The sequence below is a fragment of the Mesorhizobium sp. M0938 genome (assembly GCF_040319125.1).
GTDB lineage: Bacteria > Pseudomonadota > Alphaproteobacteria > Rhizobiales > Rhizobiaceae > Mesorhizobium > Mesorhizobium robiniae.
The window spans coordinates 57,672-114,223 of the sequence record NZ_JAMYNS010000009.1; the positions used below are offsets into that span (position 1 = coordinate 57,672).

The following is a 56,552-nucleotide window of genomic DNA, read 5'->3' on the forward strand; positions in this document are numbered from 1 at the left end:
CGAAACTCGGACTTGACCGGTTCGGGAGATTCGTTGGCGATCAGGCGGACGGCGTCGTTCATCGGCAAGCCTGATTTGACAGCACGAACAATGATGTCGAGCGCGTTCGGAAATTCGTTGAGGAACGCCTTGATCCGGCGCGCCCGGCAAAACGAGACGAACCAGCGCGGCAGGCCGAGGCCGCCGACCAGCAGCACACAAGGCAAGACAAGCAGCGGCGCACCTATGAAATAAACAAAAAATGTCAGGACGACGCCGCAGACGGCCGAGTAGAGATAGAAGCGCTCGAGCGAGACCTTCATGCCCGCCTGACGGATCTGGGCCTTGAGTGGCGGCTTCTTAACGATGCTCTGGCTGGTTTTCTGCCTCTGTTCGAGTTCCTTCAGCGAATCCTGGACCGATTTGCGCCGCTTGGCCGCTTCCGCCACGCGATCGCGCGAGGCCTTGACGACGGCACCGTCAGTTTCTGCGGTCTTGATCGTTTCAAGCCGCCTTCCGACTTGCTTCTCGGTGCTGATCCGGTTGAACAGGAATGCATAGGCGACCGCGCCGGCGCTGAAGCCAGCGAGCACGACGAACGCCAATACGGTGCCGTCAACTCCGAACATCGATCTTAGCCCCTACGCCTTCGAATGCATCAGTCAGCGCGTTTCTCCATCGCCTCGAGCGCAATAGCGAGGCGCTGTTCCTCGCCATAGTAGCGGGCGCGCTCCCAGAAATGCGGACGACCAATGCCTGTCGACACGTGCTCGCCCAGCAGCCTGCCGTTCGCGTCTTCGCCTTTTATGTTGTAGAGCACGATGTCCTGCGTGACGATGACATCGCCCTCCATTCCGATCACCTCGGTGATGTGGGTGATGCGCCGCGATCCGTCGCGCAGGCGTGCGGCCTGTATGATCACATCGACGGAACCGACTACGATTTCACGCACGGTTTTTTGCGGCAGCGTATAGCCGCCCATTGCGATCATCGATTCGATACGGTTCAGGCATTCGCGCGGGCTGTTCGAGTGGATCGTGCCCATCGAGCCGTCATGGCCGGTGTTCATCGCCTGCAGAAGATCGAACACTTCAGGTCCGCGCACTTCGCCGACGATGATGCGCTCGGGGCGCATGCGCAGGCAGTTCTTGACCAGATCGCGCATAGTCACCTCGCCCTCACCTTCGAGGTTTGGGGGGCGGGTTTCCAGGCGCACGACATGCGGCTGCTGCAATTGTAGCTCGGCCGAGTCCTCGCAGGTGATAACGCGCTCGTCGCGGTCGATATAATTGGTCAGGCAGTTGAGCAGCGTCGTCTTACCCGAGCCGGTGCCGCCCGAAATGACGATGTTGCAGCGGACGCGGCCGATGATCTTGAGAATCTCCGCGCCATGCGGGGAAATGGCGCCGAACTTGACCAGCTGATCGAGCGTCAGCTTGTCCTTCTTGAACTTGCGGATTGTGAGCGCGGCGCCGTCGAGGGCGAGCGGCGGCGCAATGACGTTGACGCGGGAGCCATCAGGAAGGCGTGCGTCGCAGATCGGACTCGATTCGTCGACGCGGCGGCCAACCTGGCTGACGATGCGCTGACAGATGTTGAGCAGCTGCTGGTTGTCGCGAAAACGAATGCCGGTCTGCTCGACCTTGCCGTTGACCTCGATGTAGACGTCCTTGGAACCGTTGACCATGATGTCGGCGATGTCGTCGCGGGCGAGCAGTGGCTCCAACGGGCCGTAACCCAGGACGTCATTGCAGATATCCTCGAGCAGCTCTTCCTGCTCGGAAATCGACATCGCGAAATTCTTGATCGCGATGATGTCGTTGACGATGTCGCGGATTTCCTCGCGTGCGCTTTCGGGATCGAGCTTGGCGAGTTGCGACAGGTCGATCGTGTCGATGAGCGCCGAGAAGACCTGGCTCTTGGTATCGTAATAGGTTTCGCTCTTTTCGCGCTGGATTCTTTTCGGCGGCTCCGGCGCCTCGACGACGCGGCGCGCAGGCGGTGCGGCAGACGCGCCGAGCAACGGCGCGGGCCTGGCAAGAACCGACGTTTCTGCAGGACTTACCGGCGGCGCGCCAGACGCAGGTGCCGGCTGACGGAATTCCGGGGTGAACCGGCTGCCGTCGTCGCTACCTCTTTTGCCAAACATGATCGACTACCAATTCCGCCGGGGAAACATCATTTCTTGCTGCGCGAAAGCTTGCCAAGGAGATTGCCGAGGCCCGCTTTCTTTCTTGCCTTGATTTCGCTGCGCCCGGTCAAAACGTGTGCGATCTCGTTGATGGTGCCAACCACCTGATTTCTCGCATCCATTTCGCCGAGCATGCGCCCGTTGTTGGCGGCGTTTCCAAACAGCAGCGGCTCGAATGGAATGACCGACATTGGCGACAGGCCGAGCGAGTCGGCGAAGTCGGATGAGGCAATCTCCGGACGCTTTGGCACGCCCGCCTGATTGATGATCAGCTTGGGCGGCGGATCGTTCGGGCGAAGCCGTTTGAACATGTCGACCAGATTCTTGGCGTTGCGCAGATTGGCCAGCTCCGGCGTCGCCGTGATCACGATGTCATCGGCTTTGGTCAGCGTGTTCTTGGTCCAGCCTGTCCAGATATGCGGGACGTCGAGCACCAGAAGCGGTACGCTGCGCTGGGCCATGTCGATAAGCTGCGTGAAGGCTTCTGGATCGAAGTCGTAGACCCGATCTAGCGTTGAGGGTGCTGCAAGCAGCGACAGGTGCTCGGCGCACTGGGCAAGCAGCCGGTCAAGATAGACCTCGTCGACGCGCTCCGGTGAGAAGACAGCCTCGGCAATGCCTTGGGCCGGATCCTGATCGAAATTGATGTTGGCCGTTCCGAACGCCAGGTCGAGATCGGCGACAACCACTTCGGACTTGAACAGGGACGACATCGCCCAGGCCACATTGTGGGCGATGGTCGAGGAGCCGACGCCACCCTTGGCGCCTATGAAGGCGATCGAGCGGCCGATCGGCTCGGCTTCCGGATCAACGAAAATCGACGATATAACGCTGACAATATCGGCCATCGACACCGGCGCGATGACATATTCGGAAATGCCGGACCGGATGAGCTCGCGGTAAAGCCCGACATCATTGTAGTGGCCGATGACCACGACCTTCGAGGTCGGATCGCAATATTCGGAGAGTTGCGTGAGTTGCTCGAGCAATTGCGTCGGCTCACTGCGCGATTCCAGCAGGATCAGGTTCGGTGTCGGCGCCGACTGGTAAAATTCGATGGCGGTGGCGATGCCGCCCATATGGACTTTCAGATGGGTCTTGGTCATGCGGCGATCTTCGCCGGCGCGCTCGACCGGATTGGCGACGCCCTCGGTCTCGCAAAATGCCTGGATCGAAATGCGCGGAATCGGCCGCAACGCCTGCATGGCGGTCATGTCCCGCAGCGAGGTTTCGCTGCCGTCTATCGCCGCGTCGTAGGCAAGATTGCTCATTGTCATTTCTTTCCGTGACCTGGGCTGCTCAAGCTCAATACTCAACTTCCGAATTGCCGAGGAACTCGTCCGAAATGCCTCGCTGGCGATAGACGTCGATCACCTCGCCGCGATTTTCCGCGTCGATATCGGATTGCTTGCGCGGCCCGATCAGATCAGCCGGGTTGGCCATCTGGGCGGCAAGATTGTTCTGATAGGAGCAGCCGAAATCGGCGTAGTGCTTGTTTTCCGACGTCTCCAGCAGATCTTCGGGCCAGCGCCCGCATCCGTCCGTCTGGGCCTTCACCGAGACAAAGGCGACGCGGATCGGCGCGGACGCTTCGGCCGAAGCCGACTGATAGGTGGTCATGACGATCCGGTTCCGGCTGATGCCGCTGGCAATCGCAAGCCTGGCGAAATCGCGACCGGCCGCGGTGGCGGCAATCTCGTTGGCCGAACCGCTCGGGATCGAAATCGTCAGGGCAGGAGCGGCGCTTTTGTCGTAGCCGTCCAAGAAACCCAGAAGCGTGTCGCGCTGAGAACCGGTCATGCCGCGATCGCCGGCGCCGACCGGAAGGTCGATCTTCTGGATCTTCTCAGCGATCACGATCGGATGGGTGGTGCGATAGTCGTCCGGAACGGCACCAACCGTGATGCTGTCCCGCTTGGCGCAGCCCGCAAGCAATGCCGCGACCGCAATCGCCAGGAGCGGAATGGCCGGCCGGTAGTGTCGCGAACGGCCGAGCCGCATCGCTGCAATGATCGTCCTTGGTTTCGACGCTGACTGAGACATGTCCGCTTCCCCGCTCACTTGTAGATGAAGCCGACGACGCCGTGATAGCGGCCGTTGGGCTTGTCAGTCTGCATGGTGCCGTAGACCCGATTGACCCGACCAAGGAACATGCCGGCGCCATCGCTGGCAGCGTTGAAATTGTCGTCCGGCTTGGCAAGAGCGTTGCGTGCCACCGGCTTCACCAGGTAGGGCGTGATGATGATAACGAGTTCGGTCTCGTTGCGGACGAAATCCCTGCTGCGGAAGAGAGCACCGAGCACTGGAATCTTGGTCAGTCCGGGCAAGCCGTTGACGGCTTGCCTGAGATCGTCGCGGACAAGGCCGGCAATCATCATCGAGCCGCCCGAAGGCAGTTCCACCGTCGTGTCGGCCAAGCGTTTGCGGAGCGAGAGGGCGTTCATGCCGGGGCTTACTACGCCCTCGGACAAAGATGCTGATCCTTCCGTTGTCGGCTCGGAAACCGACGTCCTGACCTTCAGGCTGATGCGGCCAGGAGATAGCACCACCGGCTGGAATTCCAGGCCAATGCCATATTCGATCTTCTCGACTGAATAGGTCTTCAAACCGGTCTGGTTATCGTTTGATACGGCTTGGGAAACGCTGGTCACCATATTATATTCGCCGCCGACTTTGAAGGTCGCCTTCTCGCCGGATACGGCCGTCAATGTTGGCTCGGCCAGGGTTTTCATGACACCTGACTGTTCCATGGCGTTGATGTAGGCCTGCAGCGTCGAGCTGCCGATAGCGAGACCCGAGTTCGACAGCGACTTGCCTAAACCGGTGAAATTGTCGCTTACTGCGCCCCAGCTGATGCCGTTGCTGCTGCCGTCGCCAATCATGTTGACGCCGAGCTGCTTCATCACCGAGCGGCTGACTTCCGCAACCGTCACCTTCAGCGTCACCTGGTCGTCGCCGATGATCTGCAGCAGGTTGACGATCTTGCTGACTCGACGCTCGGAATCCGGGTTGTCGATGTCGACACCGCCTTCGGACGAGCCGCCGGAGGCGGTCTGCGAATATTGTCCCGTGGTCGCTTCACCGCCGGACACGAAAATGGTGGCCAGATCGACCGCGCGCTTGGCGTCCAGGGGCGTGTCCACGGTTCCGGTCAGGACGACGTTGTCGTTCAGCAATTCGACCTGGATGGTCGATGACGGGATGAAGCGTCGGATATAGTCTTCCAGCCCGGCGACGTCGCGTTCGACCGCCAGATCCAGGCTGACGATCTGTTCGCCATTTGGGCCGAAGACGAAAATGTTGGTGTCGCCCACTGCTTTTCCGAACAGATAGATACGCCTGGCGGTACGGGTCACCGCGTCGGCGACCGCCGGGTTGGCGACGAGAATATCATAGGCATCGCTCGGCAGATCGATGACCACCGATTTGTTGAGACCGAGCTTGACGTGCTGGGTGGCGGTCGAAGCCGTAACCTCGGCATTTTTGCCAGCCGCATTCGCATCGACGACACCAGGCACGCCCGTTCCAAGGACAAACAGGCCGATTGCCGCAGCCAGGGTGACGGGCAGTCCAGCGTTTAGCCTCATTGCCTTGCCCCCACTTCGGAAACTTCGCCCGACTTGATCAATCGTACCGTTCCGCGACGCCCATTGCCGGAAACGAGATAGTCGGCTTCGCCCAGGTTTTTCTCCTGTGTGTCGCTGATCGACCGCAGCGCCAATGTCAGGCGATCCGCCATCTGCTGGGCCACTGTGATGATCTCCGCCTGCTGCGGCGTCAGCTCCAGCGTGGCGGTCTGGCCGACCCTGGTCCTCTTGCCTTCCTCGTCCTCCTGGATCGTCTGGTCGATTGCCAAGACGCGAATGTTCTTGAGGATGGTTTCGGTCGTAAAGCCGCTGCCGCCACCGCCGGCGTCTGCTCTGCGGGTCATAATGACGTCGACGAAATCGTTGGGAAGAATGAAGCCGCCGGCCGAAGTGTCGGCCGATACCGCTGTGGCGACGGCCCGCATGCCGGAAGGCAGGATCGACGACATGAAGCTTTGTCCCTCGCCAATCAGCTTGGAGCGCCGCAACGGCTCGCCGGCATACAACGCCACACGGGCGACACCGCCTTTCAGCTTCTCCAGCGCTTCGGGTTCCGCGGCGCGGGTGATGAAATTCGCGTTGATGCCGTCGGCCGGCCAGGACTGCCAGCTGACATTGTTCTCAAGCGGGCTGCCCATCGGAACGTCGCCAGACAGGACAAGCACGTCCTGCAGCGCGATTGCCGGCGCCGAGGGGCCGGAATCGACGATTTGAGGCGGCGGAACCGCCATGTTCTTCGCAACGTATCCTGCACCACCCGCCGCAGCCACCGCCACGCCCAGTATGATCAGTCGGGATGCTGGCATCTGTCCGAACCTCGTCCTTGGCAAACCACCTAGCCAAGCCGGACCTTGCAGCGGCAATCGTCAAAACAAGGTTAATATAATGCTTACGATCGTGATTAATTTAACGTTTACATAAATTTGAGGCATCGTCTCCCGGCCCTGAAAAGGCGGGCAGGCGGCCGGCTCCAAAGCCAGTTCGAATACTGGAGGTCTGACGAGGGACGTATGGCGGCGAGAAACTAGGCCGCCAGCCTTGCGAGTGCCCATGCCATCAATGGCGAATTCGGAAAGGTGAGCAAGCCGCCAATGCCGAGCGCGATGCCATAGGGAACGCCAGCCGTACCATCCGCCAAGTGGCGTAAGAACGGATTGTGGCTTGTAACGGTTGCGAGCGGGGATTTGCGATAGACGAGTATGGCGAGCGTCAGCAACCCGCCGATGAATGCCGAGGCTACAAGATATTGAACGAGATGGACATTGAGTCCCATCCAGAGGGCGGTGGCCGCCAGCAGCTTGGCATCGCCACCTCCCATGCCGCCGAGCGCAAACAGACCGAACGTCACCGCGAGAACCATGCCACCGGCGGCAAAATGCCAGCCATAGGTAGCCCAGTCCATGCCCGTCAACGGCGCGACTAGGGCAAAGACGGCCACAAGCAGAACCGGCACGCGATTGGCGATCGTCATCGACAGCATGTCGGAGATCGCGGCAAAAAGCATGCAGAACGGAAAGACGACAAAAATCAGGGCTTCAAGCATCGGTGCGGCGCCTGTGGGCGAACTATAGCTGGTCTTAAAGCTAGGTATGCTCGATTAACGATTGATGAGGCCGAAAACTCAAATCGAGCGATAGGATTAAATAAGGGCCGCCTGTCAGGCGGCCCTTATCCGGAAAACAACTAAACGTCGTTGTTTATTACGGGGCGGGGGCAGCGGGGACGGCGACATCGCCCACCGTATCGGAGATATCGGTGAACTTGGCGTTAATGCTATCGCCCAGCGCGCCGGCGCCGACCATGATGGCGAGTGCGATGAGAGCGGCGATCAGACCGTATTCGATAGCGGTCGCGCCGGATTCGTCCTTCACAAAACGTGCAATGAGATTAGACATTCGAGAGCTCCTACTCCAGGTGTTACAGCAATTCCGTCAACTTCTCTTGGCGGCTGATCGGATATTGCCAATCTATGGAGAAGCTCTTTCGATCGGCTTAATAAACAGTCTTACCGATTCCTTTCGGGGTTCGATGACATTGCGTGGTTAACCGTATGTAAGTGACGCCTCATGGACCCGACAGGCGCATCAACGCCGCGAAAGGCGCAATTTGGCGACTTGGCAAAGGGACGACCCGCTCGAGGCGATCACGACGCCGATCCCGACATCATCGCGGTTGCCGCCGTTAACTGTTGCTTCACCAATCTCGTTCATCTTCCGTTGAGCAATTTGCCGCCGTGGAGCGCTTGAATGACCGGGCCGAGATCGTCCCTTCCGATTGCCGCGCTTCTTGCTGCCGCGGCCTTCGTCTTGCCGGCCAAGGCTGGCGCCGGCATCGAGGTCACGATGAACCAGGCGAAGATCGTCAAATTGTCGAGGGCCGCAGATACGATCGTCGTCGGCAATCCGGCGATCGCCGATGCCTCCGTGCAGGATGCTTCGACGATCGTGCTGACCGGCAAAGGCTTTGGTGTCACCAACCTCGTCGTCCTCGATCAAGAGGGCCGTCCGATCGTTGACGAGCAGATCACCGTGGTGCGACAGGACGCGTCCTCGGTGCGCATCTATCGGCGTGCCGAAATACAGACCATGTCCTGCACACCGTATTGCGAAAGCTCGTATAAAAGCGATGCGGAGAAGGCCTCCGAAGCCGAGATGAGCGCCGGCAGATAGCGACTGGGTGATTTCGCCCCGCTGAAATACCGCTCCGTTATCAACCGGTTAAAAGCATTCCGTCAAATTTAGCGATCATCCAAACCGCACTTCAATGGGTTTCCACTAATGTTCCCGCCGACACCCCTTCAGGATCGGCAGGCACGGGACATGAGCAAGGCAGGACGAGCAAGCTTTTCGGCGCGATTCCTTGGCGACCGGCGCGGCAGCACGGCTTTGGAGTTCGCCTTTCTTGCCGTGCCGTTTGCGCTCCTAGTCTTTGCCATATTGGAGAGCTGCATTTCATTTGCCGGGCAAGAGGTGATGGCCAACATCACCGACGATGTCGCGCGCCGGCTGCGGACGGGCCAAGATAAGGCAGCCGACATGAACGAGGCCACGCTGAAGACCATGATCTGCAGCCGGCTGGAGATCATGGTTGCCAAAGACTGTCCCGGATTGGAGGTGGATCTGCGCGAATATCCGGCCTTCGCCGATGCGGCCAAGGCGGGCTTCAAGATCAATCAAGACGGCGACATCGTGTTGACGGGCACGGACCCCGCGACATTCACGGTATCCCCGGGCCCAGCTGAGTCAATAAACATGCTGCGGGTTTTTTACAAATGGCCCGTCATGACCGATTTCATGGCCAAGTCGATGGCCAATCTGAAAGACAGCAAAACGCTGCATTTCGCGTCGGTGACCTGGCAAAACGAGCCGTTCGACAACTGAAACCGCATCGTTGTGTGAATGGAAAGGGACGAGGGAATGGCGCGCGTGGGGGCATTTTTTGGGACGGTTGGGATTGGCACGAAAGCCATTCGGTTCTGCTGCGATAGCCGTGGTGTCGCGGCCATTGAGTTTGCCTTTATCGTACCCGTCCTGTTGATCATGTACTTCATGACCCTGGAAGCCTCGCAAGCTATCGAGACCAGCAAGAAGGTCAGTCGCATCGGCAGCATGGTCGCAGATCTCGTCACCCAGCAGCGGACCGTCGAGGCAGCCGAACTCGATGCGATCATGCAGATCGGCAACTCCACCCTTCAGCCCTACAACCTTTAGAAACAGGAAATCACCATCACGGATATAGAGGTCACTCACGAAACGCCACCTCATGTAAAGGTCTTTTCGTCTCGCAAGATGGTCGGCAGCGCTTTTAGCGCTGGCGCTGCCAAGAAATCCATTACGACGGTTCCACCGGCGCTCGAGATCAAGGGCACCTTTCTCATTCGCGTCGAAAGCAATCTTGCATACGAACCGATCATCACCTGGTCGGCGGACAGTGAGAAGCGGATTGGATTGAGTTCGGCTTTCAGCTCGATATCGATGGGCGAAACCTATTATCTCAGGCCCCGCGGGAGCCCGACGATCCCCTGCGGCACCTGCTGAAACGACGGCGCCGACTCCATTGCTATTGGCCGTTGCCTGACACCAGGCGCACGATGGCTGCGGCCATCGCGTAATCCTTCGGGCTGGCGACGGAGAAGCCGCCGGAATGTTTCTGCTCCAGAAGGTCGTATGCATCCGGCGACGTCGATCTGAGATTGATAAGAAACACGGTGAGCCGCCGTTTGGCTTCGGGGTCGAGATCGCTGCGGACGGCATGGGGACCATATCTCAGCAGGCCAGACGTCCACACGACCTGAAGTGCTGCCTTCGAAAGCCCTGCCACTTCCAGCCTGGCCACCGTACCGCCCGTGACGTCCGGCCTATTATCGGCCGCCGCCGGCGCCCAGCCGAACATGGCATCGGCCTTTCCCTCGACCAGCATCGTTTCAGCCGCCGCAGCCGAACCGGCGTGTATCAGAAATGGCGCATCTTCGGCGACCTTGACACCTTCGGCGGCCAGCCCGGCAAGCGGCAGGAGAGAACCGCCGACACTGTCCGCAGGCGCTATGGCGACCCGATGCGCTTCCATCGCGGCAAGATCGCGAACTTTGCCGTCCCGAGTCAGCAGAACGGAGCGGATGCCGATCGCGCCACCCGAATCGACAGGCGCCACAAGAGGCTCGACGCATTTGCAGCGTTCGGATGCGGTGGCGTATGCGGTCGCCGAATAGACCGCATATTCGATGCGAGCATTGGCCTGCGCCTCGATCAGCGCCGCATAGTCGCGGGCAACGATAAATTCCACCTTCATGCCCAGCGCCTTGGTGTAGGCATCCGTCAACAGCGCCAGACCCGGAACGGTGTTGCCAGCGTCGGACCCAGCAACGATGCCGACACGAAACGTGCCGACGTCGTCCCGCCAATCGGCATGCACCTGACTTGACCAGGACGCGCCCAGCATCGTCATGATGGCCGCAGAGGCCTTCAAGGCACGCCTCATGTGCTCCCCTCGCTGTTTTTGTGACCATGCCCACGCCGGCATTTCGCCACATCTCAACTATCGCGCCAAGCCGCCTGGTTCCGAATTGCCAAGGGCGGCGCGGAACCCTATGTCTGGGCAGACAAACAACAATAATGAAGCCCTGCAATGGCGCGCGCCTTCCTTTTCGTTCTCGATTCCTTCGGCATCGGCGGCGCAGCCGACGCCGAGCGCTATGGCGACGCCGGTTCCAACACGTTCGGACACATCGCCAGAGCCTGCGCGCAAGGCCAGGCGGATCACGAGGGGCTTCGCAAAGGGCCGCTTTTCGTGCCCAACATGCTCTCGCTCGGTCTCGGTCACGCGGCGAAAACCGCGATAGGATTAAGCAGCGACAATGGCGGCAAGGCCAAGCTCGCCTCCGCCTTCCATGGCGCGGCGCAGGAGATTTCGAGCGGCAAGGACACGCCATCGGGCCATTGGGAAATCGCTGCCTTACCAGTCCGCTTCGACTGGGGTTATTTCCCGAACACGGTTCCCGCCTTTCCAGCCGACCTGACCGAAGCGATCATCCGCGAAGGAGGAGTGCCGGGCATTCTCGGCAACTGCCATGCCCCGGGCACCGAGATCATCGAGCGGTTCGGCGAGGACCATATCCGCACCGGCAAACCGATCTGCTACACTTCGGTCGACTCCGTCCTGCAGATCGCCGCGCATGAAGTCCACTTCGGGTTGGAGCGGCTTTACGAGTTCTGCAAGGTGGTGCGCAGGCAGGTCGATCCGCTGAACGTCGGACGGGTGATCGCGCGGCCTTTCATTGGCGAAACCGCCGCCAGCTTCGAACGGACGCACAATCGCCGGGACTATTCGGTGCCGCCGCCCGAACCAACCCTGCTCGACCGGCTGACGGCGCGCGGCGGCCGGGTTATAGCGGTCGGCAAGATCGGCGACATCTTCGCCCATCGCGGCATTTCGGAAGTGCGCAAAGCCGCCGGCAACATGGCGATGTTCGACAAGGCGCTCGGCGCGATGGATGATGCGGGCGACGGCGACCTTGTCTTTGCCAATTTCGTCGATTTCGACACCGAGTTCGGCCATCGGCGCGACGTTGCCGGCTATGCCGCCGCGCTCGAGGCCTTCGACCGTCGGCTGCCGGAGGCACTTGCAAGGCTGAGGCGCGGCGATCTTCTCATCCTTACCGCCGACCATGGCAACGATCCAACCTGGCACGGCACCGATCATACGCGCGAACGCATTCCGGTGATCGGCACGGGACCGGGTTTTGGCGGCGACATCGGCCTCAGAACCACCTTCGCCGACATCGGCGAAACCGTCGCCGAACATCTCGGGCTGGCACGCGGCCAACATGGCACTTCCTTCTATGCAACGATAGGCGGCCATGCCCGAGTTGCCTGAGGTAGAAACGGTCCGGCGCGGCCTGCAGCCGGTCCTGGAAGGCGCCCGCATCGCCCGCGTCGAGGCACGCCGGCCCGACTTGCGCTTTCCGTTTCCCGAGAAATTCTTGGAGAGGCTGACCGGCAAGACGATTACGGCGCTCGGTCGCCGGGCCAAATACTTGACGATGCATCTGGAAGGCGGTCCGGTGCTGATCTGCCATCTCGGCATGTCGGGTTCGTTCCGCATCGAAATGTCTGATGACAGCGAAATGCCCGATAGCAGCGAAATGTTGGGCGTGTTTTATCACGAGCGCTCCAAAAGCGCAGTGCACGACCATGTCGTCTTCCATGTCGTTTCTCCCGGCGGCGGCCGATCGCGCGTAATCTTCAACGACCCGCGCCGCTTCGGCTTCATGCTGTTTTCGGAAGGGGCGCCCGACACGCATCCGATGCTGGCGGGGCTGGGCGTCGAGCCGACAGGCAATGCGTTGGACGGCAGGCTGCTCGCCTCGCTGCTGAAGGGCCGGAGGGCGCCGCTGAAGGCAGCACTTCTCGATCAGCAGCTGATCGCCGGGCTCGGCAATATCTATGTGTCGGAGGCCCTGTGGCGTGCCGGCCTGTCGCCGCTGCGCGAGGCGGGCACCATCGCAAAACCTGGAAAGACTGCCAAACAGCAGAGCGACGCCTTGGCCGAAGCAATCCGCGCAGTGATCGCCGACGCAATCGCCGCCGGCGGATCGTCGCTGCGCGATTATGTGCAGACCGACGGATCGCTGGGCTATTTCCAGCATTCCTTCGCGGTCTATGATCGGGAGGGTGAACCCTGCCCCAAGCACGGCTGCGGCGGCCACATAGAGCGCGCCGTGCAAAGCGGGCGTTCCACGTTCTATTGCCGGACCTGTCAGGTGTGAACCGCGAGAGTTGCACGCCGGATGTAAGCTAGATGACCGAGCGAGGAGATACAGTCATGGCCTATGAAACGATCATCGTGGAAACCCGTGGCAAGGTCGGGCTGATCACGCTGAACCGGCCGAAGGCGCTCAATGCGTTGAACTCCGAGGTTCTGGCGGAAGTGGTCGCGGCCGTGAACGGCTTCTGTGCGAATGCCGACATCGGCGCGATGGTCATCACCGGTTCCGAAAAGGCCTTCGCCGCGGGTGCGGACATCAAGGAAATGCAGGCGATCTCCTTTGCCGACGCCTATGTGCAGGATTTCTTTGTCGGGTGGGAAGAGTTCACCCGCGCGCGCAAGCCTGTTATCGCGGCGGTGGCCGGCTATGCGCTCGGCGGCGGCTGCGAACTGGCGATGATGTGCGATTTCATCATTGCCGCCGACAACGCCAAGTTCGGCCAGCCCGAGATCACGCTCGGCGTCATGCCGGGCATGGGCGGATCGCAGCGCCTGACCCGCTTCGTCGGCAAGTCGAAGGCGATGGACATGTGCCTGACCGGGCGAATGATGGATGCGGCGGAGGCCGAGCGTTGCGGCCTGGTGTCGCGCGTCGTGCCTGCCGGCGAGTTGATCGAGGAAGCGTTGAAAGCGGCGGCCAAGATAGCCGATTTTTCGCTGCCGTCGGTGATGATGGCGAAAGAGGCCGTCAACCGCGCCTATGAAACGACACTGGCCGAAGGGCTGCGGTTCGAGCGCCGGCTGTTTCATTCGCTGTTTGCGCTCGACGACCAGAAGGAAGGCATGGCGGCCTTTGCCGAGAAGCGGAAGCCGAATTTTGCGAATCGGTAGATCGTGCCGGCAGCGGACTGGAATCGGGCGACAACGGCGCCAAAAAGAAGGCGAAGTAGCGTTGACGCGCCGGAAAAGCTGAACTATAAGCCGCACCAACCGAGGCGGCCCTGTGGCTGCCCGTTTGTTTTTTGCGCCCTGCGGCATCTCGCATGCGCCACCAGATCAGAAGAGAGGCACCATGGCCAATACCTCCTCGGCCAAAAAGGCAACGCGCAAGATCGCCCGTCGCACGGCGATCAACAAGAACCGCCGCTCGCGCGTGCGGACCTACATCCGCCAGGTCGAAGAGGCGCTCGCCTCGGGCGACAAGGCTGCCGCGCAGGCCGCTTTCAAAGTGGCGGAGCCGGAATTGATGCGCGCCGCGAGCAAGGGCGTGGTGCACAAGAATACGGCATCCCGCAAGGTGTCGCGCCTGGCCCAGCGGCTCAAGGTGCTCTCAGCTTGATATAGCTTTCCCGAACTGGTGTTCTTCAAACCCGGCCGCTCGCGCCGGGTTTTTTCGTTTGCCGGCAAGTACTTAAAAAGAATGCTCGCAAACCACACCTCTGCGCGGACTTCAATGTTCAAAATGCTTTGCCGGCATATACATGTCCGCTGATATTCGAGGCCGCTGAAAGCGCCCGCTAGGAAAATATCCGCTGGCAAAAATTACGATTATTTTTCAATGGTTTATTCGTGGTCCATCCACAACTTGTTCACATCGCATGCAGGGGATGGGGGACAATTGCCTGTCAAGAAAATTATTTCAGAAAATTTCGCGCGGCGCGGGCTTTTTCATATTCGCCGGAAAAGGGTTTGAATCACAATGGCTTTGTCAAAATACACCCGTGCAACACAGGGTCCGAACCCGTCAGCGCTAACCACATTCCTTAAAAATCCGTTAGTCGTGGCCTTGCCCTATCCACAACGATTTCGTTAATGTCGGTCTATCGAGAGGGACGGGCCGTTGGCCCTTAACCCAGCCTGAATCGGCCAGCAAAAATGGCAGAATTCATGACGTGGATCATTTCCGCGTACGGGTTGGGTTTGTCTTTCGATACGGTAGGGGATTGGCGTAATTGTATGGCAGCTCAATGACGCCGGCGTTTCGCCGGACGGCATTGTATTGCCCCGACATGTCCAAACGGGCTGGCTCTGAGGAGCCGGCGCCGACCCCCTGACAACGAGGCGACATCATCTGCCGGCGGCGGCGGTGGTGTCGCAGCGAAGACACGGTCGCCGGAAACATGGATACAGGAGGCGTATCCCCGGCGGAAAAAGGTACAAAAGGACAAGGAACTCGATCATGCAGAGCGGCGTCGAAAGGGAGCTTACGGGCGACCTCCCATTCCCTGGAACCTTAACCGAAGGGGAGACTATGTCGGCTTCCAACGAAGCGGAACAGAAGTTCGACCGGGTCAAGGCCCAGTTGAAGGCGCGTCTGGGAACCGAAGTCTATTCGAGCTGGTTCGGGCGCATGAAGGTCGCGGAAGCATCCCGGGGCATCGTCCGAATCTCGGTGCCGACTGCCTTCCTGCGCTCGTGGATCAATGGCCACTATCTAGACCTCATCGCCGAGCTGTGGAAACACGAGGACCCCGAAGTCCTCAAGATCGAGATCGTCGTGCGCACCGCCACCCGCCCGGGGCGCAACGGCGTCGAGCCCGAAATCGCCCCGGCGCGCAAAATGACCCGGCAAGCACAAACGGCGCTGGCCGCGGGAACAGCGGGACCCGGCAGGGTGGAGCGGATGCCGGCACCCCGGCCGGGAATGCCTGGAGAGACCGAGTTCAAGCACAATGTGCTCGGTTCGCCGCTTGACCCGCGTTACACATTCGGCTCCTTCATCGAGGGGCCGTCGAACCGGGTGGCCTTCGCTGCCGCCAAGGCGGTGGCGGAATCGCAGTCGAGCGCGGTGCGCTTCAATCCGCTCTTTCTTCACGCGACGGTGGGGCTGGGCAAGACGCACCTGCTGCAGGCGATCGCGGCGGAATCGCTGAAGCAGAATCCAAAGTCGCGCGTCGTCTACCTCACGGCTGAATATTTCATGTGGCGGTTCGCCACCGCGATCCGCGACAACAACGCGCTGACGCTGAAGGAACAGCTGCGCGACATCGACCTCCTCATCATCGACGACATGCAGTTCCTGCAAGGCAAATCGATCCAGCATGAATTCTGTCATCTTATCAACATGCTGCTCGACAGCGCCAAGCAGGTGGTGGTTGCCGCCGACCGGCCGCCGTCGGAACTGGAATCGCTGGAGCCTCGCGTCCGCTCGCGCCTCAACGGCGGCGTCGCGCTCGAAATGTCGGCACCGGACTTCGCCATGCGCATCGGCATGCTCAAGCTGCGCCTTGCAACAGCCAAGGCCGACGATGCATCGCTCGACATCTCCGAGGAGATCCTCAACCATGTCGCTCGCACGGTGACCGGCAGCGGACGCGAACTGGAAGGTGCCTTCAACCAGCTTCTGTTCCGCCAGTCGTTCGAACCGCAGATCACCATCGACCGCATCGACGAGATCCTCGGCCACATCTATCGTTCGGGCGAGCCGAAGCGGGTGCGCATCGAGGACATCCAGCGCATCGTCGCGCGCCACTACAATGTGTCGAAGACAGAGCTTCTGTCCAACCGGCGCACGCGCACCATCGTCAAGCCGCGGCAGGTTGCGATGTACCTGTCGAAGGTAATGACACCGCGCTCCTTGCCGGAGATCGGACGGCGTTTCGGTGGCCGCGACCACACGACGGTGCTGCATGCCGTGCGCAAGATCGAGGATCTTTCCGGCGTCGACAACACGCTGGCGCAGGAGCTCGAATTGCTGAGAAGACTGATCAACGATCAAGCCTGACCTACCAAGACGAAGCGCGTCGCGTTTGGATAGCTGCGACGCGCTTGAAATCTTTGTTTTTATGCATGTCGTTGTCCCAAAACCGTTGCGCACTTTTGGGCGACAAGCTTGGCTTGCGGGCTTCGCCAGCTTTATCCCCAAAAAGCCCACGTAACCGGCCCGAACCGGCAGCGCGGGCTTGCGTTTGCGGGTTTTTTCCTGTCAGTTTGTGCAGATTCTGAGCCTGTTCAGACCTTTCGCGGGGCGCCGCTTGCCGGAGACCCGCTCATTCATTCAAGCGAGCCTGTTCGTCATGCGTGTTATCCTGGAACGGTCAAATCTCCTGAAGTCGCTCAACCACGTTCATCGCGTGGTCGAGCGGCGCAACACCATACCGATCCTGTCGAACGTGCTGCTGAGCGCCGAAGGCGCCACCCTCGAAATGAAGGCGACCGACCTCGATCTGGAGGTGACCGAAGCCACGCCCGCCAAGGTCGAGCGCGGCGGGGCGACGACGGTTCCGGCGCATCTGCTCTACGACATCGTGCGCAAGCTAGCCGACGGTGCGGAGGTCATGCTGAAGACCGACGAGGACGGCAACGCCATGACCGTGACCTCGGGCCGATCGAGCTTCCGTCTCCAGTGCCTGCCGCAATCCGACTTCCCGGAGCTTTCGGCCGGATCGTTCTCGCACATCTTCCGGCTCGATTCGGTTGCGCTCAAGGGGCTGATCGAGAAGACCCAATTCGCCATCTCCACCGAAGAGACGCGCTATTACCTGAACGGCATCTATCTGCACACGCATGACGCAGACGGCAAACTGAAGCTGCGCTCGGTCGCGACCGACGGCCATCGGCTGGCGCGCGCCGAGATCGACGCACCGGCAGGGTCCGAAGGCATGCCGGGCATCATCATTCCGCGCAAGACGGTCAGCGAGCTGCAAAAGCTGGTCGATGACCCCGATGTCGCCGTCACCACCGAATTGTCCGACACCAAGATCCGCTTCACCATCGGCAGCGTCGTTTTGACGTCGAAGCTGATCGATGGCACCTTCCCGGACTATCAGCGGGTCATCCCCACCGGCAACGACAAGAAGCTGATCATCGACCGGCAGAGTTTCGCCGCCGCCGTCGACCGCGTCTCGACCATTTCTTCCGAACGTGGCCGGGCGGTGAAGCTTTCGATTGGGGAAGGCCAGGTCACGCTTGCGGTCAACAACCCGGATTCGGGTAGCGCCACCGAAGAACTGGCTGCGGATTATTCGTCCGACGCGATCGAAATCGGCTTCAATGCCAAATATCTGCTCGATGTCGCCGCCCAACTGACCGGCACTGAGGCGAAATTCATGCTGGCGGATGCCGGCTCGCCAACGTTGATCCACGATATGGCCGATGAAACCACGCTCTACGTGCTGATGCCGATGCGGGTATAGGCCTGAACGAGGCCATCTTGCTGTCATGACCGGAGTTGCGAAGCAATCTGAGCGCGACCAGCAGCAGACTCATATAAGTAAGTTATCACTTACGAATTTCCGCAACTATGCAACGCTGTCGATCGATCTCGATCCTGGCGCCGTGGTTTTTTCCGGAGACAACGGCGCCGGCAAAACCAATCTGCTCGAAGCGATTTCCCTGCTGACACCGGGTCGCGGCCTGCGCCGTGCGCCTTATGCCGACGTGGCGCGCGAAGGCGGCGACGGCGGCTTTGCCCTCCATGCCCGGCTCGATGGGCCGGACGGCGCGGTCGAGATCGGCACCGGCATTGCAGGCGGCGACACCGCCGGCGAGGGCGGGCGGCGGGTGCGGATCAATGGCGCGGCTGCGCGCTCGGCGGAGGACATGCTGGAATGGCTGCGTGTCGTCTGGCTGACACCGGCGATGGATGCACTGTTCACCGGGCCGGCCGCAGACCGCCGGCGTTTTCTCGACCGGCAGGTGCTGGCGATCGATCCCGGCCATGGCCAGCGCGCGCTCGACTACGAGAAAGCCATGCGCGGCCGAAATCGGTTGCTCGCCGAAGGCTCGCGCGACGGCGCCTGGTTCGATGCGATCGAGACCCAAATGGCCGAAACCGGTGTGGCGATTGCCGCCGCGCGTGCCGAACTGGCACGCCTGCTCGCTGCCATGATCGACAGGCTGCCAAGCGCCGGTCCGTTTCCGCAAGCCGACATCGGCCTGTCGGGTGCATTGGAAAGTGAAGTCGCCACTTCCGCAGCTGTCGATGTCGAGGAGCGGTTCCGCCGCGCTCTTGCCGAGGGCCGCGAGCGCGACCGGGCCGCCGGGCGCACGCTCGACGGCCCGCACCGTTCGGATCTCGTGGTGCGGCACCGGCCCAAGGCGATGCCGGCTGAACTCTGTTCGACCGGCGAGCAGAAAGCGCTGCTGGTCGGCGTGGTCCTGTCGCATGCCCGGCTGACCGGCGAGATGTCGGGCATGACGCCGATCTTGCTGCTCGATGAGATAGCCGCACACCTCGACAGCGGCCGGCGTGCCGCGCTGTTCTCGATCCTGGAAGAGCTGAACTGCCAGGCTTTCATGACAGGAACCGATGCAGCGCTGTTTTCCAGTCTCAAAGGACGCGCGCAGTTCCTGACAGTCGATCATGGCACGGTTGAGCCAACTATTTGAATCTTGTGCATGTCGTTATCCCAAAAACCGCTGCGCACTTTTGGGCGACATGCATTGACGCCTGACAAGATTTTTGTGCCGCGATAAGATCTGCCGATGACACCTCTGACAGACGAAGAGCTTGAACGTTACGCCCGCCACATCGTGCTGCCTGAAATCGGCGGCGCCGGCCAGCAGCGGCTGAAGCGTGCGCGGGTCCTGGTCATCGGTGCCGGCGGGCTAGGAGCGCCGGTGCTCGAATATCTTGCCGCCGCCGGTGTTGGCATGCTCGGCATCGTCGACGACGACAGCGTCTCGCTGTCAAACCTGCAAAGACAGGTGATCCACGGCACCGACACCGTCGGCATGGCGAAAACCGACAGTGCCAAAGCGGCAATCGCCCGCATCAATCCCAACGTAGCCGTGGAACAGCACAATCTCAGGCTGACGGCGGACAACGCCGCTGCCCTCGTCGCCCTCTACCACATCGTCGTCGACGGTTCCGACAATTTCGAAACACGCTATGCGGTCGCCGATGCCTGCGCCGCCGAAAAGCGGCCGCTGGTGCATGCCGCTGTCGGCCGCTTCGACGGTTCGGTAACCGTGCTGAAACCGTTCGAGACCGGCGCGGACGGCAGGCCGAACCCAAGCTATCGCGATCTTTTTCCGGAGCCGCCGCCACCTGGCCTGGTGCCGTCCTGCGCTGTGGCCGGCGTGCTCGGCGTGCTGACCGGCGTCGTCGGCACGCTGCAGGCGATGGAAGCGATCAAGCTGATTGCCGGCATCGGCGAGCCGCTGGTCGGCCGGCTGCTGCTTTACGATGCGTTGACGGCGCGCTTCGATACGATCCGCTACAAGAGAAACTAGATCTTGGGCAGCCCGGTTTCCGTCGAGCAGCTTCCGGCCGATTTCGATCGTTGGGACGAGGTGCTGGCGCTGATCATGCGCGCCTTCGCCTCGATGGACGGCGTCATCGATCCACCATCCTCGGCGCATCGGCTCACGGTCGAAAACCTCCGGGACAAGGCCAGGCAAGAAACGGCTTTTGCAGCGCTGAACGGCGGCGGCGTCGTCGGCTGCGTTTTTGTTCTGGAGCGGGCCCATGATTTCTATGTCGGAAAGCTCGCGGTCGAACCCGGCTTTCAGGAACAAGGGATTGGCAGGCAGCTGATGCAGGCGGTCGAGGATCTTGCCCGCCATCGCGGCAAGCCTGCTATCGAGCTTCAGACGCGGGTCGAACTGACCGCAAATCACGCGGCCTTTGCCCGCCTCGGCTTTCGCGAAACGGAGCGGACGGCGCATAAGGGCTACGACCGTCCGACCTCGATCACCATGCGCAAGGTGCTTTCGTAAGTTTGCGCTGACGTTAAGTCATGTCCGCAGCGGCAGTACACGGTCCGGCGGGCGGTGGCCATCGAAGAAGGCGCGGATGTTGATGATCACCTTCTCGCCCATATCGATACGGCCTTCGAGCGTCGCCGATCCCATATGCGGCAACAGCACGACCTTGCCCTTGGCGGCGAGCTTCAGCAATTTCGAGTTCAGCGCTGGCTCATGCTCGTAGACGTCGAGGCCGGCGCCGGCGATCTTGCCGTCCTGGATCAGCTTGACCAGAGAGTCCTCGTCGATGATGTCGCCGCGCGCCGTGTTGACGATGTAAGCGGACGGTTGCAGAAGCGCCAGCCGCCGCGCCGAGAGCAGATGGAAGGTTGCCGGCGTCGACGGACAATTGACCGAGATGATGTCCATGCGGGCAAGCATCTGGTCGAGACTTTCCCAGTAGGTCGCCTCCAACTCGTCCTCGACCGCCGGCAGCACGCGATGGCGGTTGTGGTAGTGGATCGACAGCCCAAAAGCCTTGGCGCGCCGGGCGACAGCGGTGCCGATACGGCCCATGCCGACAATCCCGAGACGTTTGCCCCAGATGCGCCGGCCGAGCATCCAGGTTGGCGACCAGCCCGCCCACTTCTTGTCGCCGGTCAGAACGTTGGCGCCTTCTGCCAACCGGCGCGGCACCGCCAGCATCAGCGCCATGGTCATGTCGGCTGTATCTTCGGTCAGCACGTTCGGCGTGTTGGTGACGGTGATGCCCTTCTTCGCAGCCGCTGCCACGTCGATCTTGTCGACGCCGTTGCCGAAATTAGCGATCAGCTTGAGGTTGTCGCCGGCCTGGGCGATCAGAGCTGCGTCGATATGATCGGTTATGGTCGGCACCAGCACGTCGGCTTCCTTGACCGCCGCAACCAGTTCCGGTTGCGTCATCGGCCTGTCTTCGACATTCAGCCGGGCGTCGAACAGCTCACGCATGCGGGTCTCGACCGGGTCGGGCAGCTTGCGCGTGATGACGACGAGGGGCCTTTTTCTGCCTACCATTGTTTCCTCGAACCCGACCTCGTTGAGACCTCTTTAACCAAGACAGGCGAAACTGGAGGCCGGTCGCGGTGCCAGTTCTCCATGTAACAAGAGGTTCCGCCGAAGACAAAGAAAAAGGGGCGCCAAGGCCGATGAGCCGGCGCCGAAAGGAATGAAATTGTCTGGTTTCGCGTCGCTCCGCCTGGCCCTCAGCGCAGCATTTCTCGGCGCCCTCCTTTGTTCTCCGCATGCGGCGGCACAGAATGCCGCAGCACCCGCGCAGAGTGTCACGCTCGGGCCGAGCGGCCTGCCGCTACCGCGTTTCGTCAGCTTGAAATCGGCCCGCGTCAATTCCCGCGTTGGACCGGGCGTCAACTATTCCGTCGACTGGATGTACATGAAGCCCGGCCTACCGATGGAGATCATCCAGGAATTCGACACCTGGCGTCGTGTGCGTGATGCCGACGGCTCGGAAGGCTGGATCAATCAGTCGCTGCTTTCAGGCCGCCGCACGGCGATCGTGGCACCCTGGCAGCGCGGCAAGGATGCCCGAATCAATCTTCTCGACGACCCGCAAAAGGACGCAAGCATCGTTGCGATCATCGAGCCGGGCGTCATGGGCACGATCAAGTCCTGTGACGGCCAGTGGTGCGAAATGACCTTCGGCGGCCACACCGGTTGGCTGGCTCAGTCGCTTGTCTGGGGCGCCTATCCGGGCGAACGGGTCAAGAACTGACTTCTTCTCGTCGATCGGGATCATGATCTAGCGGCCGGGAAGTATCTCGCGGCCCAATGAAGCGCCGGTCAATCGCAGCGTTTGGGACGCAGCCTCACCACGATATCGACATTGGCAATCTCCATGCCTTCCGGCGGCTCCGGCAGGTTGGAAACCGTGACAGGGCCGCTGGCGATATCGAAGATCCTGTTTTCGCCTTCAATGTAGAAATGATGGTGATCGGAGGTGTTGGTGTCGAAATAGGTCTTCGACCCTTCGACGGCCAGGATGCGCAGAAGGCCCGCTTGCGTGAATTGATGAAGGGCGTTGTAGACGGTGGCGAGCGACACCGGCACGCCGGCGGCGATCGCCTCCTCGTGCAGCTCCTCGGCCGACAGATGGCGGTCGCCCTTGGCGAAAAGCAGATCGGCCAACGCAATGCGCTGGCGCGTCGGCCTCAGGCCAGCTTCGCGAACCCGCTTGTCCACAGCGACGTTTTCCTTCCGGCAGCCCAGATCCATCTATCCGTCCAAGCTCACAGTTTCGCCCCAACATATGCCCAGAATGGCAAAAAACGAACGTTGACCGAAACTAGACATCCCTCGACATATATTCTGTCGGCCGAATACGATCAATAGCGCGCATTGACCCAGGCAGACAGGCAGGTTAAGCGCAAACGCCGGTTTCCGGCCTGAAATAGATTGTGTTAGGAAACCAACGACAAGGGCGCACTACCGCCCGGACGATTACGGGGAAGAGATTGATGGCGGTTTCGAAATCCAGTTACGGCTACGAAGAACTGCTTGCCTGCGCCCGCGGCGAGCTGTTCGGACCTGGAAACGCCCAGCTCCCCTATCCGCCGATGCTGATGTTCGACCGCATCACCGAAATCAGCGAGACGGGCGGTGCCTTCGACAAGGGCTTCATCCGCGCAGAATTCGACATCAAGCCGGACCTGTGGTTTTTCGCCTGCCACTTCATCGGCAATCCAATCATGCCGGGGTGCCTGGGCCTCGACGCCATGTGGCAATTGACGGGATTCTACCTCGGCTGGCTCGGCGAGCCGGGCAAGGGAATGGCGCTGTCGACCGGCGAGGTGAAGTTCAAGGGAATGGTGACGCCGTCGGTCAAGAAGGTGGAGTATGGCGTGGACTTCAAGCGCGTAATGCGCGGGCGGTTGGTGCTTGGTATCGCCGATGGCTGGCTGAAGGCGGATGGCGAACCCATATACGCAGCAACGGATCTAAAGGTGGGTCTGTCCAAGCAATCGGCCGCCGCCTGACCGGCGCGAGTCCACGGGACGCGCAAAAGGAAGCTGTAGAACTTTAATTTGCGCATGGTCCTTGTCCGACAGGTTTCATGCGCTGGAAGGAGTTGCGAATGAGACGGGTCGTAGTGACAGGCCTCGGCATCGTGTCGTCGATCGGCAACAATGCCAACGAGGTGCAGGCCTCGCTCCACGATGCCAAGTCCGGCATCAGCTTCTCCGATTCATTCGCAGAACATGGTTTCCGCTGCCAGGTGTGGGGAGCGCCGACGCTCGACCCCTCCGCGATGATCGATCGTCGCGCCATGCGTTTCCTGTCGCAGGGTGCGGCCTGGAACCATGTCGCCATGGACCAGGCGATCGCGGATGCTGGACTTGGCGAGAGCGACATCACTAATGAGCGCACAGGCATCGTCATGGGGTCGGGCGGACCATCGACCCGAGCCATCGTCGAAGCGGCCGAGATCACGCTCAAGAACGGCAGCCCTAAGCGCATCGGCCCGTTCGCCGTGCCGAAGGCGATGTCGTCGACCGCTTCGGCGACGCTCGCCACATGGTTCAAGATCCACGGCGTCAACTATTCGATCTCTTCGGCCTGCTCGACGTCGGCGCATTGCATCGGCAATGGCTACGAACTGATCCAGTGGGGCAAGCAGGACATGGTCTTCGCCGGCGGTCACGAGGATCTCGACTGGACGATGTCGGACCTATTCGACGCGATGGGGGCCATGTCGTCCAAGTTCAACGACAGGGCATCGGCCGCTTCGCGCGCCTATGACGCCGACCGCGATGGTTTCGTCATTGCCGGCGGCGCCGGCGTTCTGGTCCTGGAAGAGCTCGAGCACGCCAGGGCACGCGGCGCCAAGATCTACGCCGAGATCGTCGGCTATGGCGCTACCTCGGACGGCTATGACATGGTGGCGCCCTCCGGCGAAGGTGCGGTGCGCTGCATGCGGCAGGCGCTGGCGACCACCTCTTCGCCAGTCGACTACATCAACACGCACGGCACTTCGACGCCGGTCGGCGACTCCAGGGAAATGGGCGCGATCCGTGAGGTGTTCGGCGACAAAATGCCTTTCATCACCTCGACGAAATCACTGACCGGCCATTCGCTGGGCGCGGCCGGCGTGCAGGAATCGATCTATTCGATCCTGATGATGCAAGGCGGCTTCATCGGCGAGAGCGCCCATATCGAGCAGCTCGATCCGGAATTCGAAGGCATGCCGATCGTGCGGGAGCGTATCGACGACGCCAGGATCGACACTGTTTTGTCCAATTCGTTCGGCTTCGGCGGCACCAACGCAACGCTGATTTTCCAGCGCTATTCCGCATAAGGATTGCCGACCATGGACGGATTGATGAAGGGCAAGCGCGGGCTTGTCATGGGCGTCGCCAACGACCATTCCATCGCCTGGGGCATCGCCCGAAAACTGTCCGAACATGGAGCGGAACTCGCCTTCACCTATCAGGGCGAAGCCTTCGGGCGCCGGGTCAAGCCGCTCGCCGAAAAGCTCGGCTCCTCGCTGGTCGTCCCTTGCGATGTCGAAGACAGCGCATCGGTTGCTGCTACCTTCGAGGCCTTGGGCGAGGCCTGGGGCGGGCTGGACTTCGTCGTCCATGCCATCGGTTTTTCCGACAAGAACGAGCTGAAGGGCCTTTACGCCGACACCAGCCGCGACAATTTCGTCCGCACTATGGTCATCTCCTGCTACTCCTTCACCGAGGTCGCGCGCCATGCCGCGACGCTGATGAAGGACAGCGGTTCGATGATCACGCTGACCTATGCGGGTTCGGTCCGCGTCATGCCGAACTACAACGTCATGGGCGTGGCCAAGGCCGGGCTGGAAGCCAGCGTCCGTTATCTCGCCAACGACTACGGCCCGCGCGGCATCAGGGTGAACGGCATATCGGCAGGACCGGTGCGGACATTGGCCGGCGCCGGGATTTCCGACGCACGCCACATGTTTTCCTACCAGCAGCGCAACTCGCCGCTGCGCCGTACCGTGACCATCGACGAAGTTGGTGGTTCGGCGCTCTACCTCCTGTCAGACTTGTCGTCGGGCGTCACAGGCGAAATCCACTATGTCGATTCCGGCTACCACATCGTATCGATGCCAGCGCTCGACGAATTGAAGCAGGCCGACAACGGACGAGAATAATTCGGCCAGTAGAAGATGCCTTGGTCCCGTGAACTCCGCCTCAGCGGCGCGCCGCGAAAACCTTGAACATCCCGTCGCGGGCGATCTCGGCGTGGCTGGAGAAGGTGGCCGCCAGTACCGGCTCATAGGGAAGCTGACGGTTCGCCACCATGAACAGCCGCCCACCCGACTTCAGCGCCTTCGCCGCTGCGCGGATCATGCCGGCGCCGATCTCCGGCTCGGCCGCGCGGCTGCGATGGAAGGGCGGGTTCATGACGACGGCGTCATAGCGCCGCTCGACCGGCTCGCTCAAGAGATCGATCCAGAAGAAATTTGGTTCGGCCGTGGTGTTGCCGATATTGCCTTTCGCCGCCTCCAGCGCATCGAACTCAGCCTCGTAAAGATCGAGCGCCGAGATGCCGGGTGAGCGGGCGGCGACCTCTGCCGCCACATAGCCCCAGCCAGCGCAGAAATCGGCAATATTGCCACGCAGGTCGCCGGGCAGATTGTCCACCAGCAATCTCGAACCTGCATCGATCTTGTCGAAAGAGAACATGCCCGGTGCGGTGCGGAAACGGCCCTCGACCAGAAGGGCTGGATTGGCGGCGCAAAGTGCTGCAGCGGCCGGGGTATCGGCCGGCCGACGGAACCAGAAGGCGATGCCGTGATGTTTCGGCAAATGGCCATCGAGCGGCACAAGTTCGTCGGTGCGCTTGCGCAGGCTGGCAATGCCATCGTCCTTGGCGCCGGCGACGATAATCGATCCGCCCGGCCTCACACGCTCAATCGCCTCAGCGATGCGCAATTCGTTTTGCCCGCGATGACGGCCGGCAAGCACCAGTGCCGCATCGAAACCTTCGCCCTCCAGGCGCGGCGTGACCGTGAAGCCGGCGCCCTGCAGCGCGCGAAAATGCGGGCGGAAGCCTTGCACCAGATGCAGCGCTGCATCGAAGCCTTCGGGCAGGCGGAAACCCGGTTCAGCGCCGAGAAAGAGGACACGCTCGCCCTTACGCGGCAGGGGGACAGCCTCGGCCTCGAAAGGGTGGAACAGTGTCTTCAGCGGCTCGGCGGACATACTTGATCTCGAAGTGCAGCTGGCTTGTTGAAACAAAAGCGGGCGCGACCTGTCGGCGCGCCCGCTTCGATTGTATCGTCAGATCGCTCAGGCGGCGTCTTCTTCGCCTTCGGCCTTCTTGTCGCGGGCGATTTCCTTGCCCGTGGCCTGGTCGACGACCTTCATCGACAGGCGGACCTTGCCGCGCTCGTCGAAGCCCATCAGCTTGACCCAGACCTTGTCGCCTTCCTTGACGACGTCGGAGGTCTTGGCGACGCGATCGTTGGCGAGCTGCGAGATATGGACGAGGCCGTCACGCGGACCGAAGAAGTTGACGAAAGCGCCGAAGTCCGCAGTCTTGACGACCGTGCCCTCGTAGATCTCGCCGACTTCCGGCTCGGCGACGATGGTGTGGATCCACTTCTTCGCCGCCTCGATCTCCTTGGCGTTGGACGAAGCGATCTTGACCGTGCCGTCGTCCTCGATGTTGATCTTGGCGCCGGTCTTTTCGACGATCTCGCGAATGACCTTGCCGCCCGAGCCGATCACGTCGCGGATCTTGTCGGTCGGGATATGCATGACCTCGATGCGCGGCGCGAACTCACCGAGTTCGGAACGCGCGCCGGAGAGCGCATTGCCCATTTCGCCGAGAATATGCTGGCGGCCGTCCTTGGCCTGGTCCAGCGCGATCTTCATGATCTCCTCGGTGATGCCCTCGATCTTGATGTCCATCTGCAGCGAGGTGATGCCATTGGCGGTGCCGGCAACCTTGAAGTCCATGTCGCCGAGGTGATCCTCATCACCGAGGATGTCGGAGAGCACCGCGAAGCGCTCGCCTTCCTTGATCAGACCCATGGCGATGCCGGCAACCGGCTTGGCCAGCGGCACACCGGCATCCATAAGCGCTAGCGAAGTGCCACAGACGGTGGCCATCGACGACGAACCGTTGGATTCGGTGATCTCCGAGACGACGCGCAGCGTGTAGGGGAACTGGTCGGCGGTCGGCAGCATCGGCCGGATGGCGCGCCAGGCGAGCTTGCCGTGGCCGATTTCGCGGCGGCCGGGCGAACCCATGCGACCGGTTTCACCGACCGAATAGGGGGGGAAGTTGTAGTGAAGGAGGAACTTTTCCTTGTACATGCCGGTCAGCGAATCGACGTACTGCTCGTCCTCGCCGGTGCCGAGCGTGGCAACGACCAGAGCCTGGGTCTCGCCGCGGGTGAACAGCGCCGAGCCGTGGGTGCGCGGCAGGACGCCGACTTCGGAGACGATCTTGCGGACCGTCTTCAGGCCGCGACCGTCGATGCGCGAACCGGTGTCGAGGATGTTCCAGCGCACGACCTTGGCCTGAAGCTCCTTAAATACGGTGCCGATCTGTTCGGACGTGTATTTTGCTTCCTCGCCTTCGGCAGGTGCAAACGCAGCCTTGACCTTCGCCTTGACGGCGTCGACGGCGGCATAGCGCTTCTGCTTGTCGGTGATCTTGTAGGCATCGCGAAGCTCGCCTTCGACGATCTTCAGCATCGCGGCTTCAAGCGCCGAATAGTCCGGCGCAGTGAAGTCACGCGGTTCCTTGGCGGCAACCTCGGCCAGCTTGATGATCGCGTCGATCACCGGCTGGAAGCCGCGATGGCCGAACATGACGGCGCCGAGCATCAGATCCTCGCCGAGTTCCTTGGCTTCGGACTCGACCATCAGCACAGCATCGGAGGTGCCCGCGACAATCAGGTCAAGCTTGGATTCCTGCATTTCGTCGACATGCGGATTGAGCACATATTCGCCGTTGATGTAACCGACGCGGGCGCCGCCGATCGGGCCCATGAAGGGGACGCCGGACAGCGTCAGGGCCGCCGAGGTGGCGACGATCGACAGGATATCCGGATCGTTCTCAAGGTCGTGCTGGACGACGGTGACGACGATCTGCGTGTCGTTCTTGTAGCCGTCGGCGAAGAGCGGGCGGATCGGGCGGTCGATCAGGCGGGAAACCAGCGTTTCCTTCTCGCTCGGACGGCCTTCGCGCTTGAAATAGCCGCCTGGGATCTTGCCGGCGGCATAGGTCTTTTCCTGGTAGTTGACAGTCAGCGGGAAGAAATCGAGGCCGGGCTTCGGCTCTTTCATCGAAACGACGGTGGCGAGAACCTTGGTTTCGCCGTAGGTGGCGAGCACCGCGCCGTCAGCCTGGCGCGCTATCTTGCCGGTTTCGAGGATGAGCGGGCGGCCGCCCCATTCGATTTCCACTTTGTGGTGATTGAACATGTCTTGTCCTTCATATGCGGAAAGGGCCGCGCCGTTTCACCGTGCGCGAATGCCCCTTCCCCTTGGCTTCGTTTCTCGGGCAGCCACGGGCAAGACAACGGGAAGCTCGGGTTAAATCCGGCGCGATTGCCGCGCGAGCATCCTGCAATCCTGCCCCATGACCGTCCATGGGCGGTTTCGAAGGCCTGTGCTATTTCGAAACCGGGTCTGGCCAATCGATCCGACTGGCCTTGCGCATGATCCCGAAAACCGCGGCCTTCGGAAAGCACCATGCGCAAATTCAAACTTTCAGAGCATCCCTTTGTGCGTCCAAAATCGACGCGCGACGCTCTACTTCTTCATTGGCGCATTGGACCGATCCGATGCTCCAATGCGCGACCGGCGGGCTCTCGAAAGAACCCGCCGGTCAATTCGTCAACGGCGCAGACCGAGCTTCTCGATCAGCGTCTGATAACGCGCGTCATCCTTGCGCTTGAGATAATCAAGCAGGCTGCGGCGCTGGGAGACGAGAGCAAGCAGACCACGGCGGGAATGGTTATCCTTCTTGTGGTCCTTGAAATGGTCGGTCAGGTTCTTGATGCGCTCGGAAAGGATGGCCACCTGGACTTCCGGAGACCCGGTATCGCCCTTGGCGGTTGCGAATTCACCCATCAATTCTTTTTTGCGCTCGGCAGTAATCGACATCGTGTTTTTCCTTATCTGTTTGAGGAAACGGGACGCCCTCGGCCGGGATGTCGTCCAGCAGGGGCCGGTACAAGCAACGTGTCATTGCGCGATGCTGCGGCGCATATAGTGCAATTCAGGCAAAAACACCAGCCCAATTCACAAGCCGGCTTTTTGCTGCACAAACGAAGATTTCTCTTCGGCTAAAGCCATTTCTTCCATCTGAAGAAAGCGATGAGCCCGAGCGCGATAAGCGTCATGAACACGAGCGCCGACGGGTAGCCGTACTGTGCCTTCAATTCGGGCATGTTCCACGGCGAGCTTTCGGGGTCGAAATTCATGCCCCAGACGCCGACGAGAAAGGTGAGCGGGATGAAAATTGCCGAAATGATCGTCAGGACGCTGATGACGTCGCTGGTACGCGCCTGACTCAGCGACAGGTGCATCTCGATTAGGCCGGTCAGCATGTCGCGCTGGGTTTCGACCAGTTCGATGAGCCGAAGCGAGTGATCGAGCGTGTCGTTCAGGAAAACCTTGGTCTCGGCCTTCACATAAGGCACGTCGTTGCGGATCAGCGTCGCCAGCGCATCGCGCATCGGCCAAAGCACCCCCTTCAGCACGTTGGCGTCGCGCCGCAACTCGTGAAGCCGCCGCATCTGGTGCTTGTCCGCCGCGCGCAGCATCTGGTCCTCGATGCTGTCGACCAATTCGCCGGCAGTCTCGATCGGCGAGAAATAGCTGTCGACGATGGCGTCGATCAGCGCATAGGCGAGATAGTCTGCGCCGCGTGCGCGCAACCGGTTGGGCATCGAGCTTTCGATGCGCTTGCGCACGGGATCGAACGGATCGCCTTCCCGCTCCTGGAAGGTGACGACGAAGTTCTTACCGAAGAAGACGGCGATCTGCTCGTAACGATGCGCGGTGACGTCGTCGATCATCCTGACGACGACGAAGGCATGGTCCTCGAAGAAGTCCACCTTCGGCCGCTGGCCGGTGTTGACGACATCTTCCAGCGCCAGCGGGTGCAGGCTGAAAATCCGGCCGATCTCCTCGATTAGCGGGATGTTGGCGAGACCGGTACAGTCGAGCCAGATGACCGGCCATGTGTCGCAATTGGCTTTGACGTCGTCGATGCTGGCATCTTCGATTGTCTCGAATTTGTCGGGCGACATCAGGGTCAGTCGCAGTTCGCTACGCCGCGCGGCCGGGTCGGCGATCAGCGTGCCCGGCGATGCGCCGACCGGCGGCCGCCGTGCTGTCACCGACGCGCGCTTCTTGATCGTCTCGGCCTTTGCCATGTGCCCCTCGGATGTTTAAGTCTCATCGAGATTAGACGACGGGACTCACCCGGCAAAGACCCGCTTCGGCTTGAACATGCCTTGTTCGATTGCGCCAATGGCGACCAGCTTGCCGCGCGCCGTGGCGCAGGCTTCCTCGGCTTCCACCGGCGCGTCGCGGCCACGAATGATGACCGGATTGCCGAGCCGGATTTTTGTTGCCGCGTCGTCGCTGATCGCGATCTGCGGCAGGCAATCGAGCGCGGCTGATGTATCGACCAGAAGCGCATCGATGGCGTCGAAATCGACCGGCAGATCGGGAGCGTCAGATGCATCATCGGCCGCACCCGGATCCTCGTCACCCTGGTGGCCGAAGCGGGCGGCTTCCAGCTCGGCGATGGTGACGAAGTCTTCCTGCGTGAACGGCTCGACCTCGATCCTACGCAGTTCGGCGATGTGGCCGAAACAGCCGAGGTCGCGCCCCATGTCGCGGGCCAGCGAGCGCACATAGGTGCCCTTGCCGCATTCGACCTCGAAAATGCTGCGATCAGCATTGTGCTCGATCAGGTCGAGCCGGCCGATCTCGACTTCCCGCGCCGGGATGTCGACCGTCGCGCCGTCGCGGGCTAGGTCATAGGCGCGCTCGCCTGCGATCTTGATGGCCGAAAACTGCGGCGGCGTCTGCATGATGACGCCGGTGTATGTCGGCATCAGCAAAAGCACATCGGCTTCTGCCGGACGCTGGTCGGAGCTTTTCGTCACCGGCCCTTCGAGGTCATCGGTCGAACGCTCCTCACCCCAGGCAACGGTGAAGCGGTAGACCTTGGCGCCATCCTGGACATAGGGCACGGTCTTGGTCGCTTCGCCGAGCGCGATCGGCAGCATGCCGGAAGCGAGCGGATCGAGCGTGCCGGCATGACCGGCCTTTTCCGCCTGGAACAGCCATTTGATCTTGGAGACGGCTTCGGTCGAACCCATGCCGACGGGCTTGTCCAGCACCAGCCAGCCGGAGATCGGCCGGCCCTTTTTCTTGCCGCGACGCGCCACTATTTTTCGTCCTTGTCGTTGTCTTTATTGTGGTCGTCAATCTGGGCATCTGTGCCGAGATCACGCGCCACTTCGGGCGAGTGCAGCAATTCGTTGATCTTCTGGAAATTGTCGTAGCTGGTGTCGAGCCGGAAGCGGAATTCCGGCATGTACTTCATCTGCCGAAGCGCGCCGGAAACGCGACCGCGCACGAATTTCGCATGCTTGTTGAGCGCCTCGACCACCGCATCGGTATCACTTGCGCCGAGCGGCGAGACGAAGGCGGTGGCGATCTTCAGATCGGGCGACATGCGCACTTCGGAGACCGAAACCACGGCATTCTCGATCAACGGATCGAGGATCTCGCCACGCTGCAAGGTTTCCGACAGCGCGTGGCGCACCTGCTCGCCGACGCGAAGCATGCGCTGGGATGGGCCTGATGTGGTTGAACGGGGCATTTTTCTCTATCCTGAAATCGTGAAGCGCGGGATGGGACCGCGCCGCATGTCTCATATGGTTTGGGCGGCGGTCTTTCGACCACCGCCCGGTCTCAGTAGATGCTCGAACGCAAGATGCTCGAACTCAGAGCGTCCTGGTCACCATCTCGACGCGGAAGCACTCGATGACATCGCCGACGCGCATGTCTTCGTAGTTCTGAAAGGCCATGCCGCATTCCTGGCCACCCGGGACTTCCGCAACTTCGTCCTTGAAGCGCTTCAGGGTCTTCAGCGTGCCTTCGTGGATGACGACGTTGTCGCGGATCAGGCGAACGCCCGCACCGCGCTCAACCTTGCCTTCGGTGACACGGCAGCCGGCGATCTTGCCGACCTTGGTGATGTCGAAGATCTCGAGGATCTCCGCATTGCCGATGAAGGTCTCGCGACGCTCCGGCGAGAGCAGGCCGGAGAGCGCCGCCTTCACGTCATCCACGAGGTTGTAGATGATCGAATAGTATCGGATCTCGATACCCGCTGCCGCGGCAGCCGCGCGCGCCTGCACATTGGCGCGGACGTTGAAGCCGATGATCGCGGCACCCGAGGTTTCCGCCAGCGACACATCGCTTTCGGTGATGCCGCCAGCACCCGCATGGACGATGCGCGCACGCACCTCGTCGGTGCCGAGCTTGTCCAGCGCCGCGTTGATCGCCTCGATCGAGCCCTGTACGTCGCCCTTGATGACCAGCGGGAATTCCTTCAGCCCGCTCGTCTGCAATTGCGACATCATCTGCTCGAGCGAGCCACGCTGGCCGGCATGCTTGGCCACCGCCATCTCGCGCGCCAGACGCTGACGGTATTCGGTGATCTCTCGGGCGCGGGCCTCGTTGTTGACCACGGCGAAGCGGTCGCCGGCCTGCGGGGTTCCCTGCAGACCGAGCACTTCCACCGGCATCGCCGGTGGCGCTTCCTTGATCTGCCCGCCGCGGTCGTTGACCAGAGCGCGCACTCGGCCCCATTCGTTGCCGGCAACCAGAATGTCGCCGGGCATCAGCGTGCCGGTCTGGACCAGCACGGTGGCGACGGGACCACGGCCCTTGTCGAGCTGGGCTTCGATGACGACGCCCTCGGCGGTGCGGTCCGGATTTGCCTTCAGGTCGAGGATTTCGGCCTGCAGCAGTATCGCTTCGAGCAGCTTGTCGAGATTGGTGCCCTTGGTCGCCGACACTTCGACATCCAGCACCTCGCCGCCCATCGATTCGACGAAGACTTCGTGGCGCAACAGTTCCGAGCGCACCTTCTGCGGGTCGGCGTCATGCTTGTCGATCTTGTTGATCGCCACGATGATCGGAACGCCGGCCGCCTTGGCATGGCTGATCGATTCGATCGTCTGCGGCATCACGCTGTCGTCGGCCGCCACCACGAGGATGGCGATGTCCGTCGCCTGAGCGCCGCGGGCGCGCATCGCCGTGAAGGCGGCGTGGCCGGGCGTGTCGATGAAGGTGATCTTGTGACCGTTCTTCTCGACCTGGTAGGCGCCGATATGCTGGGTGATGCCGCCGGCCTCGCCGGACACGACATTGGCATTGCGGATGGCATCGAGCAGCGACGTCTTGCCGTGGTCGACATGGCCCATGATGGTCACCACCGGCGGACGCGGCTCGAGATCTTCGGGACGATCGGCGATGTTGAAGAGGCCTTCCTCAATGTCGGACTCGGCGACGCGGCGAACCGTGTGGCCGAATTCGGTGGCGACCAGCTCGGCCGTGTCGGCGTCGATGACGTCGCCCGGCTTCAGTATCTGGCCCTGTTTCATGAAGAACTTGACCACATCCACGGCGCGCTCGGACATGCGCTGCGCCAGTTCCTGGATGGTGATGGTTTCGGGCAGTATCACTTCGCGCATGACTTTCTCGCGCGGTTCGTTATGCAGCGCGCGCTTGAATTTCTCCTGGCGCCGACGCATCGACGACAGCGAACGTGCACGCGCATCCTCATCGGAAAGTGCGGCATTCAGCGTCAGCTTGCCGCGGCGGCGATCTTCTTCGCCCTTGGTCGGCTTGGCCGGACGCGCCACTTCGGGCGTGACCGGACGGCGCACCGGGGCACCGGCGCCGGTCCGCTTCGGCTTGATGTCCTCGTCGTCGGCTGTCGCCAATTCGGCGGCCAGCGGCGCGCGGCGGCGCGCCTCTTCTTCGGCCCGCCGGCGGGACTCGGCTTCGGCCTGTAGCCGGGCTTCTTCCTCGGCCTGGCGGCGCGCGGATTCCTCGCGCTCGCGACGGCGGCGCTCTTCATCCTCGGCGCGGCGCTTGGCCTCGTCGATGGCGCGCTGGCGATCCTCGACGTCGCGCACCTTCGAACCCTCCAGGGCCCGGCGGCGCGCCTCCATTTCATTGCGCGACAATTCGTTCAGCACCATGCCGCCGCGTTCAACAGGCGGCGGAGGCGGCGGTGCCTTGGGCGCTTCCTGCACGACAGGCGCTGCCGCAACCGGCGGCTTCGGCGTGAAGACGGACACAGGGGCAGCGGCCGGCTCCGGCTTGTCGCCGGGCAGCGAGAACTTGCGCTTCTTGGTCTCGACCACGACCGCCTTGGTGCGGCCATGCGAGAAGCTCTGGCGCACGGTGCCCTGTTCCATACCGGGGCGCTTCAGCGTCAAGGTCTTCTTCGGCGTCACACTCAACGTCTTGTCGTCGCCCGATTTCGTATCGCTCATTCCATATCCTCTGCGGCATCATCTTCGTCAGCAACGGCCGCAAGCATTGCCAGATCGTCCGGGGAACCGCCCCGATACCGGTCGAGCGCAACCATGCGCTTCTGGACCGCCCTGCCCGCGTCTCCCGCGAGAACGGCAGCATGTATCACATTTGTACCCCCCAATGCCAAGCTCAACTCGGCCTCGGAGAAAAGTTTGTAGGCAAGGATGGCGGGGCCACCAAGGTGGACGGTTGCCCGTCGCGCCTGGCTGATCTTGCGGACGCCGTCATCTGACGCCTCGGTCGCATGCAACACGAAAAGCGCCAGCCCACCACGCACCGCGCTCTCGACCTTGGTGGCGCCGAGCGCGATCGCGCCTGCCTTGCGGGCAAGACCGAGCATGCCCAGAGCGGATCTGGAAAGCAGCCCGTCGACCATGCCGCCGAGATCGATCGGCACAGTCACCTGCGCCTTGAAGGCGCGGGCGAACAGGTTTTTCGCTGCCGCCTTGTCGATATGTAGGCGGTCGGCCGTCACCCAGCAACCGCGGCCGGGCAGGTTTTTCTTGATATCCGGAACGACGGCCGAATCCGGGCCGACGACGAAACGGATCAGTTCATCCGGTTCGGCCTGTCTGCGCGTAACGATGCAAGTGCGATCGTTCATCTCGTCCAAGGGCGGGTTGTGTGCGATGCGGTTTCACCTCACGCACCAACGGCTTCGTCAGCCGGCACGTCTTCGGCTGCTAGCTCGTCTTCGGTGATCCAGCCGGCCTTGAGGCGGGCAGCCAGAACCATCTGCTCGGCATCGGCGCGCGACACGCCGTGGCTGGCGAGCACCCCGGGGAACACCTTCGTCTCGCCGTCCTTGCGTTCCTTCCAGCCGGTCAGGTCGTCAGCCGCATAACCGGCGAAATCCTCGATCGTCTTCACGCCGTCCTCGCCGAGCGTCACCATCATGGCGGTGGTCACGCCCGGAATCTCACGCAGCTCGTCCTCGACGCCCAGCGCCTTACGCTTCTCGTCATGCTCGGCTTCGATCTTCTCCAGGTACTCGCGGGCGCGGGCCTGGATTTCCGAGGCGGTGTCCTCGTCGAAGCCGTCGATCGACGCGATCTCGTCGGCGTCGACATAGGCGACTTCCTCGACGCTGGTGAAGCCTTCGGAGGCGAGCACCTGGCCGACCATCTCGTCGACGTTGAGCGCATCCATGAACAGCGCCGAGCGTTCGACGAACTCCTTCTGGCGGCGCTCGCTCTCTTCCTGCTCGGTCAGGATGTCGATATCCCAGCCGGTGAGCTGGGAGGCAAGCCGGACGTTCTGGCCGCGACGGCCGATGGCCAGCGACAGCTGGTCGTCCGGCACCACGACCTCGATGCGTTCGGCGTCCTCGTCGAGCACGACCTTGGCGACTTCCGCCGGCTGCAGGGCGTTGACGATGAAGGAAGCGGCCGAAGGCGACCATGGAATGATGTCGATCTTCTCGCCCTGCAATTCGCCGACCACCGCCTGAACGCGGCTGCCGCGCATACCGACGCAGGCGCCGACCGGATCGATGGAACTGTCACGCGAGATGACGGCGATCTTGGCGCGCGAACCCGGATCGCGGGCGACCGACTTGATTTCGATGATGCCGTCGTAGATTTCGGGCACTTCCATGGTGAACAGCTTCGCCATGAACTGCGGATGGGTGCGCGACAGGAAGATCTGCGGGCCGCGCTGCTCACGGCGCACGTCATAGACGTAGGCGCGGACGCGATCGCCATATTTGTAGTTTTCGCGCGGGATCAGCTCGTCGCGGCGGATGATCGCCTCGCCGCGGCCGAGATCGACGATGACGTTGCCATATTCAACGCGCTTGACGGTGCCGTTGACGATCTCGCCGATGCGGTCCTTGTACTCGTCATACTGGCGGTCACGCTCGGCCTCGCGCACCTTCTGCACGATGACCTGCTTGGCCGACTGGGCCGCGATGCGGCCGAAATCCATGGGCGGCAGCTGTTCGGCAATGAAGTCGCCGAGCTGCGCGTCGGGATTGCGCTCGCGCGCCGAGGAAATGGCGATCTGCGTCGCATAGTCGTCGACCTTCTCGACCACTTCCATCAGCCGCTGCAGCTTCATCTCGCCGGTGTTCGGATTGATGTCGGCACGGATGTTGGTTTCCTGGCCATAGCGCGAGCGCGCAGCCTTTTGGATCGCATCGGCCATGGCGGCGATGACGATCGACTTGTCGATCGACTTTTCACGCGCGACCGCGTCGGCGATCTGCAGCAGTTCAAGCCTGTTGGCGCTTACAACCATCTTTTTTCTCCCGAGCTTGTTGCCGAGCCTTTAGCGCCCCGGCAGCCCAATCACATTTCCTGTTCGGTTTCATCTTCCGCGCCCGCTTCCCCGCCCTCTGGCGCTTCTTCGGGTTCGCCGCGGCGCTTCTTGGCTTCCTTGCGTGCCCTGTTGTCCTTCGACAGTGCATCGCGAATAAGGTCGTCGGTCAGGATCAGCCGCGCTTCTGCAATCGCATCATAGGGCACGCGCACTGTCGGCTCCTCGCCATAGGCCGCCTTGTCGCGCTCGATCAGCACGCCGTCTGCGTCGCTCTCGGCGATCTTGCCCTTGAAGCGCTTGCGGTCGGCGACAAGGACCGAGGTTTCCATCTTCACCAGATGGCCCGTCCAGGTTGCAAAATCCGATTTGCGGACCAGCGGCCGGTCGATACCCGGCGACGACACTTCAAGATGATACGCCTTTTCGATCGGATCATCGACATCAAGCGCCGGCGACACTGCCCGGCTTACCTCTTCGCAATCCTCGACGGTCATGGTGCCGTCCTCGCGTTCGGCCATGATCTGCAGCGTCAGCCCGTTCTGGCCCGTCAGATGTACCCTGACGAGGCGGAAGCCGATGGCACGCAGCACCGGCTGCACGATCAGCGCGATGCGCGCATCGATGCCGCTTTCGCGGATGATGCGGTCGTCGCTGTCGGTTGCCGTTGCAGTCATTCGATTCCTGTCGTGTCATTGGTGGTCGGAAGGTAATAAAAAAGAGCGGGACCGGGTGGACCCACTCTTCGCCATACCGACCAAGAATTTGAAGCTGATATAGACGATCGCCGCCGTCGTTTCAAGTCCGCATGCAGGGCAGGGCGAAAGTGCCGGAGGCGACAGCCTTGCACAGGACGCATGGCGGCCATGCGGCAACGCCCCTGTGACATCAGGCAATACGCGCCTATTTATGTTGCGCTGCACAAATTCAGTCACGTATCGCAGCGGGCGAAAGGGCATATCATGACCAACCGCAAGGTTTTCTCGGCCATCGGCGATTTCTTCACTGTGTTCGGCAGCGCCGTCGCCGCTTCGCACGCCGTCGAAGCCGGCCGCAAGCCGCGCGCGCACGATCTGCGCAATCTCGGCGTTGATCCGGCCGCCTTCGATAAGATCGGCCGCTTCTAAGACCGGTGACGCAGGGCGACGACATGCTTGGTCCTGGTTGACGGCGAAGCGCGCAATGCGCGCTGATTAACGCAACATACCTATCTTCGGACGAAGGTGAGATACGCCGGCCGCCGGCCTTCACGAATGGCCTTCGCCTCGTAGCGCGTGCCCGGCCAGCCCTCATAGGGTCGCTGCCAGTCGGCTGCCTCTTCGGCCTGCCACGCAAAGGCACCATGTGCCCGGCAGTGCAGCAGCGTCCAGTTCACATAGCTATCGATATCGGAAGCAAAGCGGAATTTTCCGCCTGACTTCAGGACGTGCGCAAAACGGTCGAGATTGACCGGACTGACGAAGCGGCGCTTCCAGTGTTTTTTCTTCGGCCAGGGATCGGGGTAGAGAAGGTCGATGCCGTCGAGCGAGGCTTGCGGGAGCCAGTCGAGCAAGCGCGTGGCGTCGTCGTCATAAACCCGAAGATTGGCAAGCGGCCGTTTCACGACTGCCATCATCATCTTGGCCATGCCATTGACGAAAGGCTCGACGCCGACAAAACCGGTCTCAGGAGCCGCTGTCGCCCGATGCAGCAGGTGCTCGCCGCCACCGAAACCAATTTCCAGGTGAATGGCACGGACATCGGCTTCGAACAGGCTGCGCAGTTCGTGCGGCGGTCCGGCCGTCAGATCGAGCCGGTAGGTGCTGAAGCCGCTTTCCAGTGCCGCCGCCTGCTGCGGTCGGATGGTCTTGCCGCGCCGGCGACCGAAAAACGCTTCGGTCGCACGGCTTGGCCGATCTTTTGGATCCATGTCTTTCGGATCCATGTCTTCGGATCCCGGCGCTGCGGCTAGGCCGCGACTGCTTCGGCTGTCGATTCTGCGAGTGCGTCCTTGAGCGCCTTGGCGAGGTCGGTCTTCTCCCAGGAGAAAGACCCGTCGCGGCCGGCCTTGCGGCCGAAATGGCCGTAGGACGACGTCTTGGCGTAAATCGGCTTGTTGAGATCGAGATGACGGCGGATGCCAGACGGCGACAGGTCCATCACGGTGCGAAGCGCTTGCTCGAGCTTCGCCTCATCGACCTTGCCGGTGCCGTGCAGGTCGACATAGACCGACAGCGGCTGGGCGACGCCAATGGCATAAGAAAGCTGGATGGTGCAGCGATCGGCGAGCTTCGCCGCCACCACGTTCTTGGCGAGGTAGCGCGCCGCATAGGCCGCGGAACGGTCGACCTTAGTGGTGTCCTTGCCGGAAAAAGCACCGCCGCCGTGAGGCGCCGCACCGCCGTAAGTGTCGACGATGATCTTGCGGCCGGTCAGACCGGCATCGCCGTCGGGCCCGCCAATGACGAACTTACCCGTCGGGTTGATGTACCAATTGCAGCTGTCGGCGATCTTCAGTTCGCCCAGCGCCTCGCGGATATAGGGCTCGACGACGTTGCGGACCTTCTTCGAATCCCAGCTGGCGTCGAGATGCTGGGTGGACAAGACAATCTGCGTCACTTCCGCCGCCTTGCCGTCGACATAACGGACGGTGACCTGGCTCTTGGCATCCGGCCCGAGCCGGCCGGCATCGCCGTTGCCCTCATGGCGCGCTGCGGCCAGCAATTCGAGGATCTTGTGGCTGTAGTAGATCGGCGCCGGCATCAAATCCGGTGTCTCGCGGCAGGCATAACCGAACATGATGCCCTGGTCGCCGGCCCCTTCCTCGCCTTGCCGATCGGAGGCATTGTCGACGCCCTGTCCGATATCCGGCGACTGGCCGTGCAGCAGAACCTCGATCTTTGCCGTCTTCCAGTGGAAACCGGCCTGTTCATAGCCGATTTCGCGGATCGCCTTGCGAGCGGCCGACTTGAACTTCGCCGGGTTGACGAGCGGATGACCGGCGGCATCCATCAGGATGTTGCCGGCTTTGTCCTTCTTGAGCAGCGTCTCGGGAACGCGCACCTCGCCGGCGATGACGACGCGATTCGTGGTCGCCAGCGTTTCGCAGGCGACGCGAACCTTCCAGGGATCCATGCCGGTCTTTCTTGCCTCGCGATAGACCAGATCGACGATCTCGTCGGAGATACGATCGCAGACTTTGTCGGGATGGCCCTCGGCAACGGATTCCGAGGTGAATAGATAGTTTTGCCGCGTCACGGGTGTCCCCTCTTGAAAAAATATCGGCAAGCTGCCGATTGGCGCGCCACGTGTTAACGGTGCCGGACGGCGCTCGTCAAGCGGTGCGGCCATTCTGGCATCAAAATCGCGCTATTATCTTGTGCCACTGTGACCGGCGGCAGGATGCCGCCAGCGGGCTAAGCTCCAACATTTTGATGAAAAGGGACTTTGAGTATGGGTGTCGAGCAAAATCGATTCCATCTGCGGCCTGGCTGCCGGATCTAAATTCCTTGACACGCGAGATCGCGAGAATTGCGAGCCTGCTAAGACGGGCTCGCCATTTTCCGGCTTTTAAACGGCCCGCCAAATCGATCGGCTCAGATCAACCTGCCCAGTCAATCGACTTCGTCGGCGGAAAGGGCCTTCACAAGCTCAATGATCTTGCGGCGTATCTTCACGTCGGCGATTTTGACGAAGGCCCGGTTGAGTTGGAGACCTTCAGGACTGCCGCAGAATTCGACGGCAAAAGCCATCGACGTATCTTCGGCAAATCCGCGGTTGCCCACCGCTTCCTGGCCCGGCGCGTCCTCGAAAAAGAACGCGACAGGCACGCCGAGTATCGAGGCGATTGCCTGCAAACGGCTGGCGCCTACGCGATTGGTCCCCTTCTCGTATTTCTGTATCTGCTGAAACGTTATGCCGAGGTTCTCGCCCAGCTTCTCCTGACTCATTCCCAACATGTTGCGGCGAAGTCTGATGCGACTCCCGACATGGATGTCGATAGGATTCGGCTTCTTCTTGTTCTCTTCTGTCATTTTTTCCTCGCCGAATTTTTCCGGCCTTGTGTTTTTTTGCCCAAACAAAGCCGGCGGCCAGTGCCCCAACACAACGACGTACCGACTTCGAGAAATTTTAGGCCGTTACAGTATGAGTTTCTAATGTGTCGACTGTCAATTCACCCGTAGCCTTTGCCTTACATTCGAGGTGAAGGCAGCCAAGGCAAACAGCAACATGATCAGCAGTCCGTTAATGCGTCTTTGGCTGGAAGAAACGACGGCTTGATTGGAAATCGGCACATCGACATCGATGGCTCCGCGTGCGTCGATCGCCAGCGCATCGAGGATCTGCCCGCGCGGATCAACTACAGCGGAGATGCCGTTATTGGCTGCGCGCAACAAGGGCACCCCGTTCTCCACCGCACGAATCTGCGCCTGTCTGAAATGCTGGTATGGACCCGGCGTGTCACCGAACCACGCGTCGTTCGTGACATTCACAATAAGCTCAGCTGACGTAGCGTCAACCGCTACCAGATCGGGAAAGATGACTTCGTAGCAAATGAATGGAAGCGCGCGGATGCCGCCGGGCAGCGCGATGGGGTGCCGCTCATTGCCCGCCGCGTAGGTCATCGGCCCGGCGACGAGCTGTTTGAGCCCGAGGCGGCCAAGCAGGTCGGCAAAAGGCAGATATTCGCCAAAGGGCACCAGATGGACCTTGTCGACGGCGTCAGTGATTTCACCCTTGTCGTCGATCGCCACCACCGAATTGTAGTACCGCCTGTCGGCGTTCGCCGCCGAGCCGCCCTCTTCCCGGACAACGCCGGCGATCAGCATTTGGCCGTCGCCAAGCATTTCTCCCAGCGCGGCCAGCGCATCGGGACGTTGGGCGAAAAAAAACGGCACGGAGGTTTCCGGCCACAGGATCAATTGCGGCTTGTCATGGCCAGCCTCAGGCGACTTGGCCGAAAGCCCCATCAGCGTGGCGAAGATCCGGTCGGGCACCGAAGCGTCCCATTTCTCGCTGAGATCGACGGCCGGCTGCACGATGCGGACGTCGATTGCGCGGGTTGCGGGCTCGACCTTGGCAGCAAGCCTGATAAAGCCGAAGCCGACATGGACGGCGACGAGAGCGACAAGCAGCGCTGCCCCCAGGCGGACATGCCGGCGCGCCGCAAGAAGAGCCGGCAATGCAAAGACGAAGACCGCCAGCGCGTTCATGCCGATCATGCCGGTCACCGACACGCTCTGCATGAGCAAAGGCACCGGCATCGCCGCGTAGCCGACGGCATTCCAGGGAAAGCCGGTGAACAGAAAATCGCGCAGCCATTCCGCCAGGCCGAAGCCGAAGGCAAGGGCAGCGATGCGGCCGATGTCGTTGCTCCACAGCAGCCGGGCAACCGCGGTCGCGAAGCCGTAGAAAAAGGCGAGCGCCAGCGGAATTCCGACGACGGCGAAGGGAAGTGCCCAGGCGAAACTGTCGGCCTCGACCAGAAGCGCCGAGCCGATCCACCACAGGCCGGCGAGAAAATAACCGAAGCCGAACCACCAGCCGATGGCGAAGGCCGGCCGCAAACGCCGGAACCAGCCGTCGGAAGCTTCGCCGGTCGCGCCGTCGAGAAGCCAGACCAGCAGCGGAAACGAAACGAAACAGACGGCGAAGAAATCGTAAGGCGCCTGGGCAAGAACCGCCAGCGCCCCGGCAAGAAATGCCACAAGCGCGCGGCGCCAGCCCCACAGCAGAATTATCCGGCCGGCCAGGCGCTTCATCAATGCTTCCGAGTCGTGCGAATCACGGAGCAAGATTTATCAGGCTGCAGTCCGCGCTCCAAACGGCCAGCGATTCAGCCAGTGTGTGCCGAGATTGAATTTCGGCGCACGATCCCGAACGGAAGCCCGTTTGCAGCGAAACTGGTTGCGCAAGGGGCGAGTTCGCATATTCTGCTTGTGGGAGAAGATTTTGCAACTATGGGAGGAATAAATGTCCGACAACAAACTCTCGCGTCGTAGGTTCCTGGAAAAGTCCACCGCCATCACGGCCGGTGCGGCCGCAGCGACGACGCTCTCGGCCCCGGCCGTGCTGGCGCAGGCGCCGGTGACCATCAAGATGCAGACCTCCTGGCCCGCGTCGGACATCTGGATGGATTTCGCCCGGCTATACATAGAGCGCGTCGAAAAAATGTCGGGCGGCCGGTTGAAGTTCGAGCTCCTGCCCGCGGGTGCGGTCGTGGGCGCGTTCCAGGTGCTGGATGGCGTCAATGACGGGGTCATCGACGCCGCGCACACCGTCCCCGTCTACTGGTACGGCAAGCACAAGGCCGCGTCGCTATTCGGAACTGGCCCTGTGTTTGGCGGCAGCGCCACCACCATGCTCGCCTGGTTCCACCAGGGCGGCGGCAAAGACCTCTACCGCGAGCTGACGCAGGACATCATGGGGCTCAACGTGGTCGGCTTCTATGGCTTCCCGATGCCTGCGCAGCCGTTCGGCTGGTTCAAGAATCCTGTCACGACCACCTCGGAATTGCAGGGATTCAAGTACCGGACGGTGGGTCTTGCCGCCGATCTCATGCAAAACCTCGGCCTCAGCGTGGCGCAGCTGCCCGGCGGTGAAATCGTGCCCGCCATGGAGCGCGGAGTTATCGACGCTTTCGAATTCAACAATCCGTCATCCGACCTTCGCTTCGGTTCGCAGGACGTCGCCAAGAACTATATCTTGTCGTCCTATCATCAGGCGAGCGAGTCGTTCGAATTCCTGTTCAACAAGGACGTGTTCGACGACCTCGACGACGATTTGAAGGCCATTCTCGAATATGGCGTGGAGGCGGCCAGCACTGCGACCACCGCAGTCGCCCTCGACAACTATTCGGCCGACCTGCAGAAACTGCAGACCGAGCACGGTGTCGCCGTGCACCGGACCTCCAAGGAGATTCTCGACGCACAACTCCAGGCTTGGGACAAGATCATCCCGACGCTGGAGGCGGATGAGTTCATGAAGCGGGTGCTCGATAGCCAGCGCCAATGGGTCGAACGCGTTGTCTACTACGAGCTCATGAATTCAGCCGACCTGACACTGGCATATGAACATCATTTCCCCGGCAAGCTGAAGCTCTAATTCGCGCCTCCGCTTCGGCAGATCCGGCGGTCTTCCCGACCGCCGGATTGTACCTGACGGAACCCTGCACATGCTCCGTTACATTGCATTCGCCGATGAACTTTCGGCATGGTTTGGAAAGGTGTTCGCCTGGAGCGTCGCCATCATGACGCTCGGCGTGAGCTATGAAGTTGTCGTGCGATACCTGTTCAGCGCGCCGACCGCCTGGGCATTCGACCTCAGCTACATGCTCTACGGCACCATGTTCATGATGGCCGGCGCCTACACCCTGTCGCGAGACGGGCATGTGCGCGGCGACTTCATCTACCGTCTGTGGAAGCCGCGCACCCAGGCGGCAGTCGAACTTGTCCTCTACATCATCTTCTTCTTCCCAGGCGTGACGGCGCTGGTTCTGGCCGGATGGAAGTATGCCGCACGCAGTTTCCGCTATCTCGAGGTGAGCTCAAACAGTCCGGCCGGCATTCCGATCTTCCAGTTCAAGGCCGTAATCGTGGCGGCAGGCATCCTGCTCTTCTTGCAGGGGATTGCCCAGGTGTTCCGCTGCGTCGTCTGTCTACGGACCGGAACATGGCCTCGCGCGGCTGAAGACGTGGAAGAGACCGAGAAGGTGCTGATGGAAGCCAAGACGCTCGATGTTCTGCATCACGGTTCGGAAGCAGTCGACCTTCCATTCCTCCACCCCGACAATCAAACCCGCCGCGACGGAGAAGACAGATGAGCGATCCTCAGGTCGCCGTCGCGATGCTGCTCATTCTGCTTCTGGCGATCTTCCTTGGCTTCCCGGTTGCGTTCACTTTGATGGCGCTCGGGGTCGCCTTTGGCTACTATGCTTATTTCGATCCGGGGCGGATGTGGCGCGCCTACCAACGGGCGGTTGAGGATGGTGCCGACGCCTGGACCCTCACTGAGCATTGGATCGGCGGCTTCTTCAACAACCGCATTTTCGATCTGTTCGTGAATCAAACCTATTCAGTGATCTCGAACGACGTGCTGACCGCTATCCCGCTGTTCCTGTTCATGGGTTACATCGTCGAGCGGTCCAATATCATCGAGCGTCTTTTCAGCACCCTCTATATCGCCACCCGGCGCGTTCCTGGCTCCATGGCCGTCGCTGCCCTCATTACCTGCACCCTTTTTGCAACGGCCACAGGCATTGTCGGCGCGGTCGTGACACTCATGGGCTTGCTGGCGTTTCCCGCCATGCTGAAGGCGCGTTATGACGTCAGATATGCCTCGGGAGTGATCTGCGCGGGTGGAACCCTCGGCATCCTCATTCCGCCGTCCATCCTGCTCATCGTGTATGGCGCGACGGCGGGTGTGTCGGTGGTCCGTATGTATGCGGCAGCCCTGTTTCCAGGACTGCTGCTTGCCGGCCTCTATCTGGTCTATGTGGTGGCGAAGGCGATGCTGCAGCCACAGGTGGCGCCGAAGCCGACCCGAGACGAGGTAGGGCACTATTCGGTCGTGCAAATCAGCTGGATGCTGCTGACTTCCTTCGTGCCGTTGGCGGTGCTGATCCTCGCGGTGCTCGGTGCTATTCTCTTCGGCTTCGCCACGCCTTCGGAAGCTGCCGCCATCGGCGCGCTCGGTGGCGTCGTGCTGGCCGCTGCCTACCGGGCCCTGACCTGGCAACGCCTGAAGGAGTCCGTCTATTTGACGGCGCGCACGACCGCGATGGTGTGCTGGCTATTCGTCGGCTCCGCGACCTTCGCCTCGGTCTTTGCCTATCTGGGAGGCCAGCAACTGATCAGCGATTTCGTCACCGGCCTCGACATGTCGCCGCTGATGTTTCTGATCGTCGCCCAGATCATCATCTTCATCCTGGGCTGGCCGCTGGAATGGACAGAGATCATCGTGATCTTCGTTCCGATCTTCCTGCCGCTGTTGGCGCATTTCCAGATCGATCCGCTGTTTTTCGGCGTGCTCGTCGCGGTCAACCTTCAGACGGCCTTTCTGTCGCCGCCCATGGCGATGTCGGCCTACTACCTCAAGGGCATTTCGCCGCCGCATGTCCAGCTTTCGGACATTTTCCGCGGAATGATGCCCTATATGCTGATCGTTATCCTATGCATGGTCATCATCTACATCTTCCCGCAGATCGTGTACGGGCTGCCCAACCTGATCTACGGGGGCTGAGACGGGGATGCCGCGGCGAGTGGAGGACGACAGATGACCTTGAGCCGTATCCTGGCCGCCCTGGCATTTGTTGTTTTCCTGGCGTTTTTCGGCGTCGTGATCCGGTTCGTGCCGCATCCAGATCTGGGCGTTGCAATCGGCATCGGCATCCTCCTTGCGGGCTACGATCTCTGGAGCCAACTGAGATCTCGCGCGAAGTAATCGCCAGATCGGGGGCGGGGAAGCTGCTTGCTGCAGCGTCGATCAGCCAGTGTGACGACGCCGAGAGTCCTGGCTTCCGAGTCGTGAGAGTCGCGGCAGAAGATTTATCAAGGCCGCGTCCACGCTCCAACGGCCCACCGCCTCAGCCGGCGTGACGGATGAATTTCGGGTCACGACCCATTCCAGTGCCCCCTATGCCTTCAACCAGCCAACTTTCCGCAGAATAGTTTCGGCAAGTTCCTGAGGCGCCTTGCCGTCCGTGGGGACAACCAACGCACCTCCGGCATCTTCGCTCGCCATGCGCCTGGCTTGTCGAAGCGAGCGCTGCACCTGCTCTTGCGCCCCTGATCCAATCTCACGCTGCGCCAGACGCGCCAATATCGTGGGCTCCCTGGCGACCAAACGAACCACCGTGATCCGTGCATCAGGTATGGCAGCAAGAATCCACCGTCGGTCGAAATCAAGGTGTAACATTACGCCTGGCATGATCAGGCGCGAATGCCCCAGGGCGCGGTATGTCGACCAGATAGCGGCCAAGTTGATGCTGCTTACGTCGGTAGTTCCGGGCCAGATCCTCTCAAGATCCTCGGCACTGGGGCGCGGAAACACCCTATCAAGTTCGTCCGTCTCGATGACGGCGTGGGCGACTTGCGCCGCGGCGAGTTGAGCGCTCATTTCCCAGCAGAGCGTCGACTTGCCCACGCCGGCTGGCCCGGTAATCAACACAATCTGCACGTCGTCTCCATCATCAAAGCCCCAAGCGAAGACGTTTCCGCGAAAAAAGGACGTCTGCCCGCGAAGCGCCGTCAAGTTATCGCGGTTTTTGGTGGGAAGCCACGGATCGACGTGATTTGAGCTAGGCCTGCTCGCGCGTTGCAACATCGAAAAAGCGCGGGAAAATTCTTCGCCTTCCACGTTGGGTCCATCAGTTTTCGCCGTCGCGCGATAGAAATGCGTTCAGCCGCTCCAGAACGATATCCGGGGCTTCGAGTTGGGGTAAGTGACCGACGCCAGGCAATGTTTCGAACGATGCCTGCGGGATCAGCGCATGAAGCGCTTTGCCTCTCTCCAGCGGAATCCATGGATCGTCCTCGCCCCAGATTATCTTTACCGGACACTGGATATCCCCGAACGCCGGCTCGACTTCGGCGGTATATTTTTCGTCGGCTTGCGCGAATTGCCGATAGAAGCTTCCTCGTCCCTCCTCGGTAAGCCAGGGCTCGACAAGCTTCTCGAAATCTCCGGAATCGATGTCGTTTACGATCGCCCCTTTGATATAGGCCTCCACGACCGCTCTGTGGATATGCGGCGGCAGGCCCAGAAAGGCATCCACATGGCGACCGACATGATCGAAGAACTCCGATCCCCAAGGGCGCATGGCGACGACATTCATTAGAACGTACCGCTCGAACTCGCAGCCATGCAACAGATGCGCCCGTAGCGTCGTCGCTCCGCCGAAATCATGGGCAACGACCATAGGCTGCTCAAGGTCCCAATGCGCAAGCATCTCGGCGAATACTTTTCCTTGCACATCGAGTGAGGTGCGCTGCTCCGCGGCTTTGTCGGATCGCCCGTATCCGGGCATGTCGTACCAATGGACACAATACCGCCTTGCAAGGTCTGGAATGATCCGATGCCATGAGAACGAAGACCACGGCCAGCCGTGAGCCAGCACAAGCGCGGGTCCACTGCCAAATTGACCCGCTGCCACAACACCCGCGGATGTTTCGACGGTCTCATCGAGTTTCCACGACATCAGACATTCTCCTAGCACTCAGGACAGCGTCCAGACGAATTGGTTCGCAAACCATACCGTTCGAGACCGCTCTCCACTCGTTGCTGGAACCCAAACCGAGACGCTAACGGTGCCAGCCTTCGATCTGCAGATTGCCCAGCCGCGCAGCCTCCTCGCGTGGAACGGAGCGTCGGGCTGGGAAAAGGTCCAGACGTGCCTTCAGGATCGCGCGCCCTGTACTGCCGTTCACCGTAGAATTGATCAGGCCGGCTCCTGGACGATCTCGGCTGCCGCCGCCCGCGCATGCTCGCAATGGACCGTCATCGGGCGAGCGGCGTCCTTCAAACCTGCTCGGCGCGGGCCGCGCGCCGGCGGCGCTCGCTCTTCTGGGTCTCGACGATGCGCACCCGCTTGACGCGGCGCGGGTCAGCGTCGAGCACAAGGAATTCGAAACCGGGTATGGCCTGCACCACTTCGCCGCGGGCTGGAACACGGCCAAGCGTGTTGAAGATCATGCCGCCGATCGTGTCGACATATTCGCCATGCTCGCCGGCAGCGAAATCCTCGCCGATCATCTTGGTGACATCCTCGATCTCGGCCTTGCCGTCGACGACGAACACGCCCTCGCCGGTCTGGGTGATCATCGGCTCGTCCTCGTCATGCTCGTCCTCGATGTCGCCGACGACCATCTCGACGATATCTTCGAGCGAGACCAGACCATCGGTGCCACCATATTCGTCGATGACCAGCGCCATCTGGGTGCGCATCGCCTGCATCCGTCCCATGAGATCGGAGGCAAGCATCGACGGCGGCACGAAAAGCACTGGGCGGATGAGATTCAAGTCGCCGATGGTGCGCGCGAGATCGACCTTGGCAAGATCGAGAAGCGTGGTGGCGGCGGCTTTCCTGGTCGTCCTGCCCCTTTTGACACGGGCGATCTTGGTGATGTGAGCGAGCACGTCGCGGATGTGGACCATGCCGCGCGGGTCGTCGAGCGTCTCCGAATAGACCGGCATGCGGGAATGGCCGGACTGCTCGAATAGTCCAAGAAGATCGCCGAGGTTGGTCGTGATCTCGACCGCCTCGATGTCGGCGCGCGGCACCATGACGTCCTCGACGCGCACCTCGCGCAGGCGCAGGATGTTGTTGAGCATGGCCCGTTCGCCGGGCGAAAAGGCGCCGGCATCGCTCGCCGTTTCGGCAAGCGCGTCGGCTATTTCCTCACGCAGGCTGGTGCCGTTGCGTTGCCTGAACAGGCCGAGCACGCGATCGAACAGGGAAGGACCGGCAGGCGATGGCTCGCTGGCGAAGCTGCCGGTCGTGGTACTCGGACTAGAGCCCTCTTCCGTCTGTTCGGATGGCTTGGTCGCACTGCCGGCGTCTGGGCGGGCGGCAGTTTCTGGTTTGTCGTTCATCGTCGTCCGGTCATTTGATCTTTTTAGTTACGCGTAGGGATCGGGAATGGCAAGCCTCGCAAGCGCTGCGCGTTCAACGGCTTCCATCTCCTCGGCCTCGGCGTCGGTCTCGTGATCGTGGCCCAGCAAATGCAGCAGGCCGTGAATGACGAGATGGGTGATATGGTTGTCGAGAGGCTTGTCTTCCAGTGCGGCCTCCCGCGCGACGGTCTCGGCGGCCAGCACGATGTCGCCCAGCATGGGCGGTAGCGGTCCGCCCTTCCCGAGCGGAAAAGCCGGGAAAGACAGGACGTTGGTCGGTTTGTCCTTACCGCGCCAGCCAACATTGAGGTTGCGGATATGGGCATCGTCAGAAAAGACGATGCTGAGCTCGGAACGCCCGGCAGCGCCGGTTTCGGCAAACGCAGCGGCAACAGCGCGATCGACCAGCCGCGTCAGCGCGGCCTCATCGGGCCAGTTGCCCGCTTCGACTGCTATATCGATGTCGACGGGAACCGGAAGATCCCCGCCTACAAACGTTTTGTCCTCAGCCATAAGGCCTCAGCCTTCGGTGCCCAAGCCCCGGGCCAGCTTGCCGTCGCGGTCGTAGGCCTTGACGATCTCGGCGACCAACGGATGCCTGACGACGTCGCCTTCGTTGAAGCGCACCGTCACCATGCCGGTGACGCCGTCGAGGATCCTGAGCGCCTCGACCAGACCGGATTTGGTGTTTTGCGGCAGGTCGATCTGGGTCGGATCGCCGGTGACGATCATGCGCGAATTCTCACCGAGACGCGTCAGGAACATCTTCATCTGCATCGGCGTGGTGTTCTGCGCCTCGTCGAGGATGACGGCGGAGTGGGCCAGCGTGCGGCCGCGCATGAAAGCCAGGGGCGCGATCTCGATCACCTCGGCGGCAATCGCCCGCTCGACCTTGTCGGCCGGCATCATCTCGTAAAGCGCGTCGTAAAGTGGCCTGAGATAAGGATCGACCTTCTCCTTCATGTCGCCGGGCAGGAAGCCGAGCCGCTCGCCGGCCTCGACGGCCGGCCGCGACAGCACGATGCGCTCAACCATGCCGCGTTCGAGCAGCATCGCCGCATGCGCCACCGCCAGGAAGGTTTTTCCCGTACCAGCCGGGCCGATGCCGAAGACGAGTTCGGACCGCTCCAGCGCGCGCATATAGGCGTCCTGGTTGAGCGAACGAGCGTAGATCGTCTTCTTGCGCGTCGATATCTGGGCGGCGGACACCTTGCCCTTGCGCTCCAGCGTTGGCAGCGTCAACTGGTCGTCGGCAGCGATCGCCATGCGCACGGCACCGTCGACGTCCGACTGGCCGATGTCAGCGCCTTTCTGGAGAATACCGTAGAGATTATCCAGGGCGCGTCGCGCCTGTTCGGCGGCCGAGGCGGAGCCCTTGATGGTCAGCTGGTTGCCTCGCGAACGGATATCGACGCCAAGCTTTTGCTCGAGCCTGGCCAGATTCTCGTCGAACTGGCCATAAAGGGCGCTGGCAAGCTTGTTGTTGTCGAAAGTCAGAACGATGTGCGCCATATCCGAAGCCCCCGATGGTAGGTTTTGGGGCAGGTTCTTCACTTCCGCAGCGCTCAACCGTCTCTCCTCATCTGCCGAGACCCTCAGGCCAATTCGGCGAACAGGCTGTTGTAACCCGTTTTCGTGATTCGTACCTTGATAATCTCACCGATTTCGCCGGAGTTTTCATCAACAATAACCGGCTGCAGCCACGGCGAGCGGCCGACCTTCTGACCGGCCTGGCGGCCCGGCTTCTCGATCAGCGTGTCGATGGTGCTGCCGACCAGGCTCGCGCCGAAATCCTGCTGCTGCTTCAGCAGCAGCGCCTGCAGCCGCTGCAGGCGCTCGTCCTTGATTGCTTCCGGCACGTGATCGGCCATTTCTGCGCCCGGCGTGCCAGGGCGGGGTGAATATTTGAACGAGAAGGCCGAGGCATAGTTCACCTGGCGCACCATCTCCATCGTCGCCTCGAAATCCGCTTCGGTCTCGCCGGGAAAGCCGACGATGAAATCGCCCGAAAGCGCGATATCGCTCCGCGCGGCGCGGATCCGGTCGAGCAGCGTCAGATAGTCCTTTGCCGTATGCCTGCGGTTCATCGCCTTCAGGATGCGGTCGGAGCCCGATTGCACAGGTAAGTGCAGATAGGGCATCAGCGCCGGCAAGTCACGGTGGGCGGCGATCAATTCGTCGTCCATGTCGCGCGGATGGCTGGTGGTGTAGCGCAAGCGCGCCAGCCCGGGAATCTCGGCCAGCCGGAACAGCAGGCGGCCAAGACCCCATTCTTCCGCGTTTTCGCCCTCGCCATGCCAGGCATTGACGTTCTGGCCAAGCAGCGTCACCTCGCGCACGCCGGCTTGCGCCAGCCGCTCGGCCTCAGTGACGATCTGCGCCACCGGCCGCGACACTTCCGAGCCTCTTGTATAGGGCACGACGCAGAAGGTGCAGAACTTGTCGCAGCCTTCCTGCACGGTCAGGAATGCGGTGACGCCGCGCTTGATGATATCAGCGCGCTTCGGCTGCGGCAGGTGCTCGAACTTGTCCTCGATGGCGTAGTCGGTCTCAACGATCTTTTCGCCGCCTCGCACCCGTGCCAGCACGTCGGGCAGCCGGTGATAGGTCTGCGGGCCGATGACGAGATCGACGGCCGGCGAGCGGCGGATGATCTCCGCCCCCTCTGCCTGCGCCACGCAGCCGGCGACACCGACCAGCATCTCGCGGCCGGCCCGCGCCCGTTCGGCCTTCATCTCACGAATGCGGCCGAGTTCGGAATAGACCTTTTCGGCGGCTTTCTCGCGGATATGGCAGGTGTTGAGCAGCACCAGATCGGCCTCGCCGATGGTATCCGTCGCCGTATAGCCATCAGCGGCCAATGCGTCGGTCATACGCTGCGAATCGTAGACGTTCATCTGGCAGCCATAGGTCTTAAGGAAGACCTTTCTGGTCGCGGCAGCTGGTGCTGCCTCGGCCGCAGTACCGATGTCGTCCGGCTCTATCGTGATCGTGTTCAAGTCCATCCGGCGGCTTCTAACGCCTTTTGGTGACAAAAAACAGACGATTCTGCCCTACAGCGCCGCGCGTCGTCTTGGACGCGCAAAGGACTCTGTAGCACTCTGACTTGAGTACGCTGTTCCGGCTTACCGGCTCGGACGTGGATCGGCGAGCGCCGCCCGCATCATGTCACGCACCTGACTTTCCATCAGCCTTGCCGTCTCCTTGCGATTGGAGCCCTTTGAAAAGGCGACCGGCTCGCCGAAATGCACTTCGACGTCGAGCCCGCCTTGCGCCATCAGCACTTTGAGATGCGGCATCAGATCCTCGTCACCGATCCAGGCGGCAATCGGCCGGTGCCTGCGGCCGAGCGGCACCCCGTGCAGGCGCGTGTAGACGATCGCCACCGGCTGAATGAAGACCTGTTCCGCCGCGCCCTCGGAGATCGCCATCGAAGCGGCGCCGAACAGCGTGCTCTTGAACGACAGGACCATGTTGCCGTCGCCGGTCGACCCTTCGGCGAACAGCACCATGGCGTCGCCCTTGGCCATGCGGTTGGCGATCTCGCTCGCCTGGTCACCCGACGAACGTTTGCGCTCGCGCTCGATGAAGACGGTGCGCTGCAGCTTCGACAGCATGCCGATCAGCGGCCACCCTTCCATGTCAGCCCTGGCGATGAACTTCACATCGACCATGGAGCCAAGCACCATGATGTCGGTCCAGGAGATGTGATTGGACGCAACCAATAGCGGGCGCTGGTTGGACAACGTACCCTTGACATGGATGCGCATGCCCAGCGCCCGGATGATGAGCCGGTGCCAGATCTTGAGGATGAACGTTTCCGGCCACCAACCGGTCTTCATCGACAGGATCTGCAACGGCACGAGGATCAACGAGCCGGCGATGACGAGGCCCATCGCCAGGAAAGTCCTGATTTTTCCGATCATGCGGTCTTGGCCCTGCCCCGGTTTCTAGATTGTTTTTGCGCAACACCAGGAAAACCGCTCCACATTTTTCCTGGAATTGCTCTAGAACGACGTGCGTCCACTTTCGGGCCTGCGCTAGCGAAGATCGCGGCGCATGACAAGCGCTCCGGTCGGGCCATGCTCGGGCGACCTGTAATAGTTGGCACGTTTGCCGACCTCGCGGAATCCCAGCCGCCGGTAGAGCGCGATCGCGGCGACATTGGTCTCGTCGACCTCTAGGAAAAGCGCCTCGGCGCGTTGCGCATGCAGTTCGCGCAGCACGGCGTCCATCAATTGCCAGCCGAGCCCCTGGCGGCGATGGGAGCGCGCCACAGCGACCGTCAGGATCTCGCCTTCGCCGGCAGCCAGGCGCGCCAACACGAAGCCGACCGGCGGCTTGGCACCCTGTCCGGTTTCGCGCGCGGCATAGCCGAAAACCGTGTCCTGCTCGAGCAGTGCGGCGAATTCGCCGTCGGTCCAAGGCCGGACGAAATCCTCGCGATGCAGCACCGAAACGGCCGGGCTGTCGGCAATCGTCAGCGGTTCGAGCGCATAGTCCCTGCGGCGCGGCTGGAAGAAAGGAATGCGCATCAGTTTTTCTTCCTCGCCAGCGTAAAGCCCGCCTGCGGCTTGGCGTCGGCGCCGCGCAAATAAAGCGGCTTTGGCTTTTCGCTTTCGTGCTTTCTACCGGCAATTTGGCTGGCGGCCAGCCGGGCAAAGACGGCGATGTCGGCTGTGGCACTTGTCGGGCCGATATCGAAGGCGTGCCCGCCCGAGACAGCGATTTGCGTGGCAGCCGTGCCGGCCAGAACCGGAAAACTGTTCGCCGCGATGGTGGCGGCTTGCGAGAGCGTCGTCACGGCCGGACCATAGCGCAGAATCGAGACTTCGTCGTAAAGCGCGGCGTGGATCTCCTCACGGCCGGCGTCGAGCGCGGCCAGCACCGCGCGGCCGGGAAAGGTCTCTTTCGCTTGCGCCGCCAGCACTTCCAGCGTCGTCACCCCGATCGCCGGGATTTTCAGCGCCAGCGCCAGGCCCCGCGCCGCCGAGACCCCGACGCGCAGTCCGGTGAAGGAGCCCGGCCCGGTGGAGACAGCGATGGCGCCGAGGCCGGCATAGTCGGCCCCGCCGGTCTTCAACGCCTTTTCGATCACGTCCATCAGATGCTCGGCATGGCCCTTGCCGAGATCGAGCACCGAACGGCCGAGCTCTTTCCCGGCCGCCGTGTCGTAGACACAGGCGGCGCAGAGATTGGCGGCACAGTCGATGGCAAGCAACTTCATGAGACGGCCAGTTGGAGCACCCGCTTGGGCACAGGGTTCGAAAAACAATTTCCCTGTGCCCGCCATGGCTCATCCCCGCAAGGGAATAATGCATAAAATCGTTTGGCGGCTTCGCTTCGACCTCGCCTGAAGGCGTAACTTTTGGCGAACGTAACCGTCAGGAAACCGGTGCCGGGAGTTATCCGATCTGCTCGATGCGCAGCATGTGATTGTCCCAGACACAGTCCGGCTCGGACCGTGTTGCGCCACCGGCTTCGACGATTTCGCCGGTGCCCGTCGTCGCCATGAAGCTCGTCTTGTCGGGCGCCACGCCGCAGACCTCGGCCAATGCGCTGGTGGCGACGATCCGGCCGCTGGCTGCATCGATCACCGCAAGCGAGTTGCCTTCCGGCGAGGATACGGCGACCGTGCCGGCGGCGGGGTTGGCGGCGACCGAGCCGATGTAGTTCCTGAAGCCGGAAAGCACGTCCTGCGGCATGTCGAGCAGTTGCAGATCCTTGCCGCGTGCGGCGCGGCCGACCAGCAGCGGACGATCGGTGCCCGGTCCCCTATACTGGCAGCCGAACCAGACCGTGCCGGATTTATCGGCATCCATGTGACGGATCGAAAGCTGATGCAGCTCCGGCGGCAATTCGTGCTTTTCGATGAGGTCGCCGGTGAGGCGGTCGACCAGCACATAGGAAGGCTTCATCGTTGCGATGTTGAGCTCGGCGCGGCCGTAATCCGGATGCGTCTCGATACCGCCATTGGCGACGGCAATCGTCCTGCCGTCACCCAGCAGCAGAAGCTCGTGCGAACCCATGCCGTAGGTCGGGAACTCACCGACGCGCTTGAATTTCGCGCGCGCGTCATAGACGCCGACCACGCCGGCGGCGTTGTCGAAATCGTTCTCGGTGGCGTAGAGCAGCGCACCGTCGGTCGAAAACACGCCGTGGCCGAAAAAATGCCGGCCGCTGAGGCTGGCAATGGTCAGCGGCTCATCGCGGCCTGTGTGGTCGAAGACCACGGCGAAGGTGCCGGGTTGCCTGGCAAAGACCACGGAGCGCTTCGACACCGGATCGAAAGTAACGTCGTGACCACGGGCGGGCAGGTCGATGGTGTGCAGGACCTTGCCGGCCTCGGACAGGATGGCCGCGCCATAGCTGCCGTCGCGCTTGACGAAAGCCGTGGCGAAGATGGCGTCCGTGCTAAGCGTCTTCGCCCATGCGGACGGCGCCACCGTGGCTACGAAGCCAATGCCTGCGGCCCTGAGGAAATCACGGCGATCG

Annotated in this window: 56 protein-coding genes (2 of these 56 cut by a window edge); 21 read left to right on the forward strand and 35 right to left on the reverse strand. The window is 61.7% G+C overall.

Going from position 1 to position 56,552, the window contains the following annotated elements:
* From NKH73_RS17550 to NKH73_RS17585, 8 genes are all read right to left on the reverse strand, one after another.
* On the reverse strand, positions 1-608 hold the 5' portion of the coding sequence (locus tag NKH73_RS17550) for a type II secretion system F family protein (protein ID WP_352933957.1). It extends 406 nt beyond the left edge of the window; only the first 608 of its 1,014 coding nucleotides appear in the window; its start codon is at positions 606-608; its stop codon lies beyond the left edge, outside the window.
* Between the two features lie 29 nt (positions 609-637).
* A complete protein-coding gene (locus NKH73_RS17555) occupies positions 638-2,128 on the reverse strand; it encodes a TadA family conjugal transfer-associated ATPase (RefSeq protein ID WP_352933960.1) in 1,491 nt (496 codons plus the stop codon).
* 29 nt (positions 2,129-2,157) lie between these two features.
* Positions 2,158-3,441 (reverse strand): CpaE/TadZ family protein, encoded by a 1,284-nt coding sequence (locus NKH73_RS17560; RefSeq protein ID WP_352933964.1) that lies wholly within the window; start codon positions 3,439-3,441, stop codon positions 2,158-2,160.
* A 34-nt stretch (positions 3,442-3,475) separates the two neighbouring features.
* Positions 3,476-4,213, reverse strand: a complete 738-nt coding sequence (locus NKH73_RS17565; RefSeq protein WP_352933967.1) for a CpaD family pilus assembly protein — start codon at positions 4,211-4,213, stop codon at positions 3,476-3,478.
* Positions 4,214-4,227: 14 nt separating this feature from the next.
* Complete coding sequence (locus tag NKH73_RS17570) at positions 4,228-5,757, reverse strand: type II and III secretion system protein family protein (protein WP_352933970.1); 1,530 nt, start codon at positions 5,755-5,757, stop codon at positions 4,228-4,230.
* Positions 5,754-6,563 carry a Flp pilus assembly protein CpaB gene (gene cpaB, locus NKH73_RS17575; protein ID WP_352933973.1) on the reverse strand — a complete coding sequence of 270 codons (810 nt, stop codon included), beginning with the start codon at positions 6,561-6,563 and terminating at the stop codon, positions 5,754-5,756. Before cpaB ends, NKH73_RS17570 begins: the two co-directional genes overlap by 4 nt.
* A 218-nt stretch (positions 6,564-6,781) precedes the next feature.
* Positions 6,782-7,300 (reverse strand): A24 family peptidase, encoded by a 519-nt coding sequence (locus tag NKH73_RS17580; RefSeq protein ID WP_352933976.1) that lies wholly within the window; start codon positions 7,298-7,300, stop codon positions 6,782-6,784.
* A gap of 157 nt (positions 7,301-7,457) precedes the next feature.
* Positions 7,458-7,652 (reverse strand): Flp family type IVb pilin, encoded by a 195-nt coding sequence (locus tag NKH73_RS17585; RefSeq protein WP_352933979.1) that lies wholly within the window; start codon positions 7,650-7,652, stop codon positions 7,458-7,460.
* 351 nt (positions 7,653-8,003) lie between these two features.
* On the opposite strand from NKH73_RS17585, the gene NKH73_RS17590 reads away from it, so the two are divergent.
* The 3 genes from NKH73_RS17590 to NKH73_RS17600 all read left to right on the forward strand — a co-directional run bounded on the left by NKH73_RS17590 (position 8,004) and on the right by NKH73_RS17600 (position 9,467).
* Positions 8,004-8,426, forward strand: coding sequence for a pilus assembly protein N-terminal domain-containing protein (locus NKH73_RS17590; RefSeq protein WP_352933982.1), 423 nt, complete (start codon positions 8,004-8,006; stop codon positions 8,424-8,426).
* 150 nt (positions 8,427-8,576) lie between these two features.
* A complete protein-coding gene (locus tag NKH73_RS17595; RefSeq protein ID WP_352933985.1) occupies positions 8,577-9,137 on the forward strand; it encodes a TadE/TadG family type IV pilus assembly protein in 561 nt (186 codons plus the stop codon).
* Between the two features lie 36 nt (positions 9,138-9,173).
* The gene (locus NKH73_RS17600) at positions 9,174-9,467 is read left to right on the forward strand and encodes a TadE/TadG family type IV pilus assembly protein (protein ID WP_352933988.1); all 294 of its coding nucleotides are present in this window, start codon (positions 9,174-9,176) and stop codon (positions 9,465-9,467) included.
* Between the two features lie 349 nt (positions 9,468-9,816).
* Here the strand turns inward: NKH73_RS17600 and NKH73_RS17605 are convergent, their stop codons facing one another.
* Positions 9,817-10,734, reverse strand: coding sequence for a phosphate/phosphite/phosphonate ABC transporter substrate-binding protein (locus tag NKH73_RS17605; protein WP_352933991.1), 918 nt, complete (start codon positions 10,732-10,734; stop codon positions 9,817-9,819).
* Positions 10,735-10,881: 147 nt separating this feature from the next.
* Between NKH73_RS17605 and NKH73_RS17610 the strand changes: the two genes are divergently transcribed.
* From NKH73_RS17610 to NKH73_RS17650, 9 genes are all read left to right on the forward strand, one after another.
* Positions 10,882-12,129: a phosphopentomutase gene (locus NKH73_RS17610; protein ID WP_352933994.1), complete on the forward strand. Its 1,248-nt coding sequence runs from the start codon at positions 10,882-10,884 to the stop codon at positions 12,127-12,129.
* A complete protein-coding gene (gene mutM, locus NKH73_RS17615; RefSeq protein WP_352933998.1) occupies positions 12,113-13,021 on the forward strand; it encodes a bifunctional DNA-formamidopyrimidine glycosylase/DNA-(apurinic or apyrimidinic site) lyase in 909 nt (302 codons plus the stop codon). The genes NKH73_RS17610 and mutM overlap by 17 nt, the downstream gene beginning before the upstream one ends.
* Positions 13,022-13,077: 56 nt before the next feature.
* Positions 13,078-13,851, forward strand: a complete 774-nt coding sequence (locus NKH73_RS17620) for an enoyl-CoA hydratase (RefSeq protein WP_352934001.1) — start codon at positions 13,078-13,080, stop codon at positions 13,849-13,851.
* Positions 13,852-14,032: 181 nt separating this feature from the next.
* Positions 14,033-14,299 (forward strand): 30S ribosomal protein S20, encoded by a 267-nt coding sequence (gene rpsT, locus NKH73_RS17625; protein ID WP_023802137.1) that lies wholly within the window; start codon positions 14,033-14,035, stop codon positions 14,297-14,299.
* A 912-nt stretch (positions 14,300-15,211) separates the two neighbouring features.
* Positions 15,212-16,684, forward strand: coding sequence for a chromosomal replication initiator protein DnaA (gene dnaA / locus NKH73_RS17630; RefSeq protein ID WP_352934007.1), 1,473 nt, complete (start codon positions 15,212-15,214; stop codon positions 16,682-16,684).
* Positions 16,685-16,976: 292 nt separating this feature from the next.
* Positions 16,977-18,095, forward strand: coding sequence for a DNA polymerase III subunit beta (gene dnaN / locus NKH73_RS17635; RefSeq protein ID WP_123146529.1), 1,119 nt, complete (start codon positions 16,977-16,979; stop codon positions 18,093-18,095).
* Positions 18,096-18,120: 25 nt separating this feature from the next.
* Positions 18,121-19,290 (forward strand): DNA replication/repair protein RecF, encoded by a 1,170-nt coding sequence (recF, locus tag NKH73_RS17640; RefSeq protein WP_352934011.1) that lies wholly within the window; start codon positions 18,121-18,123, stop codon positions 19,288-19,290.
* Positions 19,291-19,386: 96 nt separating this feature from the next.
* Entirely contained in the window at positions 19,387-20,136 is a 750-nt protein-coding gene (locus NKH73_RS17645) for a molybdopterin-synthase adenylyltransferase MoeB (protein WP_352934014.1), read from the forward strand.
* A 3-nt stretch (positions 20,137-20,139) separates the two neighbouring features.
* A complete protein-coding gene (locus NKH73_RS17650; protein WP_502893912.1) occupies positions 20,140-20,622 on the forward strand; it encodes a GNAT family N-acetyltransferase in 483 nt (160 codons plus the stop codon).
* 18 nt (positions 20,623-20,640) lie between these two features.
* Here NKH73_RS17650 and NKH73_RS17655 read toward each other — a convergent pair whose 3' ends face one another.
* Positions 20,641-21,642, reverse strand: a complete 1,002-nt coding sequence (locus tag NKH73_RS17655; RefSeq protein WP_352934016.1) for a 2-hydroxyacid dehydrogenase — start codon at positions 21,640-21,642, stop codon at positions 20,641-20,643.
* A gap of 157 nt (positions 21,643-21,799) precedes the next feature.
* Here NKH73_RS17655 and NKH73_RS17660 point away from each other — a divergent pair, with 157 nt between their 5' ends.
* Complete coding sequence (locus NKH73_RS17660; RefSeq protein ID WP_352934018.1) at positions 21,800-22,357, forward strand: SH3 domain-containing protein; 558 nt, start codon at positions 21,800-21,802, stop codon at positions 22,355-22,357.
* 68 nt (positions 22,358-22,425) lie between these two features.
* Here NKH73_RS17660 and irrA read toward each other — a convergent pair whose 3' ends face one another.
* On the reverse strand, positions 22,426-22,857 hold the full coding sequence (gene irrA / locus NKH73_RS17665) for an iron response transcriptional regulator IrrA (protein WP_006337949.1): 432 nt from the start codon (positions 22,855-22,857) through the stop codon (positions 22,426-22,428).
* A gap of 242 nt (positions 22,858-23,099) precedes the next feature.
* Here irrA and fabA point away from each other — a divergent pair, with 242 nt between their 5' ends.
* The 3 genes from fabA (at position 23,100) to fabI (ending at position 25,762) form a co-directional block, all read left to right on the forward strand.
* The gene (gene fabA, locus NKH73_RS17670) at positions 23,100-23,618 is read left to right on the forward strand and encodes a 3-hydroxyacyl-[acyl-carrier-protein] dehydratase FabA (protein WP_352934021.1); all 519 of its coding nucleotides are present in this window, start codon (positions 23,100-23,102) and stop codon (positions 23,616-23,618) included.
* Between the two features lie 98 nt (positions 23,619-23,716).
* Entirely contained in the window at positions 23,717-24,937 is a 1,221-nt protein-coding gene (fabB, locus tag NKH73_RS17675) for a beta-ketoacyl-ACP synthase I (RefSeq protein ID WP_352934023.1), read from the forward strand.
* Between the two features lie 12 nt (positions 24,938-24,949).
* Positions 24,950-25,762 (forward strand): enoyl-ACP reductase FabI, encoded by an 813-nt coding sequence (fabI, locus tag NKH73_RS17680; protein ID WP_352934026.1) that lies wholly within the window; start codon positions 24,950-24,952, stop codon positions 25,760-25,762.
* A 40-nt stretch (positions 25,763-25,802) separates the two neighbouring features.
* Here fabI and NKH73_RS17685 read toward each other — a convergent pair whose 3' ends face one another.
* The 10 genes from NKH73_RS17685 to rimP form a co-directional block, all read right to left on the reverse strand.
* On the reverse strand, positions 25,803-26,816 hold the full coding sequence (locus NKH73_RS17685; RefSeq protein ID WP_352934028.1) for a class I SAM-dependent methyltransferase: 1,014 nt from the start codon (positions 26,814-26,816) through the stop codon (positions 25,803-25,805).
* An 87-nt stretch (positions 26,817-26,903) separates the two neighbouring features.
* The gene (pnp, locus tag NKH73_RS17690) at positions 26,904-29,051 is read right to left on the reverse strand and encodes a polyribonucleotide nucleotidyltransferase (protein WP_352934030.1); all 2,148 of its coding nucleotides are present in this window, start codon (positions 29,049-29,051) and stop codon (positions 26,904-26,906) included.
* A 414-nt stretch (positions 29,052-29,465) separates the two neighbouring features.
* Entirely contained in the window at positions 29,466-29,750 is a 285-nt protein-coding gene (gene rpsO, locus NKH73_RS17695; protein WP_407660271.1) for a 30S ribosomal protein S15, read from the reverse strand.
* 167 nt (positions 29,751-29,917) lie between these two features.
* Positions 29,918-31,012 (reverse strand): magnesium/cobalt transporter CorA, encoded by a 1,095-nt coding sequence (corA, locus tag NKH73_RS17700; RefSeq protein WP_352934035.1) that lies wholly within the window; start codon positions 31,010-31,012, stop codon positions 29,918-29,920.
* A gap of 45 nt (positions 31,013-31,057) precedes the next feature.
* Positions 31,058-32,038 (reverse strand): tRNA pseudouridine(55) synthase TruB, encoded by a 981-nt coding sequence (gene truB / locus NKH73_RS17705; RefSeq protein WP_352934037.1) that lies wholly within the window; start codon positions 32,036-32,038, stop codon positions 31,058-31,060.
* Positions 32,038-32,475 (reverse strand): 30S ribosome-binding factor RbfA, encoded by a 438-nt coding sequence (gene rbfA, locus NKH73_RS17710; protein WP_352934039.1) that lies wholly within the window; start codon positions 32,473-32,475, stop codon positions 32,038-32,040. Before rbfA ends, truB begins: the two co-directional genes overlap by 1 nt.
* Positions 32,476-32,599: 124 nt before the next feature.
* Complete coding sequence (infB, locus tag NKH73_RS17715) at positions 32,600-35,167, reverse strand: translation initiation factor IF-2 (RefSeq protein ID WP_352934040.1); 2,568 nt, start codon at positions 35,165-35,167, stop codon at positions 32,600-32,602.
* On the reverse strand, positions 35,164-35,814 hold the full coding sequence (locus NKH73_RS17720; RefSeq protein ID WP_352934042.1) for an RNA-binding protein: 651 nt from the start codon (positions 35,812-35,814) through the stop codon (positions 35,164-35,166). The genes infB and NKH73_RS17720 overlap by 4 nt, the downstream gene beginning before the upstream one ends.
* Before the next feature lie 38 nt (positions 35,815-35,852).
* Positions 35,853-37,448, reverse strand: coding sequence for a transcription termination factor NusA (gene nusA / locus NKH73_RS17725; protein WP_128243336.1), 1,596 nt, complete (start codon positions 37,446-37,448; stop codon positions 35,853-35,855).
* A gap of 50 nt (positions 37,449-37,498) precedes the next feature.
* Positions 37,499-38,143, reverse strand: a complete 645-nt coding sequence (gene rimP / locus NKH73_RS17730) for a ribosome maturation factor RimP (RefSeq protein ID WP_352934045.1) — start codon at positions 38,141-38,143, stop codon at positions 37,499-37,501.
* A 285-nt stretch (positions 38,144-38,428) separates the two neighbouring features.
* On the opposite strand from rimP, the gene NKH73_RS17735 reads away from it, so the two are divergent.
* Positions 38,429-38,593 (forward strand): hypothetical protein, encoded by a 165-nt coding sequence (locus NKH73_RS17735; protein WP_095487861.1) that lies wholly within the window; start codon positions 38,429-38,431, stop codon positions 38,591-38,593.
* 80 nt (positions 38,594-38,673) lie between these two features.
* Here the strand turns inward: NKH73_RS17735 and trmB are convergent, their stop codons facing one another.
* The 4 genes from trmB to lnt all read right to left on the reverse strand — a co-directional run bounded on the left by trmB (position 38,674) and on the right by lnt (position 43,207).
* Complete coding sequence (gene trmB, locus NKH73_RS17740; RefSeq protein ID WP_352934046.1) at positions 38,674-39,375, reverse strand: tRNA (guanine(46)-N(7))-methyltransferase TrmB; 702 nt, start codon at positions 39,373-39,375, stop codon at positions 38,674-38,676.
* A 38-nt stretch (positions 39,376-39,413) separates the two neighbouring features.
* Positions 39,414-40,703, reverse strand: a complete 1,290-nt coding sequence (gene metK / locus NKH73_RS17745) for a methionine adenosyltransferase (protein ID WP_352934048.1) — start codon at positions 40,701-40,703, stop codon at positions 39,414-39,416.
* Positions 40,704-41,059: 356 nt separating this feature from the next.
* Entirely contained in the window at positions 41,060-41,479 is a 420-nt protein-coding gene (locus tag NKH73_RS17750) for a helix-turn-helix domain-containing protein (RefSeq protein WP_352934465.1), read from the reverse strand.
* 135 nt (positions 41,480-41,614) lie between these two features.
* Positions 41,615-43,207, reverse strand: coding sequence for an apolipoprotein N-acyltransferase (gene lnt / locus NKH73_RS17755; protein ID WP_352934050.1), 1,593 nt, complete (start codon positions 43,205-43,207; stop codon positions 41,615-41,617).
* Positions 43,208-43,418: 211 nt separating this feature from the next.
* Here lnt and NKH73_RS17760 point away from each other — a divergent pair, with 211 nt between their 5' ends.
* From NKH73_RS17760 to NKH73_RS17775, 4 genes are all read left to right on the forward strand, one after another.
* Complete coding sequence (locus NKH73_RS17760) at positions 43,419-44,549, forward strand: TRAP transporter substrate-binding protein (protein ID WP_352934051.1); 1,131 nt, start codon at positions 43,419-43,421, stop codon at positions 44,547-44,549.
* 70 nt (positions 44,550-44,619) lie between these two features.
* Complete coding sequence (locus tag NKH73_RS17765) at positions 44,620-45,267, forward strand: TRAP transporter small permease subunit (protein ID WP_352934054.1); 648 nt, start codon at positions 44,620-44,622, stop codon at positions 45,265-45,267.
* Positions 45,264-46,685 (forward strand): TRAP transporter large permease, encoded by a 1,422-nt coding sequence (locus NKH73_RS17770; protein ID WP_352934056.1) that lies wholly within the window; start codon positions 45,264-45,266, stop codon positions 46,683-46,685. Before NKH73_RS17765 ends, NKH73_RS17770 begins: the two co-directional genes overlap by 4 nt.
* 33 nt (positions 46,686-46,718) lie before the next feature.
* Positions 46,719-46,886, forward strand: coding sequence for a hypothetical protein (locus NKH73_RS17775; protein ID WP_352934059.1), 168 nt, complete (start codon positions 46,719-46,721; stop codon positions 46,884-46,886).
* A 192-nt stretch (positions 46,887-47,078) separates the two neighbouring features.
* Here NKH73_RS17775 and NKH73_RS17780 read toward each other — a convergent pair whose 3' ends face one another.
* From NKH73_RS17780 to NKH73_RS17825, 10 genes are all read right to left on the reverse strand, one after another.
* Positions 47,079-47,801: an ATP-binding protein gene (locus NKH73_RS17780; protein WP_352934061.1), complete on the reverse strand. Its 723-nt coding sequence runs from the start codon at positions 47,799-47,801 to the stop codon at positions 47,079-47,081.
* Positions 47,802-47,811: 10 nt separating this feature from the next.
* Complete coding sequence (locus tag NKH73_RS17785; protein ID WP_352934063.1) at positions 47,812-48,642, reverse strand: alpha/beta fold hydrolase; 831 nt, start codon at positions 48,640-48,642, stop codon at positions 47,812-47,814.
* Positions 48,643-48,962: 320 nt separating this feature from the next.
* The gene (locus tag NKH73_RS17790) at positions 48,963-50,036 is read right to left on the reverse strand and encodes a hemolysin family protein (protein ID WP_352934066.1); all 1,074 of its coding nucleotides are present in this window, start codon (positions 50,034-50,036) and stop codon (positions 48,963-48,965) included.
* A gap of 27 nt (positions 50,037-50,063) precedes the next feature.
* Positions 50,064-50,570 (reverse strand): rRNA maturation RNase YbeY, encoded by a 507-nt coding sequence (gene ybeY, locus NKH73_RS17795; RefSeq protein WP_352934068.1) that lies wholly within the window; start codon positions 50,568-50,570, stop codon positions 50,064-50,066.
* A gap of 6 nt (positions 50,571-50,576) precedes the next feature.
* Positions 50,577-51,569: a PhoH family protein gene (locus NKH73_RS17800; RefSeq protein WP_352934071.1), complete on the reverse strand. Its 993-nt coding sequence runs from the start codon at positions 51,567-51,569 to the stop codon at positions 50,577-50,579.
* 83 nt (positions 51,570-51,652) lie between these two features.
* Positions 51,653-53,062, reverse strand: coding sequence for a tRNA (N6-isopentenyl adenosine(37)-C2)-methylthiotransferase MiaB (gene miaB / locus NKH73_RS17805; protein WP_352934073.1), 1,410 nt, complete (start codon positions 53,060-53,062; stop codon positions 51,653-51,655).
* Between the two features lie 120 nt (positions 53,063-53,182).
* Entirely contained in the window at positions 53,183-53,983 is an 801-nt protein-coding gene (gene olsA / locus NKH73_RS17810; protein WP_352934075.1) for a lyso-ornithine lipid O-acyltransferase, read from the reverse strand.
* 114 nt (positions 53,984-54,097) lie between these two features.
* Entirely contained in the window at positions 54,098-54,592 is a 495-nt protein-coding gene (gene rimI, locus NKH73_RS17815) for a ribosomal protein S18-alanine N-acetyltransferase (RefSeq protein WP_352934077.1), read from the reverse strand.
* Entirely contained in the window at positions 54,592-55,284 is a 693-nt protein-coding gene (gene tsaB, locus NKH73_RS17820) for a tRNA (adenosine(37)-N6)-threonylcarbamoyltransferase complex dimerization subunit type 1 TsaB (protein WP_352934081.1), read from the reverse strand. The genes rimI and tsaB overlap by 1 nt, the downstream gene beginning before the upstream one ends.
* Positions 55,285-55,462: 178 nt before the next feature.
* A protein-coding gene (locus NKH73_RS17825; protein WP_352934083.1) for a DUF1513 domain-containing protein crosses the window boundary here: on the reverse strand, positions 55,463-56,552 show its 3' portion. The gene runs 17 nt beyond the window's last position; 1,090 of the gene's 1,107 nt are visible here — the last part of the coding sequence; the start codon falls outside the window, past its right edge — the gene reads right to left on this strand; the stop codon is at positions 55,463-55,465.

Coding starts and splice junctions, on each gene's coding strand:
- NKH73_RS17555 (WP_352933960.1), bottom strand. CDS start 2,128: ATGTTTGGCAAAAGAGGTAGCGACGACGGCAGCCGGTTCACCCCGGAA.
- NKH73_RS17560 (WP_352933964.1), bottom strand. CDS start 3,441: ATGAGCAATCTTGCCTACGACGCGGCGATAGACGGCAGCGAAACCTCG.
- NKH73_RS17565 (WP_352933967.1), bottom strand. CDS start 4,213: ATGTCTCAGTCAGCGTCGAAACCAAGGACGATCATTGCAGCGATGCGG.
- NKH73_RS17570 (WP_352933970.1), bottom strand. CDS start 5,757: ATGAGGCTAAACGCTGGACTGCCCGTCACCCTGGCTGCGGCAATCGGC.
- cpaB (WP_352933973.1), bottom strand. CDS start 6,563: ATGCCAGCATCCCGACTGATCATACTGGGCGTGGCGGTGGCTGCGGCG.
- NKH73_RS17580 (WP_352933976.1), bottom strand. CDS start 7,300: ATGCTTGAAGCCCTGATTTTTGTCGTCTTTCCGTTCTGCATGCTTTTT.
- NKH73_RS17585 (WP_352933979.1), bottom strand. CDS start 7,652: ATGTCTAATCTCATTGCACGTTTTGTGAAGGACGAATCCGGCGCGACC.
- NKH73_RS17590 (WP_352933982.1), top strand. CDS start 8,004: ATGACCGGGCCGAGATCGTCCCTTCCGATTGCCGCGCTTCTTGCTGCC.
- NKH73_RS17595 (WP_352933985.1), top strand. CDS start 8,577: ATGAGCAAGGCAGGACGAGCAAGCTTTTCGGCGCGATTCCTTGGCGAC.
- NKH73_RS17600 (WP_352933988.1), top strand. CDS start 9,174: ATGGCGCGCGTGGGGGCATTTTTTGGGACGGTTGGGATTGGCACGAAA.
- NKH73_RS17605 (WP_352933991.1), bottom strand. CDS start 10,734: ATGAGGCGTGCCTTGAAGGCCTCTGCGGCCATCATGACGATGCTGGGC.
- NKH73_RS17610 (WP_352933994.1), top strand. CDS start 10,882: ATGGCGCGCGCCTTCCTTTTCGTTCTCGATTCCTTCGGCATCGGCGGC.
- mutM (WP_352933998.1), top strand. CDS start 12,113: ATGCCCGAGTTGCCTGAGGTAGAAACGGTCCGGCGCGGCCTGCAGCCG.
- NKH73_RS17620 (WP_352934001.1), top strand. CDS start 13,078: ATGGCCTATGAAACGATCATCGTGGAAACCCGTGGCAAGGTCGGGCTG.
- rpsT (WP_023802137.1), top strand. CDS start 14,033: ATGGCCAATACCTCCTCGGCCAAAAAGGCAACGCGCAAGATCGCCCGT.
- dnaA (WP_352934007.1), top strand. CDS start 15,212: ATGTCGGCTTCCAACGAAGCGGAACAGAAGTTCGACCGGGTCAAGGCC.
- dnaN (WP_123146529.1), top strand. CDS start 16,977: ATGCGTGTTATCCTGGAACGGTCAAATCTCCTGAAGTCGCTCAACCAC.
- recF (WP_352934011.1), top strand. CDS start 18,121: ATGACCGGAGTTGCGAAGCAATCTGAGCGCGACCAGCAGCAGACTCAT.
- NKH73_RS17645 (WP_352934014.1), top strand. CDS start 19,387: ATGACACCTCTGACAGACGAAGAGCTTGAACGTTACGCCCGCCACATC.
- NKH73_RS17655 (WP_352934016.1), bottom strand. CDS start 21,642: ATGGTAGGCAGAAAAAGGCCCCTCGTCGTCATCACGCGCAAGCTGCCC.
- irrA (WP_006337949.1), bottom strand. CDS start 22,857: ATGGATCTGGGCTGCCGGAAGGAAAACGTCGCTGTGGACAAGCGGGTT.
- fabA (WP_352934021.1), top strand. CDS start 23,100: ATGGCGGTTTCGAAATCCAGTTACGGCTACGAAGAACTGCTTGCCTGC.
- fabB (WP_352934023.1), top strand. CDS start 23,717: ATGAGACGGGTCGTAGTGACAGGCCTCGGCATCGTGTCGTCGATCGGC.
- fabI (WP_352934026.1), top strand. CDS start 24,950: ATGGACGGATTGATGAAGGGCAAGCGCGGGCTTGTCATGGGCGTCGCC.
- NKH73_RS17685 (WP_352934028.1), bottom strand. CDS start 26,816: ATGTCCGCCGAGCCGCTGAAGACACTGTTCCACCCTTTCGAGGCCGAG.
- pnp (WP_352934030.1), bottom strand. CDS start 29,051: ATGTTCAATCACCACAAAGTGGAAATCGAATGGGGCGGCCGCCCGCTC.
- corA (WP_352934035.1), bottom strand. CDS start 31,012: ATGGCAAAGGCCGAGACGATCAAGAAGCGCGCGTCGGTGACAGCACGG.
- rbfA (WP_352934039.1), bottom strand. CDS start 32,475: ATGCCCCGTTCAACCACATCAGGCCCATCCCAGCGCATGCTTCGCGTC.
- infB (WP_352934040.1), bottom strand. CDS start 35,167: ATGAGCGATACGAAATCGGGCGACGACAAGACGTTGAGTGTGACGCCG.
- NKH73_RS17720 (WP_352934042.1), bottom strand. CDS start 35,814: ATGAACGATCGCACTTGCATCGTTACGCGCAGACAGGCCGAACCGGAT.
- nusA (WP_128243336.1), bottom strand. CDS start 37,448: ATGGTTGTAAGCGCCAACAGGCTTGAACTGCTGCAGATCGCCGACGCG.
- rimP (WP_352934045.1), bottom strand. CDS start 38,143: ATGACTGCAACGGCAACCGACAGCGACGACCGCATCATCCGCGAAAGC.
- NKH73_RS17735 (WP_095487861.1), top strand. CDS start 38,429: ATGACCAACCGCAAGGTTTTCTCGGCCATCGGCGATTTCTTCACTGTG.
- trmB (WP_352934046.1), bottom strand. CDS start 39,375: ATGGATCCAAAAGATCGGCCAAGCCGTGCGACCGAAGCGTTTTTCGGT.
- NKH73_RS17750 (WP_352934465.1), bottom strand. CDS start 41,479: ATGACAGAAGAGAACAAGAAGAAGCCGAATCCTATCGACATCCATGTC.
- lnt (WP_352934050.1), bottom strand. CDS start 43,207: ATGAAGCGCCTGGCCGGCCGGATAATTCTGCTGTGGGGCTGGCGCCGC.
- NKH73_RS17760 (WP_352934051.1), top strand. CDS start 43,419: ATGTCCGACAACAAACTCTCGCGTCGTAGGTTCCTGGAAAAGTCCACC.
- NKH73_RS17765 (WP_352934054.1), top strand. CDS start 44,620: ATGCTCCGTTACATTGCATTCGCCGATGAACTTTCGGCATGGTTTGGA.
- NKH73_RS17770 (WP_352934056.1), top strand. CDS start 45,264: ATGAGCGATCCTCAGGTCGCCGTCGCGATGCTGCTCATTCTGCTTCTG.
- NKH73_RS17775 (WP_352934059.1), top strand. CDS start 46,719: ATGACCTTGAGCCGTATCCTGGCCGCCCTGGCATTTGTTGTTTTCCTG.
- NKH73_RS17785 (WP_352934063.1), bottom strand. CDS start 48,642: ATGTCGTGGAAACTCGATGAGACCGTCGAAACATCCGCGGGTGTTGTG.
- NKH73_RS17790 (WP_352934066.1), bottom strand. CDS start 50,036: ATGAACGACAAACCAGAAACTGCCGCCCGCCCAGACGCCGGCAGTGCG.
- ybeY (WP_352934068.1), bottom strand. CDS start 50,570: ATGGCTGAGGACAAAACGTTTGTAGGCGGGGATCTTCCGGTTCCCGTC.
- NKH73_RS17800 (WP_352934071.1), bottom strand. CDS start 51,569: ATGGCGCACATCGTTCTGACTTTCGACAACAACAAGCTTGCCAGCGCC.
- miaB (WP_352934073.1), bottom strand. CDS start 53,062: ATGGACTTGAACACGATCACGATAGAGCCGGACGACATCGGTACTGCG.
- olsA (WP_352934075.1), bottom strand. CDS start 53,983: ATGATCGGAAAAATCAGGACTTTCCTGGCGATGGGCCTCGTCATCGCC.
- rimI (WP_352934077.1), bottom strand. CDS start 54,592: ATGCGCATTCCTTTCTTCCAGCCGCGCCGCAGGGACTATGCGCTCGAA.
- tsaB (WP_352934081.1), bottom strand. CDS start 55,284: ATGAAGTTGCTTGCCATCGACTGTGCCGCCAATCTCTGCGCCGCCTGT.